This is a genomic window from Nonomuraea sp. NPDC050556, assembly GCF_044457355.1.
Taxonomy (GTDB): domain Bacteria; phylum Actinomycetota; class Actinomycetes; order Streptosporangiales; family Streptosporangiaceae; genus Nonomuraea.
Genome location: NZ_JBITGU010000004.1, coordinates 681,980 through 738,511 on the forward strand (window position 1 = coordinate 681,980; position 56,532 = coordinate 738,511).

The 56,532-nt window shown below is 69.6% G+C and carries 51 protein-coding genes (2 of these 51 only partly in view); 18 read left to right on the forward strand and 33 right to left on the reverse strand.

Annotated elements, in window-relative coordinates; genetic code table 11:
* Together ACIBG8_RS40210 and ACIBG8_RS40215 are read left to right on the forward strand one after the other, a co-directional pair.
* On the forward strand, positions 1-460 hold the final stretch of the coding sequence (locus tag ACIBG8_RS40210) for a hypothetical protein (RefSeq protein WP_397348469.1). 731 nt of this gene lie to the left of the window's left edge; 460 of the gene's 1,191 nt are visible here — the last part of the coding sequence; its start codon lies off the left edge, out of view; its stop codon occupies positions 458-460.
* Positions 461-691: 231 nt separating this feature from the next.
* Positions 692-1,657 (forward strand): DUF5937 family protein, encoded by a 966-nt coding sequence (locus tag ACIBG8_RS40215; RefSeq protein ID WP_397348470.1) that lies wholly within the window; start codon positions 692-694, stop codon positions 1,655-1,657.
* Here the strand turns inward: ACIBG8_RS40215 and ACIBG8_RS40220 are convergent.
* A complete protein-coding gene (locus ACIBG8_RS40220) occupies positions 1,609-2,151 on the reverse strand; it encodes an enoyl-CoA hydratase-related protein (protein ID WP_397348471.1) in 543 nt (180 codons plus the stop codon). The two genes, ACIBG8_RS40215 and ACIBG8_RS40220, sit on opposite strands and share 49 nt — an antisense overlap.
* Positions 2,151-3,140: a zinc-binding dehydrogenase gene (locus tag ACIBG8_RS40225; RefSeq protein ID WP_397348472.1), complete on the reverse strand. Its 990-nt coding sequence runs from the start codon at positions 3,138-3,140 to the stop codon at positions 2,151-2,153. The genes ACIBG8_RS40220 and ACIBG8_RS40225 overlap by 1 nt, the downstream gene beginning before the upstream one ends.
* A 71-nt stretch (positions 3,141-3,211) precedes the next feature.
* Between ACIBG8_RS40225 and ACIBG8_RS40230 the strand changes: the two genes are divergently transcribed.
* Complete coding sequence (locus ACIBG8_RS40230; protein WP_397348473.1) at positions 3,212-3,517, forward strand: hypothetical protein; 306 nt, start codon at positions 3,212-3,214, stop codon at positions 3,515-3,517.
* Here the strand turns inward: ACIBG8_RS40230 and ACIBG8_RS40235 are convergent.
* Entirely contained in the window at positions 3,507-4,499 is a 993-nt protein-coding gene (locus ACIBG8_RS40235; protein ID WP_397348474.1) for a LacI family DNA-binding transcriptional regulator, read from the reverse strand. The two genes, ACIBG8_RS40230 and ACIBG8_RS40235, sit on opposite strands and share 11 nt — an antisense overlap.
* Before the next feature lie 185 nt (positions 4,500-4,684).
* On the opposite strand from ACIBG8_RS40235, the gene ACIBG8_RS40240 reads away from it, so the two are divergent.
* A complete protein-coding gene (locus ACIBG8_RS40240) occupies positions 4,685-5,536 on the forward strand; it encodes an amidohydrolase family protein (protein ID WP_397348475.1) in 852 nt (283 codons plus the stop codon).
* Complete coding sequence (locus ACIBG8_RS40245) at positions 5,533-6,096, forward strand: cysteine dioxygenase (protein WP_397348476.1); 564 nt, start codon at positions 5,533-5,535, stop codon at positions 6,094-6,096. Before ACIBG8_RS40240 ends, ACIBG8_RS40245 begins: the two co-directional genes overlap by 4 nt.
* Here the strand turns inward: ACIBG8_RS40245 and ACIBG8_RS40250 are convergent.
* From ACIBG8_RS40250 to ACIBG8_RS40260, 3 genes are read right to left on the reverse strand one after another with little or no spacing between them, the layout of a single operon-like run.
* Positions 6,068-7,114, reverse strand: coding sequence for a glycerophosphodiester phosphodiesterase family protein (locus ACIBG8_RS40250; RefSeq protein ID WP_397348477.1), 1,047 nt, complete (start codon positions 7,112-7,114; stop codon positions 6,068-6,070). The genes ACIBG8_RS40245 and ACIBG8_RS40250 overlap by 29 nt on opposite strands.
* Positions 7,115-7,133: 19 nt before the next feature.
* Positions 7,134-7,739 carry a hypothetical protein gene (locus ACIBG8_RS40255; protein WP_397348478.1) on the reverse strand — a complete coding sequence of 202 codons (606 nt, stop codon included), beginning with the start codon at positions 7,737-7,739 and terminating at the stop codon, positions 7,134-7,136.
* Positions 7,739-8,899 (reverse strand): CynX/NimT family MFS transporter, encoded by a 1,161-nt coding sequence (locus tag ACIBG8_RS40260; RefSeq protein ID WP_397348479.1) that lies wholly within the window; start codon positions 8,897-8,899, stop codon positions 7,739-7,741. Before ACIBG8_RS40260 ends, ACIBG8_RS40255 begins: the two co-directional genes overlap by 1 nt.
* 69 nt (positions 8,900-8,968) lie before the next feature.
* Between ACIBG8_RS40260 and ACIBG8_RS40265 the strand changes: the two genes are divergently transcribed.
* A complete protein-coding gene (locus ACIBG8_RS40265; RefSeq protein WP_397348480.1) occupies positions 8,969-9,937 on the forward strand; it encodes a LacI family DNA-binding transcriptional regulator in 969 nt (322 codons plus the stop codon).
* On the opposite strand, the gene ACIBG8_RS40270 is transcribed toward ACIBG8_RS40265, so the two are convergent.
* Positions 9,903-11,069, reverse strand: coding sequence for an MFS transporter (locus ACIBG8_RS40270; RefSeq protein WP_397348481.1), 1,167 nt, complete (start codon positions 11,067-11,069; stop codon positions 9,903-9,905). The two genes, ACIBG8_RS40265 and ACIBG8_RS40270, sit on opposite strands and share 35 nt — an antisense overlap.
* A 58-nt stretch (positions 11,070-11,127) precedes the next feature.
* Here ACIBG8_RS40270 and ACIBG8_RS40275 point away from each other — a divergent pair, with 58 nt between their 5' ends.
* The gene (locus ACIBG8_RS40275) at positions 11,128-12,117 is read left to right on the forward strand and encodes a winged helix-turn-helix domain-containing protein (RefSeq protein WP_397348482.1); all 990 of its coding nucleotides are present in this window, start codon (positions 11,128-11,130) and stop codon (positions 12,115-12,117) included.
* On the opposite strand, the gene ACIBG8_RS40280 is transcribed toward ACIBG8_RS40275, so the two are convergent.
* The 4 genes from ACIBG8_RS40280 to ACIBG8_RS40295 form a co-directional block, all read right to left on the reverse strand.
* Positions 12,080-12,913 carry a carbohydrate ABC transporter permease gene (locus ACIBG8_RS40280; protein ID WP_397348483.1) on the reverse strand — a complete coding sequence of 278 codons (834 nt, stop codon included), beginning with the start codon at positions 12,911-12,913 and terminating at the stop codon, positions 12,080-12,082. The two genes, ACIBG8_RS40275 and ACIBG8_RS40280, sit on opposite strands and share 38 nt — an antisense overlap.
* A complete protein-coding gene (locus tag ACIBG8_RS40285; RefSeq protein WP_397348484.1) occupies positions 12,910-13,791 on the reverse strand; it encodes a carbohydrate ABC transporter permease in 882 nt (293 codons plus the stop codon). The genes ACIBG8_RS40280 and ACIBG8_RS40285 overlap by 4 nt, the downstream gene beginning before the upstream one ends.
* Before the next feature lie 243 nt (positions 13,792-14,034).
* Positions 14,035-15,333, reverse strand: coding sequence for an ABC transporter substrate-binding protein (locus tag ACIBG8_RS40290; protein ID WP_397348485.1), 1,299 nt, complete (start codon positions 15,331-15,333; stop codon positions 14,035-14,037).
* Between the two features lie 141 nt (positions 15,334-15,474).
* Complete coding sequence (locus tag ACIBG8_RS40295; protein ID WP_397348486.1) at positions 15,475-16,236, reverse strand: AMP-binding protein; 762 nt, start codon at positions 16,234-16,236, stop codon at positions 15,475-15,477.
* Positions 16,237-16,656: 420 nt separating this feature from the next.
* Between ACIBG8_RS40295 and ACIBG8_RS40300 the strand changes: the two genes are divergently transcribed.
* A complete protein-coding gene (locus ACIBG8_RS40300; RefSeq protein ID WP_397348487.1) occupies positions 16,657-18,525 on the forward strand; it encodes an ABC transporter ATP-binding protein in 1,869 nt (622 codons plus the stop codon).
* A 199-nt stretch (positions 18,526-18,724) separates the two neighbouring features.
* Here the strand turns inward: ACIBG8_RS40300 and ACIBG8_RS40305 are convergent, their stop codons facing one another.
* Both ACIBG8_RS40305 and ACIBG8_RS40310 read right to left on the reverse strand, forming a co-directional pair.
* Positions 18,725-20,113, reverse strand: a complete 1,389-nt coding sequence (locus tag ACIBG8_RS40305; RefSeq protein ID WP_397348871.1) for a peptidoglycan D,D-transpeptidase FtsI family protein — start codon at positions 20,111-20,113, stop codon at positions 18,725-18,727.
* A gap of 102 nt (positions 20,114-20,215) precedes the next feature.
* Entirely contained in the window at positions 20,216-20,587 is a 372-nt protein-coding gene (locus tag ACIBG8_RS40310) for a MerR family transcriptional regulator (protein WP_397348872.1), read from the reverse strand.
* Between the two features lie 272 nt (positions 20,588-20,859).
* On the opposite strand from ACIBG8_RS40310, the gene ACIBG8_RS40315 reads away from it, so the two are divergent.
* Positions 20,860-21,768: an SPFH domain-containing protein gene (locus ACIBG8_RS40315; protein ID WP_397348488.1), complete on the forward strand. Its 909-nt coding sequence runs from the start codon at positions 20,860-20,862 to the stop codon at positions 21,766-21,768.
* 455 nt (positions 21,769-22,223) lie between these two features.
* On the opposite strand, the gene ACIBG8_RS40320 is transcribed toward ACIBG8_RS40315, so the two are convergent.
* Together ACIBG8_RS40320 and ACIBG8_RS40325 are read right to left on the reverse strand one after the other, a co-directional pair.
* Positions 22,224-22,862 (reverse strand): TetR family transcriptional regulator, encoded by a 639-nt coding sequence (locus ACIBG8_RS40320; RefSeq protein ID WP_397348489.1) that lies wholly within the window; start codon positions 22,860-22,862, stop codon positions 22,224-22,226.
* 443 nt (positions 22,863-23,305) lie between these two features.
* Positions 23,306-24,199: a coiled-coil domain-containing protein gene (locus ACIBG8_RS40325; RefSeq protein WP_397348490.1), complete on the reverse strand. Its 894-nt coding sequence runs from the start codon at positions 24,197-24,199 to the stop codon at positions 23,306-23,308.
* A 218-nt stretch (positions 24,200-24,417) separates the two neighbouring features.
* On the opposite strand from ACIBG8_RS40325, the gene ACIBG8_RS40330 reads away from it, so the two are divergent.
* The gene (locus ACIBG8_RS40330) at positions 24,418-25,851 is read left to right on the forward strand and encodes an aldehyde dehydrogenase (protein ID WP_397348491.1); all 1,434 of its coding nucleotides are present in this window, start codon (positions 24,418-24,420) and stop codon (positions 25,849-25,851) included.
* 196 nt (positions 25,852-26,047) lie between these two features.
* Here ACIBG8_RS40330 and ACIBG8_RS40335 read toward each other — a convergent pair whose 3' ends face one another.
* The 8 genes from ACIBG8_RS40335 to ACIBG8_RS40370 all read right to left on the reverse strand — a co-directional run bounded on the left by ACIBG8_RS40335 (position 26,048) and on the right by ACIBG8_RS40370 (position 36,729).
* A complete protein-coding gene (locus tag ACIBG8_RS40335) occupies positions 26,048-26,782 on the reverse strand; it encodes an alpha/beta hydrolase (protein ID WP_397348492.1) in 735 nt (244 codons plus the stop codon).
* Between the two features lie 10 nt (positions 26,783-26,792).
* Positions 26,793-27,548, reverse strand: a complete 756-nt coding sequence (locus tag ACIBG8_RS40340; RefSeq protein WP_397348493.1) for an AMP-binding protein — start codon at positions 27,546-27,548, stop codon at positions 26,793-26,795.
* Between the two features lie 55 nt (positions 27,549-27,603).
* Entirely contained in the window at positions 27,604-30,009 is a 2,406-nt protein-coding gene (locus ACIBG8_RS40345; RefSeq protein WP_397348494.1) for an ATP-binding protein, read from the reverse strand.
* A 20-nt stretch (positions 30,010-30,029) separates the two neighbouring features.
* On the reverse strand, positions 30,030-30,395 hold the full coding sequence (locus ACIBG8_RS40350) for an AMP-binding protein (protein WP_397348495.1): 366 nt from the start codon (positions 30,393-30,395) through the stop codon (positions 30,030-30,032).
* A gap of 55 nt (positions 30,396-30,450) precedes the next feature.
* Entirely contained in the window at positions 30,451-32,838 is a 2,388-nt protein-coding gene (locus ACIBG8_RS40355; RefSeq protein WP_397348496.1) for an ATP-binding protein, read from the reverse strand.
* A 51-nt stretch (positions 32,839-32,889) separates the two neighbouring features.
* The gene (locus ACIBG8_RS40360; RefSeq protein WP_397348497.1) at positions 32,890-33,690 is read right to left on the reverse strand and encodes an AMP-binding protein; all 801 of its coding nucleotides are present in this window, start codon (positions 33,688-33,690) and stop codon (positions 32,890-32,892) included.
* Positions 33,691-33,745: 55 nt separating this feature from the next.
* Positions 33,746-36,175, reverse strand: coding sequence for a tetratricopeptide repeat protein (locus ACIBG8_RS40365; protein ID WP_397348498.1), 2,430 nt, complete (start codon positions 36,173-36,175; stop codon positions 33,746-33,748).
* 188 nt (positions 36,176-36,363) lie between these two features.
* The gene (locus tag ACIBG8_RS40370) at positions 36,364-36,729 is read right to left on the reverse strand and encodes a hypothetical protein (protein ID WP_397348499.1); all 366 of its coding nucleotides are present in this window, start codon (positions 36,727-36,729) and stop codon (positions 36,364-36,366) included.
* A 112-nt stretch (positions 36,730-36,841) separates the two neighbouring features.
* Between ACIBG8_RS40370 and typA the strand changes: the two genes are divergently transcribed.
* Positions 36,842-38,695: a translational GTPase TypA gene (typA, locus tag ACIBG8_RS40375; RefSeq protein WP_397348500.1), complete on the forward strand. Its 1,854-nt coding sequence runs from the start codon at positions 36,842-36,844 to the stop codon at positions 38,693-38,695.
* A gap of 172 nt (positions 38,696-38,867) precedes the next feature.
* Positions 38,868-41,408, forward strand: coding sequence for a hypothetical protein (locus ACIBG8_RS40380; protein ID WP_397348501.1), 2,541 nt, complete (start codon positions 38,868-38,870; stop codon positions 41,406-41,408).
* Here ACIBG8_RS40380 and ACIBG8_RS40385 read toward each other — a convergent pair.
* From ACIBG8_RS40385 to ACIBG8_RS40410, 6 genes are all read right to left on the reverse strand, one after another.
* Positions 41,392-42,792 (reverse strand): DUF2079 domain-containing protein, encoded by a 1,401-nt coding sequence (locus tag ACIBG8_RS40385; RefSeq protein WP_397348502.1) that lies wholly within the window; start codon positions 42,790-42,792, stop codon positions 41,392-41,394. The genes ACIBG8_RS40380 and ACIBG8_RS40385 overlap by 17 nt on opposite strands.
* 176 nt (positions 42,793-42,968) lie before the next feature.
* A complete protein-coding gene (locus ACIBG8_RS40390) occupies positions 42,969-43,622 on the reverse strand; it encodes a DUF2461 domain-containing protein (RefSeq protein ID WP_397348503.1) in 654 nt (217 codons plus the stop codon).
* A gap of 30 nt (positions 43,623-43,652) precedes the next feature.
* Positions 43,653-45,173 carry a helicase HerA-like domain-containing protein gene (locus tag ACIBG8_RS40395; RefSeq protein ID WP_397348504.1) on the reverse strand — a complete coding sequence of 507 codons (1,521 nt, stop codon included), beginning with the start codon at positions 45,171-45,173 and terminating at the stop codon, positions 43,653-43,655.
* The gene (locus ACIBG8_RS40400; protein ID WP_397348505.1) at positions 45,170-45,946 is read right to left on the reverse strand and encodes a polysaccharide deacetylase family protein; all 777 of its coding nucleotides are present in this window, start codon (positions 45,944-45,946) and stop codon (positions 45,170-45,172) included. Before ACIBG8_RS40400 ends, ACIBG8_RS40395 begins: the two co-directional genes overlap by 4 nt.
* Positions 45,947-45,974: 28 nt before the next feature.
* Positions 45,975-46,280 carry a hypothetical protein gene (locus ACIBG8_RS40405; protein WP_397348506.1) on the reverse strand — a complete coding sequence of 102 codons (306 nt, stop codon included), beginning with the start codon at positions 46,278-46,280 and terminating at the stop codon, positions 45,975-45,977.
* 398 nt (positions 46,281-46,678) lie between these two features.
* Positions 46,679-47,263, reverse strand: a complete 585-nt coding sequence (locus ACIBG8_RS40410; RefSeq protein ID WP_397348507.1) for a helix-turn-helix domain-containing protein — start codon at positions 47,261-47,263, stop codon at positions 46,679-46,681.
* 52 nt (positions 47,264-47,315) lie between these two features.
* Here ACIBG8_RS40410 and ACIBG8_RS40415 point away from each other — a divergent pair, with 52 nt between their 5' ends.
* Positions 47,316-48,152: an EamA family transporter gene (locus ACIBG8_RS40415; RefSeq protein WP_397348508.1), complete on the forward strand. Its 837-nt coding sequence runs from the start codon at positions 47,316-47,318 to the stop codon at positions 48,150-48,152.
* Positions 48,153-48,181: 29 nt separating this feature from the next.
* Complete coding sequence (locus ACIBG8_RS40420; RefSeq protein ID WP_397348509.1) at positions 48,182-49,111, forward strand: anti-sigma factor RsbA family regulatory protein; 930 nt, start codon at positions 48,182-48,184, stop codon at positions 49,109-49,111.
* Here ACIBG8_RS40420 and ACIBG8_RS40425 read toward each other — a convergent pair.
* Entirely contained in the window at positions 49,108-49,695 is a 588-nt protein-coding gene (locus ACIBG8_RS40425) for a sigma-70 family RNA polymerase sigma factor (RefSeq protein WP_397348510.1), read from the reverse strand. The genes ACIBG8_RS40420 and ACIBG8_RS40425 overlap by 4 nt on opposite strands.
* Positions 49,696-49,948: 253 nt before the next feature.
* Here ACIBG8_RS40425 and ACIBG8_RS40430 point away from each other — a divergent pair, with 253 nt between their 5' ends.
* Entirely contained in the window at positions 49,949-51,022 is a 1,074-nt protein-coding gene (locus tag ACIBG8_RS40430; RefSeq protein ID WP_397348511.1) for a PLP-dependent cysteine synthase family protein, read from the forward strand.
* A gap of 13 nt (positions 51,023-51,035) precedes the next feature.
* Here ACIBG8_RS40430 and ACIBG8_RS40435 read toward each other — a convergent pair whose 3' ends face one another.
* Complete coding sequence (locus ACIBG8_RS40435; RefSeq protein ID WP_397348512.1) at positions 51,036-52,001, reverse strand: ABC transporter substrate-binding protein; 966 nt, start codon at positions 51,999-52,001, stop codon at positions 51,036-51,038.
* Between the two features lie 33 nt (positions 52,002-52,034).
* Between ACIBG8_RS40435 and ACIBG8_RS40440 the strand changes: the two genes are divergently transcribed.
* The 3 genes from ACIBG8_RS40440 to ACIBG8_RS40450 all read left to right on the forward strand — a co-directional run bounded on the left by ACIBG8_RS40440 (position 52,035) and on the right by ACIBG8_RS40450 (position 54,956).
* Positions 52,035-53,075: a FecCD family ABC transporter permease gene (locus ACIBG8_RS40440; RefSeq protein ID WP_397348513.1), complete on the forward strand. Its 1,041-nt coding sequence runs from the start codon at positions 52,035-52,037 to the stop codon at positions 53,073-53,075.
* A complete protein-coding gene (locus tag ACIBG8_RS40445) occupies positions 53,072-54,097 on the forward strand; it encodes a FecCD family ABC transporter permease (RefSeq protein WP_397348514.1) in 1,026 nt (341 codons plus the stop codon). The genes ACIBG8_RS40440 and ACIBG8_RS40445 overlap by 4 nt, the downstream gene beginning before the upstream one ends.
* 76 nt (positions 54,098-54,173) lie before the next feature.
* Positions 54,174-54,956 (forward strand): ABC transporter ATP-binding protein, encoded by a 783-nt coding sequence (locus ACIBG8_RS40450; RefSeq protein ID WP_397348515.1) that lies wholly within the window; start codon positions 54,174-54,176, stop codon positions 54,954-54,956.
* On the opposite strand, the gene ACIBG8_RS40455 is transcribed toward ACIBG8_RS40450, so the two are convergent.
* Entirely contained in the window at positions 54,950-55,837 is an 888-nt protein-coding gene (locus ACIBG8_RS40455) for a glycerophosphodiester phosphodiesterase (RefSeq protein WP_397348516.1), read from the reverse strand. The genes ACIBG8_RS40450 and ACIBG8_RS40455 overlap by 7 nt on opposite strands.
* 8 nt (positions 55,838-55,845) lie before the next feature.
* On the reverse strand, positions 55,846-56,532 hold the 3' portion of the coding sequence (locus ACIBG8_RS40460) for a hypothetical protein (RefSeq protein ID WP_397348517.1). It continues 84 nt past the right edge of the window; 687 of the gene's 771 nt are visible here — the last part of the coding sequence; its start codon lies beyond the right edge, outside the window; its stop codon occupies positions 55,846-55,848.

Genomic DNA, 56,532 nt, shown 5'->3' on the forward strand with positions numbered 1-56,532 from the left:
TGATCTTTACCTGGTGGTGCTCGCGTGGGGCTTCGCCGTCTCGGTGATCTACACGGTGCAGCGCATCTACCAGCCTCGGCTGTCGGTGCTCATCGCGTCCGGGGGGTCGGGGGCTCGGGCGCTGGGGCGGCGGGTGATCGGGGTGGCCGGGTGGGTGAGCGCCGTCTGGCTGGTGGCCGGGGGTGCGGCGATCGTGCTCGGCCTGTCGGGGCTGGTCGGGCTCGGCTGCCTGCTGGCCACGCTCCTGCCGTCCATCGGGCTGGTCAGCTTCGGGGTCTTCGTGCTGGAGAACTCGGGGGAGGACGGGTTGCGCAGCAGCGTGAAGGCGGTGGTGCTGGCCCTGGTGGTGGTGACGGCGGTCGGCGCGCTGACCGTCCCGTTGTACGGCGCCGCGGGGGCGGTCTACGCGCTCGGCGCCAACCCGCTGGTGATCGCACTGGCGCTGAGGAGGGCGGGCTGACCCTGAAGAGCTCGAAGGCCCCCAGCAGGCGAAGGACCTCCAGCGAGCCAGGGACCTCAGGGGCTGAGGACCTTTCAGGCAAGAGCCGCCCTTTGGGGCTGCGGACCCGTGGGGTGAGGACCTCTGGGGTGGAAAGGGTGGGTTGACTCGTGGGGTTGGGTACGGGTCATGTCTGGGTTTTGGCGCGAATTGCGGGCGTGATGGAAAGATCCCCCGAAGTACGGTGACCCCATGATCGAGATGCACCTCCACCCCTCCGACCACGGGCTGATCAGGTTCGGCACCTCCCCCATGCAGGAGACCGCCCTCTCCCTGGGCACCCTGGGCACCCCCATGCACCGGGCCTGGGAGGAGTGGGCGCGTCCCGCCATCGAGGCGCTCGACCTCCACTGGCTCCCCCTCCTCTGCGGCACCGGCGACTGGGTGCCCGACTTCCTCACCCCCGCCCCCACCCGCCGCGACATGGACTTCCACGACGAGCTCAAAACCCTGGGCACCACCGCGCCACAAAGAGTGAGAGCGAACATCGCCGCAGCCTGGGAAGGCAAGGCTCTGCCGTACGAGATGAGACGGCTCGTCGACGATCCGGAAAGGCACCTCCCCGAGGTGGTCGCCGAGCTGGCCGCCTATCACGAGGCCGTCATCGAGCCCGTGTGGCCGCGCATCCACGGGCTCCTCGAAGCCGACCTCGACCACCGCGCACACAAGATCACCACAGGCGGCCTCGTCGCCGTCTTCGCCGACCTGCACGACCGGGTCGCCTACCGCGGCGACCGCATCGAGCTCACCATGCCCTGGAACTGCAAGCACTACCTGCACGGCATCGGCGTCCTCCTGGTCCCGTCCGCGTTCCTCTGGCCGAAGCTCGCCACCATCCCCGACCCGCCCAACCAGCCGATGATCACCTACCCGGCCCGCGGCATCGGCGACCTGTGGTCCGGTCTCACCACGAAGACCACCGAGGAGCCCGCCGCCGCCGCGCTCCTCGGCAGGAGCAGGGCGCTGATGCTCGCCCAGCTCGACCTCCCGATGACCACCACCCAGCTCGCCAGGCGGCTGGGGCTCAGCGCGGGAGCGGTCAGCGAGCACCTGGGCATCCTGCGCCGCAGCGACCTGGTCACCTCCCACAGGACCGGCCGCCAGGTCTTCTACCAGCGCACCACGCTGGCCAGCGCGCTCCTGCGGCAAGCCAGCTGAGTCGCGACCTCCAGCGCCCTGCCGTCCGCCACCACCCGCCCGACCAGCCCGATCTCCAGAGCCTCAGCCGCCCCCACGACCCGCCCGGTGAGCAGCAGGTCGAGCGCGCGGCCGTGGCCCACGAGCGCGGCGAGCCGCCGCCCGCTCTGCCCTCTTTCCATGCGCCGCTCGACGAAGGAGAACCGGGCCGAGGCGCCCGCGACACGCTCGTCGCACCACAGGGCCAGCTCGAACCCGCCGCCCAGCGCCCACCCCTCGACGGCGGCGACCGTCGGCTTGCCCGACGGCACGAACCGCCAGTCGAGGTCGGCCCCCGCGCAGAAGATCCCCCGCGCGCCGGTCAGCACCAGCGCGTCCGCACCCGGATCCGCGTCGAACTCCCTGAAGGCGACGTCCAGCTCGTCGGCCATCCTGGCGTCGACCACGTTGTGCGCCCATGGCCGGTCGATCGTGACGAAGCTCGTGTGCCCGACCCGCTTGTGCCGTACGGCCATCAGCGCACCGCCACGAGCTTGCGCCCCTGCTCGGGGATGGCGTCCGGCAGGTCGTCCCAGTCGACCGTGTCCGACCACACCTCCGACGGGACGATCCTGCGGCTCGCCACCAGCCTGGCCGCGTCCTCGACGTACGGCCTGGCCCCCAGGAGCCCGGCGTGGAAGCTGACCCCCAGCCCGTAGGCCATCCAGCCGGGCAGCGGCACGTCGTCGTAGTGCCCGATGCACACGATGACGCCGTCGGGCGCCAGCATGAACGTGCCGACGACCAGCCCAGGCCAGTCCGGATGGTCGGAAACGTCGATCACCCGGTCGAACACCCCCAGCTCGGGCCCAGGCCGCTCGGCGACCAGCGTCGCGCCGAGCCGGAGGGCCAGGTCGCGGTTGCCCTCGTCGGAGTCGACGTAGACGAGCCCGCGCAGGCCGTACGCCCTGGCGAGCTGCAGGATGTACAGCCCCTGGCCGCCCCAGCCGAGGATGAGCATGCGCCTGGCCGTCAGGTGCGGCATGAGCACCGCGACCGCGACGGCCAGCGCGTCGGCCGCCGAGACCAGCTCGGCCGGGTCCCCGGCGGGCGCGCGGACGAGTTGCGCGTCCGCGTACGGCACCCTGACCAGGTCGGCGAAGAGCCCGCCGACGTCCGCGCACACCGGGAACCCGTACGCCGCGGAGGCCGCGCAACGACCGGTGCGCCCCTCCAAGCACCGGTCGCATGCCCCGCAACTCACCTCCCATGGCACGATCACCGTGTCGCCGACCTCGACCCCCGTCACCTTCTCCCCCGCGTCGACGACGACGGCGACCGCTTCGTGACCCATCGCGTATGGTCCGGGCAGCGGAAACCTGCCCTGCACGACGAGCCTGTCGCTGTCGCAGGTGGCGGCCGCGATCGGCCGCACCAGCGCCTCGCCCGGCCCACGCAGCCTGGGCTCGGGCACCTCGCGCCACTCCAGCCGTCCTGGCTCGAGGTAGAACAGCGACTTCATCATGGGCAGATCTCACCAAGTAGGGTGATCTTCCGACAACGATTAGCTTCTGGCCGAAACCTCGGAGTCCTCCCATGAGCCAGCGGACCCTCTACGTCTGGGCGCTCATCGGGCTGGGTTCCTACGTCTTCTGCGCCGCGCTGGCCGGGTTCGTCGGGCTGTTCGTGCTGTTCGACAGCTTCGTGGGGCAGGGGCTGCGCGGCTACGGCAACTCGGTGGCCGCCGTCTGCATCTGGGCCGCCTTCCTGCTCGGCTCGCTCGGCCTCGGCATCGGCTGGATCCGCTCGAAATCACACCAGCGGCAGGGGTTCGCGCTCGGCCTGCTCGTCGGCCTCGCGATCACCGCACTGCTGCTCCTGCAGCACTTCGTCAGCTGGTGAGCGCCCGGATCGAGGTGCGCTCGCGCAGGGTCGGCTGCTGGACCACCCGGCGCCGCCTGGCTCCGCCGTCGGCGGCGGCCACCACCAGACGTACGGCGGCGCGGACGATGCCGTCGATGTCCCAGTCGACCGTGGTCAGCCCCGGGGTGAGCAGCGACGACATCGGGTGGTCGTCGTAGCCCATCACCGACACGTCGCCGGGGATCGACAGCCCGAGCTCGGACGCCGCCGCGTAGACGCCGTAGGCGATCGAGTCGGAGAAGCAGAACACCGCGCTCGGCCTGCTCTCGGAGAGCACCCGGTGGGCCACCTCGGTGGCGGCGGACAGCGCGAAGGGCGCGGTGTCGACCTCGATCTCCAGCCCCAGCCGCTCCCCCTCGGCGATCACGTGCACGTCGGCCGGGCGGTCGGGGGTGCGCTGCCCGGTGGGCGTGAGCACGGCGATGCGCCGGTGCCCGAGCGAACGCAGGTGCTCCAGCGCCAGCGTCACGCCGCGCCGGTTGTCGAAGACGACCTCGCCGGCCGTGCCCTGGATGGAGTCGCCGATCGCGACCACGGGCACCGACTCGCACAGCTCGGGCCAGAACGCGGCCGCCGGGTCGACCGGCTGCACGATCATGCCGTCGACGCGCTGGTCGCGCAGCTGCATGGCGAGCTTGCGCTCCAGCTCGGGGTCGCCGACCGAGTCGAGGATCAGCGCGTAGCGCTCCTTGGCCCGCAGGCCGCGGCCGATGCCCACGGCCAGCGACTGCTGCCACAGGTCCTCGAGCGAGCCGCAGAGCAGCCCGATGGTGCCCGTCTTGCCGCTGGCCAGGGCCCTGGCGATGGGATCCGCCTCGTAGCCGAGCTCGGCAGCGGCCGCCCTGACCCGCTCGATGGTCTCTTCTGAGACCTGCAATCCGCGCAGCGCGTAGGACACCGCGGCCGGTGACAGGCCCGTGGCCTGCGCCACCTCTCGGATCGTGGCTCGTTTGCGAGGCATCGGTCCAGCCTATTGTGTGCGGCCGACAGTCCGGTGGACCCATTGACATATGGGCTTGTGAAGCGGTTCACTGAACCGTATCACTGAAACGGTTCACAAGCCTAGGCTGAAACGCTTCACGTTCAGACTTTCGCAGGTGGCAGGTTTACCTATAAAGTGAGTAGGAAATAGAGGGAGGTGTGGCCATGACCATCGACGTGCACCAGCATCTGTGGACCCCCGGGTTCGTCGACGCGTTGCGCGCCCGCACCAGCCCGCCGTACCTGGACGGCTGGACGCTGATCCTCGACGGCGAGCCCCCCTACGAGGTGAACCCGGCCGACCACGACCCCGCCACGCGGGAGACGGGCGAGCTGGCGCTGGTGTCGCTGTCGAGCCCGCTCGGCATCGAGTTCCTGCCGCCGGAGGAGTCCTGGCCGCTCATCGACGCCTTCCACTCCAGCGACCTACCCGGAAATTTCGGGATGTGGGCGTCTACCTGCCACAGCGAGATCGACCCCGAGCGCCTCGCCAAGGATCTCGACCGGGGCATGGCCGGGCTGCAGATCCCGGCGACAGCCGTACCGGACGACCGGCTCCTCGAAGTGCTGACCGACCGGGACCTCCCGCTGTTCGTGCACCCTGGACCGGCCGCCACATCACAGGGCCCGTCCTGGTGGCCCGCCGTCGTGCCGTACGTCCAGCAGATGCACGAGTCGTGGCACTACTTCCACGCCGTGGTCAGGCCCAGGCATCCCAGGCTGCGCGTCTGCTTCGCGCTGCTCGCCGGGCTCGGCCCGCTGCACTCCGAGCGGCTCAACGCGCGCGGCGGCGGCACCCGCGGCCTGGTCGACCCCGGTTTCTTCGTCGAGACCTCCAGCTACGGCCCGCGCGCGATCGACGCGATCGTCCGCGAGCTCGGCATCGACGTCGTCGTCAACGGCTCGGACGCCCCCTACGCCACCGCGCCCGAGCTCGGCATGGGCGCAGCAGCAGAACACGCCATCCGCTTCACCAACCCCCGCCGTCTATTGGGCAGAAAGGAGTCCGGAAAGTGAATGCTCTACCCGAGCGCGCTCTCGACAGGAGGGAGCTGCGGGATCTGGTGAACGAGCTGGCGGCCAACCCGGCCGAGTGGCAGGACCAGGTGCAGTTCCCCGAAGAGGGCGGCCGCCACTACGCCTCGCTCTACCGCGACTCCTACGTGGACGTGTGGCTGCTGTGCTGGCGGCCCGAGGACGACACGGGCTGGCACGACCACGACATCTCCTCGGGCGCCGTGCACGTGGTGCAGGGCGCGCTGCTGGAGTGCAACCCGCGCATCGGCGGCGAGCACCTGGAGACCGTGGTGTCGGAGGGCCAGTCGTTCTCCTTCGGCCCCGACCACATCCACCGGCTCAACGGCGCGGTGGACCACAGCGTCTCCATCCACGCCTACTCGCCGCCGCTGTGGCGCCTCGGGCAGTACTCGATCGACGACACCGGCCTGATGCGCCGCGTCTCGGTCAGCTACGCCGACGAGCTGCGCCCTATCGACGAGGTCACGGGAGCGAGCGCAGCGAGTGACCCAGTAAGCACAGCACTTGTCGTCACGCGGCCGACGAAGGAGGTCGCGTGACGACCGCGCGTCCCATTCCCGGGTCGTCGCAGAACGCGCCGTCGATGCCGAGCTCGACGAGCCTGCCCAGCCAGCCCATCACGTCGCCGGTCGCCCGCCCGTAGACCGGGCTCGCCGGGTTGCCGCGCCGGTAGTCGAGGGGCAACTGCGCGTTCTCGTTGCGTACGGTCCACACGTGCACGTCCAGCCGCCTGCGGTGGGCGTCGGCGATCAGCGTGGTGGGCGGCAGCAGGCGCCCGTCAGGGCCGACGGGCACGACGCGGCGGGTGTCCACGCCGATGCCGTTGGCGTAGGTGGCGACCTCGCGCAGACCTTCAGGCGTCACCATCGGGTCGTAGGCGGGCGCGGTGGTCATGAGCTGGATGAGCGGCAGCCTGGTCTTCGACCTGAGCTCGCGCAGGTTGGCGGCCTCGAACGACTGGATGAACGCCTTGCGCACGTGGTAGCGCTCGAGGATCTCCAGCAGCGGCTCCTCCAGCGACAGCCCGACGGAGTCGAAGTAGGAGGGGTGCTTGGTCTCCGGGTAGACGCCGACGCCGCTCCGCTGGGCGAGCTGCACGACCTCCTCGAACGTGGGGATCTCGGCGAGCCCGTCGAAGGCGGTGTTGTCCGGCCGCAGGTCGGGGATGCGCTCCTTGGCCCGCAGCGTCTTCAGCTCGGCGAGCGTGAAGTCCTCGGTGAACCAGCCCGTCATCGGCACGCCGTCGATGGTCTTGGTGGTCCTGCGGTCGGCGAACTCGGGGTGCGCGGCCACGTCCGTGGTGCCCGAGATCTCCGGCTCGTGCCGCGCCACCAGCACGTGGTCCTTGGTCGAGACGAGGTCGGGCTCGATGTAGTCGGCGCCCAGCGCGATGGCCGCCTCGTAGGACAGCAGCGTGTGCTCGGGCCGGTGGGCGCTGGCACCGCGGTGCCCGATGACGACCGGGTCACCGCCTCTGCGGTGGTCGGCCTCGGCTGGGACTGGTTGGATCAGCACGACGGCGACGGTAACACCGGCTAACAACCTGCGCATGGTCATGCGCGCACGTTAAACCGCCTCAGTTACGCGCGAAAACACAGCAGGTGGAGCACGGTTCAACATCCGGCAGCGTGATCCACAGGCAGCACGTCCTGCGGAAGAACCCGTCCGGCGCAGGGGTGATCAGCCCGTCCAGCCCGAGCTCGCGCAGCAGCCGCATGTAGTCGCCCGGCACGATCGACGTCAGCGGGTGCGCGAACGCCTCGGCCGTCGACCCCCACAGCGTGCGCTCCCCGATCCTGAACAGCTTGGAGACGACCTCGACCAGCGGCGCCTGCTCCTCCAGCGAGACGCCGCCCCACTCGATCCGTGAAGCCCCGATCGTCACCCCGGCGGGCGACGACTTCACGTAGGTGTCGGCCAGCCGCATGACCGGGACCCTGCCGTCGATGGCCCAGCCGAGCGCCATCGGCAGCGAGTGCCAGTAGGTGTAGGTCTTCCACCACAGCGCCGCGCCGACGTGGCGCGGGGCGTTCCAGCGCGTGGCCGTCTCGTCGACCAGCTCCAGCAGTGGTCCGTACGGCTCGCGCAGCAGCTCGGTCACCGGCGTCCAGGACGCGTCCGGCTCGATGACCAGGCCGGGCGCCACGCCGGTGCCCACCCGCTCGAGCGTTCTGAACAGCACTAGCCCACCCTAACCGGGCGGCCGGCCATCCATCCGGCCACGGTCTGCACCAGGCAGCAGGCCAGCCCGGCCAGGAGCGGCACCGTCCACCCGCCGGACTCCTGGCGCAGGACACCGATGACGAGCGGTCCGACGGCGGCCAGCACGTATCCGGCCGACTGGGCGATCGCCGACAGCGCCGTCACCGACGACGGGTCGGGCGCGCGCAACGTGATGATCAGCAGCACCAGCGCGAGCGAGGCGCCCTGGCCCACGCCGAGCACGATCATCCACAACCACGGCACCGTGGTGGGCACGAGCAGCATCCCCAGGTAGCCGGCGATCGTCAGCACGGCGGCCACCACCACGTGCGGCGCCTGCGAGGCGCGCCTGCCCGCGTGGACCGGCGCGCCCAGCGTCCCCACGACCTGGGCGAGGCTGGACAGGCTCAGCAGGTATCCGGCCTGCTCGGCGGAGACGCCCGACTCCTGGAAGATCGTCGGCAGCCAGGCCAGCATGATGTAGAAGGTCAGCGACTGCAGCCCCATGAAGACCGTGATCTTCAGGGTGACCTTGCTGCGCAGCATGGCCCTGAAGGGGCGCGGGCCGTTGGCGGGCGACGGCTGGCGGCCGAACGCCTGCGGCGCCCAGAGCAGCGCGGCGAGCACGGCCGGGATGGCGAGCAGCGCCGAGACGCCGCGCCAGCCGTACCCGGTGGCGTGTTCCAGGGGGATCACCGCGGCGGACGCGGTGGCTGCGCCGATGACCAGCGCGGAGACGTACACGCCGGTATAGGCGCCGACCTTGGTCGGGAAGTGCTGCTTGACCACGCCGGGCATGGCCACGTTCATGACCGCGATCGCGGTGCCCGCGACGGCCGCGCCCGCGTAGAGGGCGACCACGCCGTCCAGGCTGCGCAGCACGATGCCGAGCGCGAGCACGAGAAGACCGGCCAGGAGGGTGCGGTCCAGCCCGACCCTGCGGGCGAGCAGCGGCGCGACCGGGCCGAAGACGCCCAGGCAGACCACCATGACCGTGGTGATCGCGCCGCCCCCGGCAGGGGTGAGGCCGACGTCCTTCATGATCTCGTCGAGCAGCGGGGAGACCCCGGCGAGGGCGGGGCGGAGGTTGAGAGCGGCCAGAACGATCCCGGCCACCAGCAAGGCAGATCTCAGCGACATAGGGGGTTAACTCTCCCACCTGCTGACAACGTTGTCTTGTTGGGAAATGATCCAGGGGTGAGACCCACGATGAAGGATGTCGCCTCTGCGGCCGGCGTGGCGCTCAAGACCGTCTCCAGGGTGGTCAACGGGGAGCCAGGCGTGCACCCGACGACGGCCGAGCGGGTACGGCAGGCCATCGAGAGCCTCGGCTACAGCCGCAACGAGAGCGCCAGGGTGCTCAGGCAGGGCAGGACCGCCACGATCGGCCTGGTCATCGAGGACGTCGCCGACCCGTTCTACTCCGGGCTGAACCGGGCGGTCGAGGACGTCGCCATCACGCACGGCTGCCTCGTGCTCAGCGGCTCGTCGGCCGAGGAGCCCGCCCGCGAGCGCGAGCTGGTGCTCACCTTCTGCTCGCGCCGGGTCGACGGGCTCATCGTGGTCCCGGCCGGCGACGACCACACCTACCTGCGCTCCGAGCTCGACGCGGGCACCCCGGCGATCTTCGTGGACCGGCCGCCAGGCCCGGGAATCGACGTGGACACCGTGCTGAGCGACAACGCGGGCGGCGCGGCGGCGGCGGTCGGCCACCTGCTCGCGCACGGGCACCGGCGCATCGCCTTCCTCGGCGACTGCCCCTCGATCTACACCGCTGCCGAGCGGCTGACCGGCTACCGCGCGGCCATGGGCGGGCTGATCGACGACCGGCTGGTCGCCATGGCTGCGCCAGAGCTGGTCAGGGTGCGCGCCGACCTCGACCGCATGCTGGCGCTGCCCGACCCGCCGACGGCTGTGTTCACCGGCAACGGCAGGCTGACCGTGACCGCGCTGCGCGCCCTCGGCGGGAGGCGGCTGGCGCTGGTCGGGTTCGACGACTTCGAGCTGGCCGACCTGCTGACCCCGGGCGTCACCGTGATCGCCCAGGACCCGATCGGGCTCGGCAGGGTGGCCACGGAGCTGCTGTTCCGCAGGATCGGCGGCGACCACGGGCCGTCGGAGCAGATCCAGCTGCCCGTGCGGCTCATCGCACGCGGCTCAGGAGAACTGCCCCCATGATCATGCCGACCGCGCCGGACACCGCGATGGCCACGTGCGGACCGGCCAGCTCGCCGAGCCCGCCGATCAGCGCGGCGCCGACCGCCTGTCCGGTCATCAGGCCGGCCGACAGCAGGCCGTACCCCTGGCCGCGCACGTCCTCCGGGATGGCCTCCAGGAAGCGCCGCTGCAGCCCAAGCCCGTAGGACAGCCCGGACGCCGCCAGCGCCGCGAGCACGGCGGCGACGCCCAGGCCCGGCATGAAGACGAAGGCCAGCCACGGCGCGCCCATGCACACCGCGATCGGCAGCGACAGCCGCTCGCGCGTCGCCGGGCTGACGAACCTGCCCACGACGAACTCGCCGATCGCCATCCCGATCGCGGCCGACGCCAGCACGAGGCCCGCCTGGCCGGTGCCGCCCAGGTAGGGGACGATCATCGCCTCGGCCCCCGCCAGGCACATCGGCGGCACCCACTGCGCCAGCAGCAGCGTGCGCACCCGGGTGTCGGTGAACAGCCGGCCGTTCACCCGGAGCGTGCTGCGGACCGCGCCGTGGCGCTTCTCACCCCGCGCCCTGCTGTACGGCAGGCCGTACCTGAGCACGAACGCGGCGACCGCGCTGAGCCCTGCCGTCACCGCCAGCGCCCCGCTGGGACCGGTCAGTGCCAGGAACGTGCCGCCCACGGCCATCGCGGCCACCTGGGAGCTGGCGGACACGACGCCCATCAGCGAGCGGGCCAGCACGAACGCGTCGCCGGGCAGCACCTCGGGCAGCATCGCCGACCGGGCAGCGCCGAAGACCGGCGCGAACAGCCCGGAGACCAGCACGAGCGCCAGCATCGCCCACACCGGCAGCCCGCCGAAGGCCAGCAGCAGGCAGACCACCACCCTGACCACCTCGCCGGTGACCATCAGCGCCCGCGACGGCAGGCGGTCGGCCAGGGACAGCAGGAACATCCCGCCGAAGATGTAGGGCAGCCAGCCGGCCATGTAGGCGGTCGCGGACAGGCCCGCCGAGCCCGTGCTGGTGTAGACGAGCACGGACAGCGCCAGCATCTTGACGCCGTCGCCGACGATCATCAGGGCGAAGCTGGCGAAGAGCACCTTGAACTCTTTTACGGCGAACACCTGGCTGAAGGTGGCGGTTTCCATGTCACTGATGCTGCTGATCGAGGGCGTTGGGGGCGATTCCTTCGGATATAACCGAAACATGTTCCGAGTCGCGGTCACCCCGCAGGACATCGTCGCGAGCAGGTTCGCGATCTCCCCGCTGATCGAGACCATGCACGCGCTCCGGACGCTGGACGGGCGGGCCGAGCCAGGCGTGCACCATCAGTGGCTGGCCAAGTGGCGCGGGCCGTTCGCGGAACTCGAGCGCCGCCACCCCGCCCTGCGCGCGATCGCCGTGATCTCCGGCAACATGGGGCCGGGCAACGTCGACTTCATCGCGCCGCCGCCGACCGGACTGAGCGTGCCGTTCGAGGTGGAGCTCGCCGCGATGCGCGCGACGCCGGTGGAGCAGGCGCACGCCGAGATCGCCAAGGTCGGGGTCAGGCCGGGCTGGATCCGCGACCTCCTGCTCGGCCCTGACGTGGTGCAGGTGCTCGCCGACGCCTTCGAGGCGCTGTGGACGGAGATCGTGTCGAAGAAGTGGCCGCGGTTCCAGGCGATCCTGGAGCGTGAGGTGATCATGCGCGCCGGGCAGCTGGCCACCTACGGCTGGGCCAGGGCGCTCGACGACATCAGCCCGCACGTGCGCTGGCGGCCCGAGGGGATCATCGAGCTCGACCTGCGCTCGCCGGACCGCGACGTCAGCCTGGACGGCAGGGGGCTGCTCTTCCTGCCGTCCGTCTTCGACTACCGGCTCGGCGCCTTCCTGTCGAAGGAGTGGCCGTACGCGCTGGTCTATCCGGCCAGGGGCGTCGCCGCTCCCGTCCCCGACTCGAATTCCGGGCTTTCGGGGCTCATCGGAAGGAGCCGGGCGCGCATCCTGACCGAGCTCGCCGTACCGGCCACGACCACCCAGCTCGCCGGGCTCCTCGGCCACAGCCTGGGTACGGCCGGCGGCCACGTGGCCGCGCTGCGCCGGGCCGGGCTCATCGCGGGCACCCGCACCGGACGCAGCGTCCTCTACGCGCGCACGCCGCTCGGCGACGCGCTGGCTAGCCCTTCAGCGCCCCTGCCATCAGGCCGCGCATGAAGAACCGGCCGAGCAGGATGTAGATCACCATCGTCGGGATCGACGACAGGATCGCCGCGGCCATCTGCTGGCTGTACGGCGTGGCCTGGGCGCCGGCGATGTTGTTCAGCATGACCGTGGTCGGCCAGCTCGTCGGCCCGGTGAGGAAGATGGCGAACAGGAAGTCGTTCCACATCGAGGTGAACTGCCAGATGATCACCACCGCGATCGCCGGGCCGGACACCGGGAGCACCACCGACCAGTAGGTGCGCAGCATGCCCGCGCCGTCCACCCGCGACGCCTCGATCAGCTCGGTCGGGATCGTCACGTAGTAGTTGCGGAAGATCAGCGTGCAGATCGGGATGCCGTAAACGACGTGCGCCAGCACCAGCCCGGGGATCTGCCCGTAGAACAGGTGGGTGCCGGTGAGGTCGTTCAGCGACGCCATGAGCTGGACCAGCGGAATCATCACGCCCTGGTAGGGGATGAACATCCCGAACAGGAACAGCGTGAACAGCAGGTCCGCGCCGGGGAAGCGCCACTTGGACAGCACGTAGCCGTTCATCGAGCCCAGCGCGCACGACAGCAACGACCCTGGTACGGCCAGCAGCACGCTGTTCCAGATGCCGGGGGCGAGCTTCTCCCACGCCACCCGCCAGGCCTCGAACGTCCAGACCCGCGGGAGGTTCCACGCCTGCGACGGGTCGGCCTCGGTGAGCGGCTTGAAGCTGGTGACCAGCAGGACGTAGATCGGGACCAGGAAGACCACCACGAGGATGATCAGCAGCCCGAACCTGACCGTTCTCGAAAGGCTCACGGCCGCCTCTCCTTGCGTACCGACCAGACCAGGTAGGGCACCACGAAGACGGCGACCGACAGCACGATGTAGGAGGCGATGGTCGCGCCCTTGGCCGGGTCGTGCGCGTCGAAGACCGCCACCCACATGAAGACCGCGGGGACGTCGGTGATGATCTGCTTGCCTGACACGGCGACGATGAGGTCGAACACCTTCAGCGAGATGTGGCCCAGGATGATCAGCGCGGACAGCGTGACCGGGCGGAGCATCGGGAGCACCACGTGCCGGTAGACGCCCCATTCCGAGGCGCCGTCGACCCTGGCCGCCTCGCGCAGCTCCTCGGGGACGCCGCGGAACCCGGCGAGGAACAGCGCCATGACATATCCCGACATCTGCCAGACGGCGGGGAGGGCCATGGCGGCCATGCCCCAGTCGGGGTCCCTGAACCACGCCCACTGCGGGAGCCCCACGGCGTCGAGCAGCCTGTTCAGACCTACGGCACGCTCGCCGGTGCCGGAGTTCATCAGCCAGCGCCAGACGATGCCGGTGGCGACGAACGAGATGGCCATGGGGAACAGGTAGACGGACCTGAACGTGCCCTCGCCCCTGATGCCCTTCTCCATGAGGAACGCCAGGAACCAGCCGAGGACCAGGGCGCCCACGACGAAGGTGACGGTGAACACGATCGCGTGGTTCACCGACAGGTGCCATCGGGGTTGGTCCCAGATGTCGACGAAGTTCTTCAGGCCGACGAACTTCCCCTCGGACACCTCGTCGTGCTTGTCGGTCATCGCCAGGCGGAAGTTCCAGCCGAGCATGCCGTACACGAACACGCCTATGGCGATGATCGACGGTGTCACCAGGAGCAGCCCGGGCAGCCAGGTCCTTGCCCGCCTCACAAGCATCCTTCCTCATCCTTCTGGGAGGACCACCCACTCACGAAAGGACCTTTCGCGAGAAGCCCCCTGTGGCGGGGCCTTTGGGGTGAGCCCCCTCCACGAGCCCTTCCTCGCACCCCCCGCGGGTCCTCCCGTCCACGCTCTCCGCGGAACGGCCCTTCAAAGGGACCTCCGCCCGGCACCTCCAGAGGTCCTTTGACGACCTCTGGAGGCCCCATCGGGGGGTGTGGGGTTTCGCGAGGGTTACTGCGCGTTGGCCTTGGCAGCCTCGGCCAGCGACTTCTGCAGCCCCGCCACGTCCTTGCTGCCGATGAACAACCCGACAGCCTCCGTGATCGCCGCCAGCCACGGCTGGTTCACCGAGACCCCGTGCTGGATGGACCCGGCCAGCTTGTTGCTGCCCCAGTCCTTCAACGAGTCAGCCAGATAGTCCGTGTAGAGCGACGCGTCAGCGTCCTTACGAGCCGGAATCGACCCCTTCTTGGGGTTGAAAGCGTCCTGCCCCTCCTTGGAGGCGGCCACCTTCAGCCAGGCCAGCGCCCCGTCCCGGTTCTTCGCGCCCTTCGGCAACGTGAAGCTGTCCGACAGCCACATGAACGTGCCCTCGGTCCCAGGCGCGGGCGCCCAGTCGAAGTCCGTCTTGGAGACCTTCCCCAGCCCACCCTCTGGCGGGTTGTGGAAGTAGCCGTAGGCCCAGTCGCCCATGATGTTGAACGCCGCCTGCCCGTCGGCCACCTGCTTCGCGGCAGGCTGCCAGTCGTCCTGCGGATCCCCGGCGTACGACAGGATCGTCTTGAAGTTCTCCAGCGCCTTGGTGACCGCCGGCCCGCTCCAGTCCGCTCCAGGCTTGAACAGAGCGTTGTACGCATCAGTGCCCAGCGACCCGAGCAGCACGTTCTCCATCAGGTGCGTCACGGTCCACTCGGAGCCGATCGACAGCGGGATCTTGCCCTTGGCCTTGACCTTCTCCAGCGCGGCGATGAACTCCTCGATCGTCTTCGGCGCACCGGCGACGCCGGCGTCCTTCAGGACGGCCGGGTTGAACCACAGCACGTTGGACCGGTGGATGTTGACGGGGACGGAGTAGATCTGGCCCTGGTAGCTGATCTGCTCGACGAGCTGCTGCGGGAAGACGTCCTTGAGCTTGAGCTCGTCGTAGAGGGTGTTCAGCGGTTCGAGCTGCCCCGCCTTGATGTAGCCCTGCAGCTCGGCGCCCGCGTGCCCCTGGAAGGTGTCCGGCGGCTCGCCGCCCTGCAGCTTCGACTGGAGCAGCGCCTTGGCCTTGTCGCCCGATCCGCCGGCGACCGCCGCGTCGAAGAACGTGAGGTTCGGGTTCTGCTGCTCGAAGATCCCACGCATGGCCTTCAGACCGTCGGCCTCACCGGGACCCGTCCACCAGGAGAAGACCTCGACCTGCTTTTTCGCCTCGCCGCCACCGGTGGCAGAGCCCGTCGGTGCGGCTGTGCCGCCGCCACCGCAGGCGGTGAGCCCGAGCAGGCTCGCCATGGTGATCGCGACGGCTCCTAACCACCGTCGTCGCATCGCACACCGTCCCTTCAGTTACCTGTTCGACCCCGAGAATTCGTGCTGACAACGTTGTCAGCCATCAACCCACTTCGCCCACGGGGACGTCAAGGTATGGAGCGGTAACAGCTCGGCATACCTGGGAGAGCGCTCTCTGCGTCAGAGGCGCCTGAGCGGCTCTCCCGGCAGCGCGAGGACGGTGACCCCGAAATCGGCGACGGTCGCCGGAAGGTCCGCGCGCGCCAGACCGTGCGCGGACACCACCAGCGCCCCCTTGCTCACCGCCAGCCCGACGAGCGTCACCAGCTCAGGGTCGGGCGGACGGCAGGCCAGCACCACGTCGTCCGCGTCGAGGCCGACGGACACGTCGAGCTTGTCCATCGCCTCGACCAGCTCGGTGTGCGTGAGCGCGAGCCCTCCCCCGAGGGCGAGCGCCGCCTGCTCGCCGGGATCGAGCACGGGCAGCGCGATGGGGTCGAGCCCGAGCAGGTCGGCGAAGTCGAGGGTGTCCATCGCCTCGCCGAAGGCGATCACCTGGCGCACCCGCGACCGCTCTGCCGCCGACACTGCGGTCTCGGCGAGGTCGGGGGTGGTGATCAGCATCCTGGCGTCGCACTCCGTCAGGATCGCTGCCAGCTCGTCGGCGGGCAGCGCGGGGTCGAGCGGCGCGGCCACGCCGCCCGCCGCGACGACGGTGTGTACGGCGAGCGTCAGCGCCCAGGTGGCGCTCACGTGGACCCCGACGACCTGGTCGCGCCTGGCCCCCCGGCGTACCAGGCCGGAGGCGGCTCTGGTCACCTCGTTGGCGAGTTTGCGGTAGCCGTACACATGCCCGCCGCACAGGTCGATGAGCGCGGGCCGCGACGCCCGCTCGTAGGCGCGGCCGAACACGTGGCTGGTCACGGTGGCAGTCGGCTCCATGACCGTGACCGTACGGCGCGCGTGGGCTCCGCAGCATCCGCCGATGTATGTATAGCGGTGTGTATTCAAGCGAGGGCTCCTACACATAAGCGCTTTGTGCGGGCCCGAGCCCTGCGCGGCTCGAGCCCGCTGTCGCACGTTCCAGGCCACGACCCCCACCCCTCCGAGGAGGCCAGGCCCTCGGGAACGTACGACGTCCCCGATGGACCGGCAGGTCGCGCCCACCTCGTGCGTGGGCTCCCCGGGGCACCGGGGTTGAGGTGAGCACGACCGTCGATCACACCCAGAACGCTAGGCCTGCACCCTCTACGCCACATGCGCAGAGATGGCCATTCGACGGTGTATCCCGGAGGCAAGGAAGATGTGTAGAGAGGTGCGTAGGCCACCGGAACTGTCGGTGCAGCCGACCACACTGGGTGCATGGCGGACCCGGAGGAACCCCTGGAGCTCGGCGAGATCTCCTTCACCGACTGGAACGCGCACACCGACAAGATGGCGGAGGTCGCGTTCCTGACCGTGGCGCGGCGGCTGCCGGCGCTGGTGGTGCAGGCGCTGCGCATGGCGTGGGCGGCCAGCCCGCGCGACGCCGTCGCCGCGGTGGGCTTCAACCTGGCCGGTGGCGCCTTCACCGCGTTCGGCCTGCTGGCCACCACCGGCGTGCTCGCCGCCCTGTTCAGCGGCGGCCCCACGCCCGAGCGGGTCCAGGCGGCGCTGCCCAGCCTGATCCTCGTGGCGGCGGCCGCAGGTCTGCGCACGGCCACCCAGGCCGGCGCGGGCTGGGCCCAGTCGCGACTCGACCCGCAGGTCGCCAGAGTCGCGGAGGAGCGGCTGTACGGCCTGACCAGCCGCGTCGGGCTGATCGCCTACGACGACCCCGACTTCCACGACGCCTTACAGCGGGCCAGGTCGCGCGGGGTGGCGCGGGCCGGTTCCGTGGTGAGCTCGGCGATCAACGCGCTGACCGCGCTGATCGGCATCATCGCGGTCGCCGGGGTGCTCGGCGTGCTGCATCCCGTGCTGCTGCCGCTGCTGGTGCTGGCCGTGCTCCCCGACGCGTGGGCGGCCGTGCGTTCGGCGCGGATGCGCTACACGACGATGTACGCGCTGATCCCGGCCAACCGGCGCAAGTGGATCATCGGGGAGCTGCTGGCCAACCGCACCTCGGCGGCCGAGGTGCGGTCCTTCACCATGCGCGGCTTCCTGCTGCGCATGTACGACGCGGTCGCGATGGCCGAGCAGCGGGTCATGCTGGGGCTGGCCCGCCGCCAGACCGTCGCGCGCCTGGTCGGCGAGACGCTGGGCGGGGTCGGGACCGGGCTGGTCTACCTCGCGCTCGGCATCCTGCTGGCCGTGGGCGCGGTGCCGCTGGCCGTCGCGGGCACCGCCGTGCTCGCGATCAGGTCGGGGCAGACGTCCCTGTCCAACCTCATGTTCGCCACCAACCGCCTCTACGAGGAGGGGCTCTACTACACCGACTTCCTCGACTTCTGCAGCGACGCCGAGTCGCGCCTGCCCAGCGAGCGGCCCACGCCCGCGCCGACCGGCTTCTCCCGCATCTCGGCGCGGGAGGTGACCTTCACCTACCCGGGCAGCGAGCAGCCCGCGCTGCGCGAGGTGTCCGTCGAGATCAACAGGGGCGAGGTCATCGCCTTCGTGGGCGAGAACGGCTCGGGCAAGACGACCCTGGCCAAGATCCTCTCCGGCCTCTACGAGCCGCAGGGCGGGCGCGTCACCTGGGACGACCTCGACGTGCGCGACGTCGACCCTGAGGCGTTACGCCTGAGCACGGCCGTGATCGCCCAGGACCACACCCGGTGGCCGCTCACCGCCCGCTACAACATCACGATGGGCACCGACAAGGGCGAGGAGATGCTGGCGTCCGCTGCGCGGGTGGCCGGGGCGGACGAGGTGATCGCCGAGCTGCCGAACGGCTACCGCACGCTGCTCGACCGGCGGTTCAAGGACGGGGCTGAGCTGTCGGGCGGCCAGTGGCAGCGCATCGCGGTGGCACGCGGCTTCCACCGCGACGCGCCGTTGCTCATCTGCGACGAACCGACAGCAGCCCTCGACGCCCGCGCGGAACACGCCCTCTTCGAACGCATCAGGGAGCACTCCGGGGGGCGGACGGTCTTGCTGATCACCCACCGATTGGCGAGCGTCCGCTATGCGGACCGCATCTACGTCCTGGACCATGGAAAGGTGACCGAAGAAGGCACCCACGACGAGCTCATGACCGTGAACGGCCTCTACGCCGACCTGTACACCCTGCAGGCAACCGCCTACCGCTGACCAGAAGCCCTCTCGGCTGAGCGCCGCGCACCTTGCGCCGGACACCGCCGCACACCACCTCGCCGCACCGGCGCTGGAGAGGCCCCGCCATCCCGCACACGCCTGCCACCCCTCCCCGAGGTCTCCCCCGCGGCACCTCCCCCTCTTCTCCCAGCGAGCCCGTGGGTGTCTTGTGGCTTGCCGTACATCCGTAGGGTTGTCAATCCAGGACGGAGAGCATCACCTTGCGTGCGATGGGTGCGGCGACGTCGCCGCCGAAGCCCGCGTGTTCCACCAGCACCCCCACCGCGATCTCCGGGGCCTCGGCCGGTGCGAAGGCCGTGAAGACCGCGTGGTCCTGCGCGTCGGCCACGTTCTCCGCCGTGCCCGTCTTCGCCGCCACCGCCACCCCCGGGATCGCCGCCGCCGTCCCCGTCCCGCCCGGCTGCGTCACCGCGACCATCATCGCCGTCAGCTGGTCGGCCGTCTCCGCGCTCATCGTCCCCCGGTACTCCGACGGCTGCGCCCTGCTCACCGACGTGCCGTCCGGCAGCCGCACCTCCTCCACCAGGTACGGCCGCATCAGGCTGCCGTCATTGGCGACAGCCGCCGACAACATCGCCACCATCAGCGGCGTGGCCCGGTCGTCGAACTGCCCGATGGCCGACATCGCCGTCTGCGCCCTGTCCATGTCCGAGGGATAGACGCTCTTGGCCACCGGCATCGGCACCGTCAGGTCGTCCGCGTCGAAGCCGAACGCCTCCGCCTGCTTGCGCAACGCCTCCTGCCCCAGGTCCAGCCCGATATTGGCGAAGGTGGTGTTGCACGACATCTGGAAGGCGAACGCCAGAGGCGGCCGCCCGTTGCCGCACGACTCGCCCCCGGCGTTCCGCAGGTAGGTCGTGGTGCCGGGCAGCAGCAGCCGCGTCGGCGACTCCACCTGCGTGGACGGCGTGTACTCGCCGGACTCCAGCGCCGCCGCGCTCGTCACCACCTTGAACGTGGAGCCAGGCGGGTAGTTCTGGTTCAACGCCCGGTTGAGCAGCGGCTGCGCCGGATCCTCGCGCAACCTCTCGTCGGCCTTGACCAGCTTCGCCCCGTCGAACGTGGTGTAGACGTTCGGATCGAAGGACGGGAACGAGACCAGGGCCAGGATCGCGCCGGTCACCGGGTTGATCGCGACCACCGCCCCCTTGCGCCCCGTGGCCCGCAGCGCCTCGTACGCGGCGCGCTGGGCGCGGTCGTCGATCGTCAGGCGGATGTCCGCGCCCTGGACCGAGCCGTCCTTGACCATCGAACGCACCCTGACCTTGGGGTCGTTCCCCGACAGCTCGGCGTCCTGCGCCTGCTCGATGCCCGTGGTGGTGTAGAGCGAGACATAACCGGTCACTGCTGCGTACAGCTCGGGATCGGGATAGACCCGGCGGTACTCGTACAGCCCGTCGACCTTCTCGCTCTTCGCGATCACCTTGCCACCGGCGAGCAGGATGTCGCCGCGCGGGTGGTCGAACCTGGCGATCAGCGTGCGCTGGTTGCGCGGGTCCGCGTTGAGCTCTCCGGCCTTGAACGCCTGGATGTAGGTGATGTTTCCCAGCAGCGCGAACAACATCACCGCACACATCATCGCTACGCGACGAAGGGGGATATTGATCCGTTTCGCCCTGGGACCGGCCATGATCCCCGGTCTAACAGCCGGAACTCAAAGGTACGGCTAGCAGACGCTTCTGTAGTAGGAAATCTTGTTGTGGATGTAGCGCTGGCGCTCCGTGAGATTGGCGATCTGCCCCTGGACGCGGCGGTCGTGGTCTTCCAGCAGCCTGATGCGGTCGGGGATGGTGTGCTCACCGGCGCGGACGAGCTCGGCGAACCGCAACATCTGCGCGATCGGCATGCCGGTGTCGCGCAGGCACCTGATCATCCCCAGCCAGCCTACGTCGCCCTCGGTGAACCGCCGCTGACCGGCGGAGTTGCGCCCGACGGGCTCCAGGAGGCCGATCTTCTCGTAGTAGCGCAGCGTGTCCAGGCTGAAACCGGTCTCCTCGACGACCTCTGACGGTGTGTAGACGCTCACGCCCTCCAGCATCCCACCTGGAGTGGGCTCCAGGTCAACCACGCCCTCCCCTCAGCCGCCACGTCATGCCCTCTCCCACCCCTCCCGCACCCCGACCCGCGCCTGCCGATCTTCACCCGCCACCCCCGCCCCACCATCGGCTATGTCCTGGCGGAGAGCAGGTCAGCGACGCCGGAAGGAGACGTCTCTCGGGCTGGTGCCGTCGCTGCCGCACAAGCGGAAGCCCTTGTGGCGCCCGGGTCGCAGGGCGTTGAGTTAGCCTCGAAGGCGGAAGGGATACCGCCATGGTCACCGGTATCGTGCTCGGGCTCATCGCGTTCGTCGTCCTCTGGGTCGTGCTCAGCGGGGTCCGGGTCGTCAATCAGGTCGAGCGAGGCGTGGTCTTCCGCTTCGGGCGGGCGCAGCAGAAGATACGCGCACCAGGACTCACCCTGCTCATCCCCGGCGTCGACCGCATGAAGAAGGTCAACGTCCAGCTCGTCACCATGCCCATCCCCCCGCAGGAGGGCATCACCCGCGACAACGTCTCCGTCCGCGTCGACGCCGTCGTCTACTTCCGCGTCGTCGACCCGCTCAGGGCGGCGATCGACGTGCAGAACTACCTGTTCGCCGTCGAGCAGGTGGCGCAGACCTCGCTCCGTTCGATCATCGGCAAGAGCGAGCTCGACGACCTGCTGTCCAACCGTGAACGGTTGCACGAGGGCCTCGCCATCATGATCGACAGCCCGGCGGTCGGCTGGGGCATCCACATCGACCGCGTCGAGATCAAGGACGTGCAGCTCCCCGAGTCGATGAAGCGCTCGATGTCCCGCCAGGCGGAGGCCGAGCGTGAACGGCGAGCCCGCGTGATCACGGCCGACGGAGAGTACCAGGCGTCACAGAAGCTCGCTGACGCGGCGACGGTGATGGCGCACACGCCTGGGGCGTTGCAGCTGCGGATGCTGCAGACGGTGGTGGAGGTGGCGGCGGAGAAGAACTCGACGCTGGTCATGCCGTTTCCGGTGGAGATGCTCCGCTTCTTCGACCGCGCGGCGAAGAAGCTCGAGGCGGAGACACCCGAGGGGGAGCAACGCAAGGGCGAGGCGACGGCGGCCGACCCCGAGCTGGAGCCGCACCCGGCACCGGCTCTCGAGACCGACGAGCTGCCGTCTTTGGAGCAGCTCACCCAGACGGTCAAACCCCAGGAACGCTGACCTTCCCCCGATCCCTTGGGCCCGGAGCAGCACAGCTCTGGGGCCTTCAACGGCACAGCTCGCCGACCTGTGGGACCACCTCTCAGGGCGAGGGCTACCAGGGGTGTCCAGCGCGGCGGATGGTGCCGGGCAGCCCGTGTCGTTGAGGGCCGGGTCTCGCGGGAGCGGAACCACCCCCACGGCCGGGGTCTTCCGAGAGCGGGCCATCCCCCAGGGCGGGCCATTGGAGGGTCTTCCGGGGCGCGTCTTCCGGGAGCGACCGTCCTCAAGGGGCGGGTCGTCGGGGGGTCTTCCGGGAGCGGGCCGCTCTCAGGGGCGAGCCATCCGGGTGCGGGCCGCTCTGAGGGATGAGCCATCCGAGGGCGATTCGGCGGAGGCGAGGCCGTCGGGGTGGAGTGTGCTGTCGGGGGGTGTGGGGCTGGCCTGGGGCCGATTTGCGGCTTGGTGGTATGGGGTTACGGGAGGTGGTCGGCGAGGTAGCGGCGGACGAGGAGTTTGCATTCGGCGATCAGGTCGGGGTCGCCGTCGGGGTGCATGCGGAACGCCAGCTTGAGCACCGCGTCCGTGGCCTCCACCGCCACGAGCAGCGCCCTGTCCAGCCCCGACCCCGCAGGGGCGTCCAGCAGGTCGCGGGACAGCGCGCGCAGCCGGTCGGCCACTATCACGTTGTTCTCCATCGCCGCGTCCAGCATGTGGTTCGTACCCTCAAGAGCGGGGCCCCCTGGTGCGGCCAGCACCTCGCCGAAGTCCACCACGGCGAACCCGGGCGTCGTCCGCTTCATCGCCACGAACTCGTCGATGGCCAGGTCCACGAGGTCGGTCCAGTGGTCGAGTACGGCGGTCGCGATCCGCTCTCCCACCCGGGCCAGGAAGGCTTCCAGGTTGCGCAGTGCCAGGGCGCGGACCAGGCCCTGCTTGTCGGGGAAGAACTGGTAGAACGTCCCGATCGGCACCTCGGCTCGGCGGGCGACCTCCTTGGTGGTCAACGCGTCGTAACCGACCTCGTCCAGCAGCAGGGCGCATTCGTCGAGCATCCGCTCGACCCGTTCCACACTGCGGCGCTGGGCCGGACGTCGGCGCAAGGTACTCGTCATCCTCCCATCCTGGCGTATTACCAGCTGGTACGGATGACATGAGGCCAACTCATATCGACCCCTCCCAGGACCTTGGGGCTCTGGCCTTGAGCGGCTCAAGGTCTTTGGGGCTCAAGGTCTTTGGGGCTCAAGGCTTTTCAGGCTCGGGGCTTTTGGGGCTCAGGACCTTTGGGGGCTCAGGGCCACGGATGGGCCGGAACCCCTTAGGGGCCGGGCCACTTGACAGCTCGGGCACGCAAGGACGCCTGAGGGGTTGAGGTCCTTCAGGGGTTGAGGTCCTTCAGAGGCGGGGTTTGGGGCGAAGGCGGGGGTTTTGGGGCGGAGGCGCGCCTTGGGGGTGGAAGCGCACCTTGAGGGTGGAGGCGCGCCTTGAGGGCGGAGCGGGGTTGGGGTTGGGGTTTTGGGGTGGGTGGCGGCGCCAGGGTCGTCAGCGTACGGCTGGGCTAGAAGACCGAGACGTGGACGTGGTCGTAATGGTTGGCCGTCACGCCGCCCCGGTCCGACATCGGGTCCCACCCGCTCCCCGACCGGATGTCGTAATACCGCTGCTTCCAGATGATGTACATCACCCCGAGCCGAGCCCCGTTGGTGATCAACCACTGCGCCAGCGCGTCCCCACGCTCCTCGTCCACCCCGGACGCCGGCCGCCCCCCGGAGCTCATCATGAAGTCGCAAGCACGCCCCTTGCCGTGCTCCCCGGGATCCCCTGCCCGAAGGCACCCCACCCCGTAAGGCATGGGAAAGTTCTGCATGATCTCGTCCCGCACCGCGATCATGCGCGACGTCAGCCCGCCACTGTTCGTAGGCGTCTGGAACCCGTACTTGGCCAGCAGCCGCTCGATCTCGCGCCGCTTGCCCTTCATCTTCTCGATTTCCTTCTTGAGCTTGAGGATCTGCGCGTCCGCGTCCTCCTTGGCCTTGCGCGCGTCGGCGATCAGCGTCTTGACGCTGCCCAGCCGCGCCGTACGCAACTCGGCCAGATAGCTCATGCTCGCCGCCTGCCCCAGCGACGCGTAGGGGTCACTCCCCCCGCTGAACAGCCGCGTCGCGTCGAGCGGCCCCGACATGTAGGCGAGCTGCGCCCATTCACTGACGTCCTGCGCGGCGTCCGCCTGGGCCTTCTTGGCCTTGTCCGCCAGGTCGGCCGCCTTCTTGGCGCGGACCCGCGTCTCCTCAAGGCTCTGGATCTGCCCGCGATAGAGCTTGTTGAGCTTGGCGGCCTGTTTGGTCAGCTTGCGTAGTTCCGCCTGCGTCGCGGGGTCGGCCGCAGCAGGAAGGGGTACGGCGAGCAGGCAGGACAGAACGACGGCGAGCACGGCAGCACGGCCGGATCTCACGCGCGTCCTCCCTCCTGTGACGGGCGAAACTATAGAAGATGATCTTGGTCGCTGCCACCGGAACGGTGGAAGTCATGCACCATTGGCGAAGTATCTACCATTTTGCGGGGATCTAGCCAAACCCAGCAGAACATGGTTCGGTGGGACCTCTTGCTTCACCTCCCAATCCAAAAGAAACTTGGCCAAGCAAGCATTCGGTCAAGCAGGAGGCTCACGACATGCGCCAGCACGACACGCTGTTCATCGGGGGCGAATGGGTGGCCCCAGCAGGCACTGGCACGATCGAGGTCATCTCCCCTCACACCGAGGAAGTAGTGGGCCGCGTGCCCGACGGTACTCCCGCTGACGTGGATCGCGCCGTAGCCGCCGCCAGAGAGGCGTTCGACAACGGCCCGTGGCCCCGGCTGACCTTCGCCGAGCGCGCAGAGGTCATCGGCAGGCTGGCGGAGATCTACGCGGCCAGGCAGGCCGAGATGGCCGAGCTCATCACCGAGGAGATGGGCTCCCCGATCACCTTCTCCAACCTGGCCCAGGCCCCCCAGCCGCTCGGCATGCTGCAGTTCTACGCGGAGCTGGGCAGGACCTTCCAGCAGGAGGAGCAGCGCCCCGGCCTGTTCGGCCCCACCACCGTGCGGCGCGAGCCGGTGGGCGTGGTCGCGGCGATCGTCCCGTGGAACGTCCCGCAGTTCGTCACCATGACCAAGGTCGCCCCCGCCCTGCTCGCCGGGTGCACGATCGTGCTCAAGCCCGCCCCGGAGACCCCGCTCGACGCCTACCTGCTGGCCGAGATGTTCCAGGAGGCGGGCATCCCGCCGGGCGTGCTCAACATCGTCCCCGCCGGCCGCGAGACGGGCGAGTACCTCGTCAGGCACGACGGCATCGACAAGATCGCCTTCACCGGCTCGACGGCGGCCGGGCGGAGGATCGCGGCCATCGCCGGCGAGCAGCTCAAGCGGGTCAGCCTCGAACTCGGCGGCAAGTCGGCCGCGATCTTCCTCGACGACGCCGACCTGCCGAGCAGCATGGGCATGCTGGCCATCGCGTCCCTGATGAACAACGGCCAGGCCTGCGTCGCGCAGACCCGCATCCTGGCCTCGCGCAACCGCTACGACGAGGTCGTCGAGGCCGTGGCCGGCATGGTCGCCGCCCAGCCCGTCGGCGACCCAGCCGACCCGGCCACCGGCATCGGCCCGCTGGTCGCCCAGCGCCAGCAGACCCGCGTCGAGGACTACATCAAGATCGGCATGGAGGAGGGCGCGAAGGTCGTCGTCGGCGGCCTGACCAGGCCGTACGACCGGGGCTGGTACGTCGCGCCGACCGTCTTCGCCGGGGCGACCAACGACATGCGGATCTCCCGCGAGGAGATCTTCGGCCCGGTGCTCGCGATCATCCCCTACGAGGACGAGGCGGACGCGATCCGCATCGCCAACGACAGCGACTACGGCCTGTGCGGCACGGTCTGGACGGCGGACGCCGACCACGGCATGGACATCGCCCGCCAGGTGCGCACCGGCACCTACGGGGTGAACTGCCTGATGCTGGAGGCCAACACCCCGTTCGGCGGCTACAAGGCCAGCGGGCTCGGCCGCGAGCTCGGCCCCGAGGGCCTCAACGGCTACCTGGAGTACAAGACCATCGCCAGGCTGGGTTAGAAGAAGGCGAAAGGCTCCGGTACGGCGCGCCGTACCGGAGCCAAGCAGATGGACGCAACCCAGCGCGCCCCCGCAACGCTGGGCAACCGCCCGACTACCTGAAGTATGTCCTATGCCCGGTCGCTAGACCGGGTTTATCCCCAGAGGACTTCTCCCAGGGGGTTTCATCCATCCGCCTTAGGTAGACGCCTTTTACTCAGGAAAGGTTCGAAACGTTCTCGACCCACTTTCCGATGCGCCGTATCAGCTCGGGTCGGGCGGCCGATTCGGCGTGGCCGTACCCCTGCTCGATCCACAGCTCCTTCGGCTCCCGCGCCCCCTCGAACAGCTGGTGCGCGTGGTCGAGCGGGAAGAAGTGGTCGGCGTCGCCGTGCACGACCAGCAACGGGGTCGGCGCGATGAGCGCTGCGGCCTGGTAGGGCGGCATCGGCACCGGGTCCCACTGGCCGCGCTGGATGCGCGTGCGCTTGGCGACCCGCGCGGCCCAGCGCCCGACGGGCTGCTCGATGGCCCAGTGCACCTGGCGCATGGGCTTGGTGCCGCGGTAGTACCAGCGGGCCGGGCTGCTGACCGAAACCACGGCGTCCACCCCGCTGTACAGGCCCGCGTGCCGTACGACGACTGAAGCCCCCATGGAGAAGCCCACGGTGACCACCGTCGAGTAGCCGGTCGCGCGCAGGTGGCTGACGGCGGCGTCGACGTCCAGCACCTCCAGGTCGCCGACCGTGGTGAGCCCGCCGGAGCGGCCGTGCCCGCGGAAGTCGAAGGCGAGCACCCCGCCGAACCCGCTGAGCACGTGCGCGATGCGCCGCGTGTCCTTGCAGCGCCAGGAGCCCGTGAACCCGTGCGCCAGGACGATGCCCAGGTCGGAGCGGCCCCGCGAGCCGGTGAGAGCCGCGTCGAGCCGCACGCCGTCCTTGGTTCTGAGCATGACGGAATGGTTAGGCGCAAGAGGCATGCCTCGAGCTTAGGACCGCCTCTTCGAGGATCCGGCGGCCGGGGTGCAGCCCCATCCGCCTGGCCAGGTCCCGGTTCGCCACCACGACGGTGGCCCGGTGCTCCTCGGCAAGCACCCGGCAGCCGATGAGCGTCGGATCGTGCGCGATGATCACCTTGGCGCCCACCATGAGCGAGAGGTCGATGAGCCGGACGAGCCGCGGCCGGTCGGTGATCGCGGCCAGGACGACGTCGCCCTCGCGCACCACCTCGCGCGCCGCCATGTCACGCAGCGCGCTGGCCAGCTCGTTGTCGCTCAGCACCCGGCCGCCGCAGTCGACAGCCGGCCCGGAGATCGGGCCGAACTCCCACGGCTGCCCGCGCAGCAGGTCGCTGAAGGGGCTCGCGCCCTCGGTCGGCTCCATGGTGAAGACCTGCCTGATCTCGCCGCCCTCGACGTGCGACCACTTGCCCTGAGTGATCATCATCCGGGCGGTGGCGTCGCCCTCGGAGTTGGGGCAGACGACCACCCCGCCCGCCCAGGCGACGGAGTGTACGGCGAGCGGCAGGGCCGCCCCCGGCGGCAGGTCCACGACCACCCGGTCACCGCTACGCAGCCCGCGGCGGCGCAGGCCGGCCGCGGCGTGGGTGACCCGGCGCTCGAACGCGGCGAACGTCAGAACCTCGCCGGTCCTGACGTCGGTCACGGCAGGACGGTCGCCCTGCTCGGGAACCGATCTCAGTACCAGTTCTGTCCACATGCCGCCAGCGTAAGGATGTTGGGGCCGGGTCACATGTGCAGGAATATGCAACCGGCTATGTATGTCGAGCCATCACCCAGGCGGCCACCTGCGTACGTGAGGTGAAGCCGAGCTTGGTCAGGATGTTGGCCACGTGCCTGGCCGCGGTCGCCGGACTGATCACCAGTTCCTCGGCGATCCCCCTGTTGGACAGCCCCCTGGCGATCAGCTGGACGATCTCCCGCTCCCTGGCCGTCAGCACCGAGGCGTCCTCGGGCTCCTTGTACGGCACGGCCGACCGCTTCGGCGCCGGCGCCCCCTCGGTCAGCGCGATCGCCCCGGCCGTGCTGAGCGTCCGCCCCCGCATCCACAACCCCGCCACGGCCGTCTTGCCCAGACTCTCCTGCGCGGCCCCCAGGAGCCTCTCCACGCGGGCGCGCGGCAGGGGCCGCCCGATGGACTCGCGCAGCGCCGTCGACGCCCCGGTGAGCAGCACCGCCCGCTCCAGGTCCCCCTCAGCCTGCGCCAGCCCCGCCCAGGCGGCCAGCCCTCTGGCCACGGCCAGTTGCTGCCCGGTCTCCTTGCTGAGCCGCAGGCTCTCGGCCAGGCTCGACCTGGCCGTCTCGAAGTCGTGCTGCCTGGCCGCTATCGCGCCGAGCCCGGCCAGCCCGCGCGCGAGAGTCGGCTTGGCCTCGATCTCGCGCAGCCTGACCAGCGAGGCCCGGTAGTGGTCGGCCGCCGCGTCCAGGTCGCCGCGCGCCTCGGCCAGCCTGGCCAGGTTGCTCGCCGCCCCCGCGATGCCCCACGCGTGGTCGTGCTCGCCGAAGGCGGCCAGTGCCTCCTCGGCGCAACGCTGCGCCTCCTTGAGCTGCCCGCGCAGCGCGGCGGCCGTGGACAGCGCGGTCATGGCCATGCCGACGTTCCACGGGTCGCCGACCCGCCTGCCGACCGCCAGGGCCTCCTCCGCGTACGGCAGGGCCCGCTCGTGCTCGCCGAGCAGCAGGCACGGGATCGCCACCTGGTTGTAGGCCATGCCCACGTGCCAGTCCTGCGGCTCCTCCCGCTGCAGCTCCAGCCCGCGCAGCGCCGAGGCGAGCATCTCCCCCGGCAGGTCCTGGCCGTAGCAGACGCAGGCGTGCGAGGTCCAGGTGCGGCCCACCACGCCGGACGGCACGCCGGTGAGGTCGAGCGCCAGGACCCTGTCGTACCAGCCCCTGCCCTCCTGCCACATGCCCTTGGCCACCCAGTAGGGCATCAGCGCGGTGGCGACGCGCATGCCCTGCTCGGTGGCGCCGCACTCGACCGCCCAGCTCAGGGCGTCGCGCAGGGAGTCGTAGTGGTGCTCGGCCTCCAGGATCACCTCGCGCCTGCGCTGCCAGGGCACGCGCGGCGCGCCCATGGCCTCCCAGTGCCAGGCGGTGGCGATCTCGGTCATCACGTCGAGGTGGCGGTGCCTGACCTGCGCGCGCTCGCCCGCGTCGGCCAGCCGGTCGTCGGCGTACGACCTGATCGTCTCCAGCAGCCGGTATCTGGCCTCGCCCGCGCGCACGACCAGCGACTTGTCGATGAGGCTCGTCATCAGGTCGAGGATCTCGCCCTTGCGCAGCCGCGCGTCGGGGCAGATCGCCTCGACCTGGTCGAGGTCGAAGGAGCCCGAGAAGACCGACAACCGGCGCAGCAGCACCCGCTCGCGCTCCTCCAGCAGGTCGTGGCTCCACTGGACGGTGGCCAGCAGCGTGCGGTGCCTGGCGGGAGCCGTACGGTCATTGCTGGTGAGCAGGACGAACCGGTCACTGATCCGTGCCGCGATCTGGCCGGGCGACAACACGCTCGTGCGCGCTGCCGCCAGCTCCAGCGCCAGCGGGATGCCGTCGAGCGCGCGGCACAGCTCGGCCACCGTGGCCGCGTTCTCCGCGGTCAGCCACAGCCGGGACCCGGCCGCCTGCGCGCGCTCCATGAACAGCCGCACGGACTCGCTGGCCGCCACGTCGCGGCTGCCCCGCGGCGGGAGCTGCAGCGCGGGCACCCGCCAGACCAGCTCGCCGGGGATCTTCAGCGGCTCCCTGCTCGTGGCCAGGATGCGCAGGTCGGGACAGGTCGACAGGAGCTGGTCGACGAGCGTGGCGACGGTGTCGACGAGGTGCTCGCAGTTGTCGAGCACCACCAGCATGCGGCTGTCGCGCAGCATGTCGCGGATCATGTCGGTCAGCGGCCGTCCCTCGTCCTGCAGGCCGAGGGCGGCGGCGAACTCGTGGACGACCAGCTCGGGGCGGCTGATCTTGGCGAGGGCGACCATTCTGACGCCGTCGGGATATCGGGGGACCAGTCTGGTGGCCACCCGCAGGGCGAAGCGCGACTTGCCGATGCCACCCGAGCCGCACATGGTCAGCAGGCGCGTCTCGGCGAACAGCCCGCAGACCTCGTCCAGGTCCCGCTCGCGGCCGACGAACGTGTTGGTCTCCGCAGGAAGGTTGTGCACCATCACGTTGAGTTTCGCTTCGGTTACTCCACAGCGCAACCGGTACGGCGGAGTTCGGCCGGATGCAGGACCTGCCGGATATGGGAGCGCTCCGCCACCTCGACCGCCTCGGGCACGTCGGTGATCATCATCCTGGCCGTGCTGTCACAGACGTGTACGGCCAGCTTCTCGCCAGGAGGGAGCAGCACGACGACGCCGCCCGCCGCGATGACGCCCTCGGCCACGACGACGAGTTCGAGATGCGACTCCAGGCACACCACGACCTCGTCGAGCGGGCGCAGTCCGCGCCTGCGCAGCCGGATGGCTGTCTCGGCGATCCTGGCGTCCATGCGGTCCACGGTCAGCGTGTCGCCGGTGCCCGGATCGATCACCACGATGCGGTCTTCCATACGGCCACCGTAGAGACGTCCCGACCGGCGGACATGGGGCGGAATATGCAGAAGATTATGCAGATCCCAAACCGTGGTCGGAGGCCCACACCGCGATCTGCGCCCGCGAGGTGTGGCCGAGCTTGTCCATGATGTTGGCGATGTGCCGCGCGACCGTCGCCGGGCTGATCACCAGCTCGTCGGCGATGGCCCGGTTGGACAGGCCCTTGGTGAGCAGACCGGCGATCTCCTGCTCCCGCGCGGTCAGCAGCGACCCCGACGTGCCCTGGACGGCGGGCCCCCGCTCCTCGCGCTCCTCCTGGAGGACGTTCCTGGACACCTCCTCAGGGCTCATCCGCCCGCCGCGCGCCCAGAGCGACCCCGTGCGCCCCTCGCCGAGCGTGACCCTGGCCCTGGCGAGCAGCTCGTCGATCTTGACAGCGGTGAAGTGCTGCCCGATCGACTCGCGGATCGCGGTCGCCGCAGCCGCGGCCAGCACCGCGCCCTCAAGGTTGCCCTCGGCCTCGGCCAGCACCGCCATGCCGCCCAGCGCCCTGGCGATGCCGCTGAGCTGGCCGTTGCGCCTGCTGAGCTCCAGGCTCTCGGCCAGCCTGGTCCTGGCGACGCCGAACTCGCGCTGCGCCGCCGCCGCCTTGCCGATCCTGTCGAGGCACCTGGCCAGGTCCATCCGGTTGTCGATCTCCTGCAGCACCGGGATGGCCGCCTCGTAGTGCTCGCGCGCGGCCGCCAGGTCGCCGCGCTTGGCCGCCACCTCGCCGAGCTGCACCAGCGCCCGCGCCACGCCCCACTGGTGCCCGCTGGCCTCGGTCACCTCCAGCGCCTGCTCGGCGTGGCGCTGCGCCTCGCGCAGCCGTCCGGTCATCATCGCCAGGGCGGACAGGCCGAACAGCGCCAGCGCCTCGTTCAGCGGGTCGTCGTTCTCCTTGGACATCGCGAGCTGCTGGGTGAGATGCGGGCTCACCTCGTCGAACCGGCCCGTCCTGAACAGCGCGAGCACCAGCGCCGAGTGCGCGATGCCGCCCGCGAAGTTGTACGGCATGGCGCCCAGCCCCTCGACCACGCCGGGAAGGATCTCCAGCGCGTCGTTCACCTGGTCGCCCTCGGCCAGCACCTGGCCGTAGTAACCCCGCGCCAGCAGCAGGTCGAGCGGGTCGATGCCGGTGGGGTCGAGCGCGAGCAGGCTCTCCATCGGCCTCTTGGCCTCGCCCACCGTGCCGTTCACCACCCAGAACGCCCCCGCGTGGCAGCACAGCCGCATGCCTGACTCCGCCTGGCCGGACTCGATCGCCCAGTCGAGCGCCGCGCGGTGGTCGTCGAGCAGCCCGAGCGAGCGGTGCAGAGCCGCGCGGCGCTGCTGCCACGTCGCCTTGGGCGCGGCCATGCCCGCCTCGAAGTCGCTCACCGCGCGCTCCGTCAGCACCAGCAGGTGGCGGTCGCGCAGCCGCCTGTCCTCCGCCTCCGAGCGGAGGCGCTCCGCCGCGTACTCCTTGATGGTCTCCAGCAGCCGGTAGCGCGACGGGTTGCCCTCCGACAGCACCAGAGACTTGTCGACCAGGCCGCCGAGCAGGTCGAGGACCTCGTACTCGGGCAGGAACCTGTCCGCGCACACCTCCTCCGCCAGCGCCAGGTCGAACGGCCCGGCGAACACCGACAGCCGCCGCAGCAGCACCCGCTCGCGCTCGGAGAGCATCGAGTGGCTCCACTCCACGGTCGCCAGCAGCGTGCGCTGGCGGTCGGGGGCGTCCCTGTCGCCGGTGGTGAGCAGCCTGAACCGGTCGCCGAGGCGGTCGATGATCTGGCGCGGGCTCAGCACGGTGGTGCGCGCGGCGGCCAGCTCGATGGCGAGCGGCAGGCCGTCGAGCGCCCGGCACAGCTCGGCCACGTCGGCCATCGTCTCACCCACCGGGTCGAGCCTGGAACCGGCCGCCTGCGCCCGGTCCACGAACAGCTGCACCGCCTCCGTCGCCGCGCCCAGCGGCGGGACCCGCCACAGCAGCTCGCCCCTGATGTGCAGGGGCTCCCTGCTGGTGACCAGGAACCTGAGCTCGGGGCACGAGGCGGCGAGGCTGCCCACGACGTCGGCGCACGCCTCGATCAGGTGCTCGCAGTTGTCGATGACGAGGAGCGTCCTGGCGCCGCGCAGCCGTACGACCACGCTGTCCATGAGCGGGCGGCCGCCGTCCTCGCGCACGCCCAGCGTGGCGGCGATCTCCTGCGCGATCAGGTCGGGGCGGTTGATCCTGGCCAGCTCGACCAGCCAGACGCCGCCGGCGAAGTCGGGCACGGACTCGGCGGCCACCCGCGTGGCCAGGCGGGTCTTGCCTATGCCGCCGACGCCGGCCAGGGTGACGATCCTGTCCTCGTCGAACAGGCCGCGCAGCTCGTCGATGTCGCGGGCGCGGCCGATGAAGCGATTGGGTTCTGCGGGAAGGTTGTGCGGCATCCGTTCACCCTGAGTCGCGAGAGGACTACTCTTTGGCTTCTTTTTACATATTCATATACCTGTTCGGAGGACGAGATCCAGGGTCCTGCCATACATGGTCGGTCTGACGTGCTCGCCGCCCAGGACCGGCGCCAGGCGCGTCGGCGCGGCCACGATGGTGACGCGATGCTCGCGGATGAGCTCGCGGCACTCGCCCAGAGTCGCCCCCGGGGCTGCGATCACATGAGCTCCCGCCATCAGCGCCAGGTCGAACATCCCCGCCTGCTCGCGCGCCTCCGTCGCCGCCACGAGCACGATGTCCCGCTCTCTCACTCTGATCTCCGCCGCCATCCTGCGCAACTCCCGCACGACCTCGTCATGATCGAGCACGTTGAACCCGTCGAAGGTCACCGCGGGCCCGCCGGGGGTCTCGCGCGGCGGCCCGTCCAGGTCGGCGAACGGCGTGGCGCCCGGCACCTCGCCGAACGTGAAGATCTGCCTGATCCTGGAGTCACCCACGGCCGAGGTCGACCAGCGGGCGAGGTCGTCGTTGGTGATCAGCATGCGCGCCCTGCTGTGCGACAGCCGCTCGTAGAACAACTCGAGGTCCATGTCGGCCTCGATCGGCACCACCAGCCCACCGGCGGCCGCTGCCGCGTGCACGGCCAGCGGGTAGTGCTGGCCGGGCGGAAGGTGGACAAGGACGGGATCGCCTGGGGTGAGCCCCCGATCCCGCAGCCCGGCAGCGGCACGGCCGAGCTTCTTCATCAACATGTCATAGGCGAGGACCTCGCCTGTCCTTACGTCGGTCACAGCTGGACGGCCGCCGCGGCGCCCGGCGTCCCCCAGCACCACATCGGTCCAGGTAGCCATGGTTCCAACCTAGGAACAGGGCCACATACACACATGCACACGAATGTGCAGGCGCCTAGCCATTCACGATGCGGTGCTCCAAAGCCCAGGCAGCGACCTGCGTGCGGGAGGAGAAACCGAGTTTCAGCAGGATGTTGGCGACGTGCCTGGCGACCGTCGCCGGGCTGATCACCAGCTCGTCCGCGATGCGCCTGTTGGACATCCCCTTCACCAGCAGCCCGACCACCTCGCGCTCCCGGTCGGTGAGCACGGAGGCGGCCTGGATGGCCACCGGGTCGGTCGGCGAGCTCACCGGCGACTCGATCGCCGCGCCCGTCTTGGCCAGGTCGAGCGCCTGGTCGGCGGACATCGCGCGGCCGTGCGCGTAGAGCAGGCCGGTCCTGGCGTCGCCGAGCGCGGCGCGCGCCTTGCTGAGGATCTCCTCCGCCTTGGCCACCGACGACTTCTGCCCGATCGCCTCGCGCAGCGCGGCCACCGCCCCGCACAGCAGGACAGCCCCGTCCAGGTCGCCGCGCGCCTCGGCCAGCGAGGCCAGGGCGGCGAGGCCGCGGGTCATGCCGCGGCGCTGGCCGATCTTCCTGCTCAGCTCGGCGCTCTGCACCAGGCGTTCCCTGGCTCGTTCCAGGTCACCCTGCTGGGTGGCGACCCGGCCGAGCTCGGACAGGGCGCGGGCGATCTCGGGCTTGGCGTCCAGGGACTCGAGGTACGGCAGGCTGGCCTCCAGGTGCGTCCTGGCGGTGTCGAGGTCGCCGCGGATCCTGCACAGCACGCCCAGGCTGGTCAGCGCCCTGCCGATGCCCCAGGTCTGGTCGGCCTCGCGGAACGCGGTCAGCGCCTCCTCCGCGTGCCGCTGCGCCTCGCGCAACCTGCCCATCAGGCCGGTGATGAGGGTCAGGCCGTTGTGCGCCATGCCGATGTTCCACAGGTCGCCCGCCTTGGTGGCGCCGTCGAGCGCCTCCTGCGCGTGGAGCTGTGCGGGTTCCGGGCGGCCGGTGCGCAGATAGATCATGGCGACGTTGTTGAGCGTCAGGCCCAGCGAGAAGCGGTAGCCGGGCTTGGTGCGCATCATCTCCAGGCCGCGCAACGCGGACTCCTCGGCGATGGCCAGGTCGTCCTGGCCGAAGGCCATGTCGGCCTGGCGCGACCACGCCTCGCCGACCAGCTCCTGTGGCACGCCGGTCAGGTCGAGGGCGAGCATGCGCTCGTACCAGCTCCTGTTCTCCAGCCACGTGCCGCGCACCGCCCAGATGGGGTACAGGAAGCAGGCCGTCTCCAGGCCCAGCTCCGCCTGGCCCGTCTCGACCGCCCAGGACAGCGCGGCGCGGTGGTCGGCGTTGCGGTCGGCCACCTTCCTGAACGCGGTCAGCCTGGCCGCTTCCGGGAGGGCCTTCAGCATGTCGACCCAGAAGTCGTCGCGCGCCCTGTCGCGGGTCACCCGCAGGTGGCGGTCGCGGAACTCGCGCTCCTCGCCCGCGTGGCGCAGCCGTTCGAGCGCGAAGTGACCGATGGTCTCCAGCAGCCGGTAGCGGGCCTCGCCGTGCTGGTCGCACTGCACCAGCGACTTGTCGACCAGCCCGGCCAGCAGGTCGAGGGTCTCGTACGCCGGGAGCGCGGCGTCGGCGCAGACGCGCTCGACGTACTCCAGGTCGAACTCGCCGGCGAACACGGCCAGGCGGCGCAGCAGTACCCGTTCCTTCTCCAGGAGCAGCGAGTGGCTCCACTCGACCGTGGCCAGCAGCGTGCGGTGCCTGGCGGGAGCCGTACGCTCGCCGCCGGTCAGGAGCTTGAACCGGTCGCTGATGCGTTCGGCGATCTGCTCGGGCGACAGCACGCTCGTGCGGGCGGCGGCGAGCTCCAGGGCCAGGGGCATGCCGTCGAGGGCGCGGCACAGGTCGCCGATGGCGCGGGTGTTGTCGTCGGTGAGCTCGAAGCGGGAGCCGACGGCGTAGGCGCGGTCGAGGAAGAGCTGGACGGCCTCGCTGCTGCGTTCCGTTGAGCCCGGCTCAGGCAGGTCGAGCGGCGGGACCCGCCAGACCAGCTCGCCCGCGATGCGCAGCGGTTCGCGGCTGGTGGCCAGGACCCGCAGCTGGGGGCAGCCGGCGACGAGGGCGTCGATGAGCTCGGCGCAGGCCTCGATGACGTGCTCGCAGTTGTCGAGCAGGAGCAGGATGCGCTGGGAGCCGATGCGGCCGATGATCGTGTCGAGGACGGGCCTGTTGCCCTCCTCCAGCGCCTGGATCACGCCGGCGACCTCGTGGACGACGAGATCGCCCCTGGTGATGCGGGCCAGCTCGACCACCCAGACGCCGTCGGGGAAGTTCTCGATCACGTGGCCGGCGACGCGGAGGCCGAACCGCGTCTTGCCGATGCCGCCCACCCCGCAGAGGCTCACGACGCGGTGGCGCGCGAGCAGACCGCTGATCTCGGCCAGGTCCCGTTCCCTGCCGATGAAGCGGTTGGGCTCAATAGGGAGGTTGTGGGCCATCCTCTTCCCGAGGCTCGAAGCTCGATCACCCGGAGTCTCGTCCCCCACGAAGATCCCCGCAAGGCCCTTTGAAGTCTTGCTAAAACCCAACAACCTTTGGCCGTACGGCTACCGCCAGCGGACAGCCACCAGCCGCCGTGCGTGACCGTCCTTCTCCCATTGGAACGCGGCCGTCCCACGTCCCGCCGTTACATCGTCTGCGAGCGCCGTCTCTTCCTGATCAGGGACCAGAGGAGGCAGACCGCCGCGAGCGCACCGACGCCGACTTGGACCGAGGGGAAAGAGGGCCTGCCGAACAGCGCCCAGTCCGCCAGGCGTACTGTTGCCAGGGCTATCAGCGCGACACCGACGTTCGTCAGGGCGCCGAACGGCCACGATCGCGAACGCGGAGCTCGGGTGCCCTGCTCGGCCTGGGCTGCCTGGATCTCCGCCTTGAGTGCGGCGGGCTCCGGGTCGTCCGGCCGGTCGGCGATCAGGCGGTCGACGTAGGAATGGGCCCAGGAAAAATGGCCCTTCTCGCATAAATCATGAACGTATTCGGCGTGCTGGGTCACTCCAGAGAGTCTTCCATGGAGGACCCCGTCGGAGCGATTGGCGTTATCAACTAAAATGGAGGTGCCGCAGGTTCCGCGGTCCGCCCCCACGATCACAGAGCGAGACTCCATCATGCCTTTGAACAGCCGCGACGACCTGCGGAACATCGCGATCATCGCGCACGTCGACCACGGCAAGACCACGCTGGTTGACGCCATGCTCTGGCAGTCCGGGGCGTTCCGCGCCAACCAGGACGTCGACGATCGCGTCATGGACTCCAACGACCTCGAGCGCGAGAAGGGCATCACCATTCTCGCCAAGAACACCGCGGTCAAACACGGGGACATGACCCTGAACATCATTGACACGCCCGGCCACGCCGACTTCGGCGGCGAGGTGGAGCGCGGTCTGTCGATGGTCGACGGCGTTGTGCTGCTGGTCGACGCGTCGGAGGGCCCGCTGCCGCAGACCCGGTTCGTGCTGCGCAAGGCGTTCGCCGCCAAGATGCCGGTCATCCTGTGCATCAACAAGGTCGACCGCCCCGACGCGCGCATCAAGGAGGTCGTGGACGAAGTTTACGAACTGTTCATGGACCTCGACGCGACCGAGGAGCAGATCGACTTCCCGATCGTCTACGCCAGCGCCAAGGCCGGCCGGGCGTCGCTGAACCGTCCCGAGGACGGCGGCATGCCCGACTCCGAGGACCTCGAGCCGCTGTTCGACATCATCAAGTCGACCATCCCTGCCCCGACCTACGACCCGTCGGCCCCGTTCCAGGCGCACGTCACCAACCTGGACGCGTCGAGCTACCTGGGCAGGATCGCGCTTTGCCGCATCCACCAGGGCACGATCAAGAAGGGCCAGCAGGTCGCCTGGTGCCGCACCGACGGCACGATCCAGCGCGTCAAGATCACCGAGCTGCTCATGACGGACGCCCTCGAGCGCAAGCCCGCCGAGGAGGCCGGTCCCGGCGACATCATCGCGATCGCGGGCATCCCCGAGATCATGATCGGCGAGACGCTGGCCGACCCCGAGGACCCGCGCCCGCTGCCGCTGATCACGGTCGACGAGCCCGCGATCTCCATGACGATCGGCACCAACACCTCGCCGCTCGTGGGCAAGGTCAAGGGTTCCAAGGTCACCGCCCGCATGGTCAAGGACCGCCTGGAGAAGGAGCTGGTCGGCAACGTCTCGCTCCGCATCCTGCCGACCGAGCGTCCCGACGCGTGGGAGGTGCAGGGCCGTGGCGAGCTGGCGCTGGCCATCCTGGTCGAGCAGATGCGCCGCGAGGGCTACGAGCTGACCGTCGGCAAGCCGCAGGTCGTCACCAAGGAGATCGACGGCAAGCTGCACGAGCCGGTCGAGCGCCTGACGGTCGACTGCCCCGAGGAATACCTCGGCGCGGTCACGCAGCTGCTGGCCGTACGCAAGGGGCGTATGGAGCACATGACCAACCACGGCACCGGCTGGATCCGCATGGAGTTCGTGGTCCCGGCCCGTGGCCTGATCGGTTTCCGTACGGAGTTCCTGACCGAGACGCGCGGCACCGGCCTGGTGCACCACGTGTTCGAGGCGTACGAGCCGTGGTTCGGCGAGCTGCGCACCCGCAACAACGGCTCGCTGGTCGCCGACCGCTCGGGCCCCGTCACCGCGTTCGCGATGACGAACCTGCAGGAGCGCGGCACGCTGTTCGTCTCGCCGACCACCGAGGTCTACGAGGGCATGATCGTCGGTGAGAACTCCAGGTCGGACGACATGGACGTCAACATCACCAAGGAGAAGAAGCTCACCAACATGCGCTCCTCCACGGCCGATGTGACCGAGACGCTGATCCCGCCGCGCCAGCTCTCGCTGGAGCAGGCGCTGGAGTTCATCCGCGAGGACGAGTGCGTGGAGATCACGCCGGAGACGGTGCGCATCCGCAAGGTCGTGCTCGACGGCGCCACCCGCGCCCGCACCACAGCGCGGGCCAAGCGCACCAACTAGCGAACCGATCGAAGGCCTGTCCACGACGCTCTCCCGTCGCGGGCAGGCCTTCGTGCTTCATGGACGCCCTGCGTAATCCGGGAATCGGCGCGCCGATTTCCTTGATGTAACCACACCGTTACCGCATGCGGTGGAACGTTTCTCCCGCTGAGCGGATCATGCACGTGTGGGGATGTTCCGGTTGGTCATCGCGTATCTGCTGGCCGCCGTCTCGGCAGGGTCGATCGTCTGGTGCACCCTGTCGACCCGCCCGGTGAGCTCGGCCCCCGCCGTCTCCCCTGCCGTCGAGATGGACATCTCCGACCTCCTCAAGGCGCTACAGGCGGGCTCGGAGGTTCCCGAGCAGCGTACGGTGACCACCAGCATCACGTTCGACCAGGCCTCGGCGGCCGAGCTGCGCAGGATCCCCCAGGGCAGGATCGACGAACGGCAGAAGCAGCCGAAGATCACCGTCACGCACAAGGTGAGGATGTCGTCCGACGACCCCATCGCACAGCTGATCCGCAACGGCTTCGCCCCACGCAAGTACAGCGACGGCCTGCGGGCGTTCATCGACTCCGAGTTCGGCGCGATCAAGATCAACGGCGTCGTGCTCGCGCCCACCACCCGCTTCACGCCGCAGCTCATCACGACGGGTGACTGGACGACGGCCACGTTCACCGTCGTGTTGCTGCGCCAGTTCCCCGTCGAGGCGCAGCCAGAGATCATCTTCGAGGCGCCGACCGGCGAGATCCTGGCCGACCAGCGCACGATCACCCTGACGCCGGGCGAGTGGCGGATCACCGCGACGGAGAGCCTTCAGGCGGACGTGGAAAATGCCAAGGAACTGACCTTCGACGTGGGCACCTACCGTGTGAAGGCCACGCTCGCGTACGGCGCCTACGGCATCCCCGACCGGGAGGAAACGGTCCGCTTTCTCTGGGAGCCCGCGCTCGGCCTGCTCACCGGTGTCGTCCTGGTGATCTACCTGGCCCGTGCGCTCGGCGCAGCGTGGTGGCGTCGCCAGCCCAACCGCGACCTCGCCCTCGGCGTGGCCCTCTCCCTGGCGGCCGTGCTCGTGGCCCGGTTCACCGGGAGCTGGGAGCACGTCGGCTTCGTGATCATCTTCGGCGCGTTGCCCGCGCTGGCCGTACGGCATGCGGGAAAGGTCGTGTCCGCGCGCCCGCCCTGGACCACCAACGACGCGCTCGTCGTCATCGGGCTCGGCGCGCTCATCGCCTCAGGCATGCTGCTCTGGTCGCTGCGGCACGGTCAGGTCGAGCAGAACACCCTGCTCGCGTCTAGCGCGCTGGCCGCCGTCTCCGCCGCGGGCTCCGCCGTGGCGTTCAGCGCCGACCTGGGCGTCAGGATCGTGGTCGTACGGCTGGCCGCCCTGTCGGCCGGCGCGGCGATCGGCTGCCTGGCGATCGCGCTGTGGACCAGGGCGCTGATGGCCGGCGTCTACCCGCCGGACAGCGTGACGCTGGTCATGGCGCTGATCTGGGCGCTGATCCCGATCGCCGGCATCGCGGTGACGACCAGGGCGTGGTCGCGCGTCGCGATCGTCGCCGCCGTGGCGCTCGCCCTGGTGGTGCAGGGGTGGCCCACCGACTGGCTGGACGCGGGGTCGTGGAGCCTGCAGAGCGACATCGTCCCCTCCGTGCCGCTGACGATCGGCGACGTCGCGCTCGATCCGGTGGTGCGCGGCGCGCTCGGCCTGCTGCTGGTGGCCTTCATCCTGCTCGTCCTGCGGCTCAGGCGGCTCGGCTCCTCGATCACCGCGCTGACCAGCCCGGAGGTGCAGTTCACCGCGATCGCGCTGCTCATGGTCTTCTACCTCACCTCGGGCCACGAGGAGCCGCTGTTCGGGCTGCAGGTGCCGCTGCCGTCGCTGGCGGTGACCTCGGTCGTGGCGTGGGCGACGGCGCTGTGGTTACTGGCGGGACAGCATGCGGCGCACGTCGAGCCTGCCACGCCCGAGGAGCACCGCGACCTGGTCAGGAGCGCGCTGCACCGCAGGCTGCTGCGCAGCTCGGAGCAGGAGCTCTACCGCGTCAGCAGGACCAGGCTGGCCACCGGGGAGCTGAGCCTGGAGGACTTCGACCGGCAGCGTTCCGCGATCGCGCAGGACCTGGAGGCCGACGGCGCCCACCACCCGGAGACGGCGTTCGCGACGGCCGGGGCGTGTTCGCCCTGGCACAACGGCTTCCACGCGTTCGTGATCAGCCTGCTGCTGAGCCTGCCGTTCGCCTTCGTGTACGGCCTGCCCGAGGGCAAGGACCTGTTCACGGTCGTGTACAACTCCCGCTACCTGTTCACGCTGGCCGCCTACGGGTTCCTGTTCGGCTTCTACTACCCGCGCATCCGCGGCACGCAGCCGATGACCAAGGCGCTGTACCTGATGGCCGCTGTGCTGGTCACCGAGCTGTCGGCGTACGTCGCCGCGCTGGTGGACCCGGACCTCAGCGGGCTGGACAAGATGGTGGTGGTGGCGATCGTCACCGGGCAGGTGGCGCTGGTCTGCGTGGGGCTCGGCCTCTACTGGGAGTGGCGGCTCATGCACCTGGCCGGCGAGCCGTGGGGCCGGGTGCGCAACGTCCGCAGCGTGCGCAGCCTCGCCACCCCGCTGCTGGCCGTCGTCATCGCCGCGGGCACCACGGCCGCGACGTCGGCCGCCGGCAAGACCGTCGACCGGGTGCTCAAGGGCGACACCTCGGTCAGCGCGAACCGCTAGCTTTCAGGACCACGTATCCCTCGCTGGAGAACACCGTCGTGTAACCGTGGTCGAGCAGGTAGGCCACCCGTTCGCGCTGCTCGGCCAGCCCGGTGAACGGGAACGTCTCGTGCCCGACGTCGGCCACCACCCACGGCGCCCACCGCGGCGTGCGATCCCACAGCAGCACGGTGTCGCGCGAGGTCAGCGCGGGCGCCAGGTTGTTGACCGCCTCGACGGTCACCCCGTCGGGCACCAGCTCGACCGCCTCGGAGGCCGCCACCTCCCGCGCGTCCAGGTGGTACGACGTGGTGTTGTACAGCCGGGCCATGAAGAAGAACGGCACGCAACCGACCGCGACCACCAACACCCCGACCGCCCACTTACGCGCGGGAAACTTCCTCCGCCGCACCCCGTCCACCCCGGCGGCGAACAGCACGACGACGATGAAGGCGTTGTAGTGGAAGTCAGGCACCCACCAGTTGGCGAACGCACTGGCCAGCATCCGCTCCGCCAGCAACGGCACCGCCATGAGCATGAGCGGCGAGAACAACGCCGCCCCCAACGTCAACGCAAGCAGTAGCCCCAAGGTCAGCAACTTGACCGGCGGCGTGCCCAGCTGCGCGACAACCGCCAGCGGATCGGTGAGCGCCGTGTGCACAACCCCGGAAGGATTGGCCCCCAGTGCCCCGTAGGCCCAGTAGTAGTCAGCCCGCCCACCGAAGTGCGGAATGAGCACCTGCGAAGCGAACCATGTAAAGCCCAGCCCGAGGGCAACGAACCCCCCGCCCATCCACCGCCAGGACCGCTGGGTCAGCAGGAACACCCCGAACCCAGCCAGCAGCAGCCCCATGTCCTCCTTGACACACAGCAGCCCCAGGGCGGCAAGCACAACGCCCAGCCTCTTACCAGCCTGCCAACGCTCGAGCATGACGGCAGTGAGCAGAGGCACAAAGGCAGCCTCATGAAAATCAAACGCCACAGCCTCAACAACCGGCCAGGAGATCACATAGGAAAGCGCGACGAGATGCGCGACCCCAACCCCGAGCGCCCGCTTGGTGAACACCCAGAGCGGAATGGCAGCAGAGGCAAACAGCACAGCCTGAGCGAGCAGCAGCGTCTGCGGCCCGTCATAGATCCAGTACAGCGGCGCAAGGGTCGCAAGGATAGGCGACCAGTGATCCCCAAGAACGGAAAAGCCAGGCCCGAACCCGTTGTGCACCCCTTTGACGATCGCGATGGGCAGCTTGAACTCGGAGTAGGACCGCACAGCCTGATCAAAAATCACCAGATCATAAGCACTGGCCATGTAGTTGGTAAGCCGAATAAACGACAACCACGAATAGACAACCACCCCGAGCGCGACAATCCCCGCCAGCACCCGCCGTTCCCGCCGCAAACCCATCCCTTCTTTAGGCCCACGGCAGCGGCAACCACCGCCCAAGCAGCCACCCCACAACCCCAGACCCACGCCCCCTGGAGACGCCCCCGGGACCCCAAGCCCGCAAGGCAAACCATCACTCCGCCCCGAAGGGGCGACCAGTGATCGCCCCGTAGGGGCCCTGAACCGCAAGGTTCAGATTACCTGCGGTTCGGGAGTTCGCTCGCCCGCACATGGGTGCAGATCCACTCGATCAGCGGCCCGAAGTCGCGCCAGCAGTCACGCACCCTGACCAGCGCCTCAGGCGTGTGCACCCACGGCTCGGGCTCGAAGCGCCGCCCCGCGTACAGCGACTTGTGCCGCAGCAGCTCGATACGCGGATGATCCTCCTGGAACCCGCGCGGCTTCGTCTTGAGCTTCTCCCCCTGGACCGCATAGCCGGCGGCGGCGAGCCCGTCCACCAGCTTCTCCAGCGGCTTGCCCGACAGGTCCTCGTCCACCGCAGCGCGGTAACGCGCCACCTGGTCGGTCGCCTGCGTGTAGAAGCCGCCCGCCGCGTAGAGCCCCTCGGCGCTGAGCTCCACATACAGCCCGATGCCCGGCATCAGGTCGACGAAGGCGCCCTGGTGGTTCTTGTACGGCGACTTGTCCTTGGCGAAGCGCACGTCCCGGTAGGGACGGAAGAGCTGGGCGGCCCCGAACTCCCCCGCGAGCTCCTCGGTCAGCGCCTGCATGGGCGCTTTGACCGCGTCGTCGTAGAGGTGCTTGTGGCGCGTCCAGTAAGTCTTCGAGTTGTCAGCCTCGAGACCCTCGTAGAAGACGAAGGCCTCGTCGGGGAAGCCGGTGAATCCCATGGCAGCTAGGGTGCCACGGCGCACCGACACTTAGCGACGCCGCTTGGCCGTACCGAAGATCGACCTGCTGATCTCGCGTCCGAGCGAGCTGGCCGCCGACCGGGCGAAAGACTCGAAAACCGACGAACCGAGCACCGACTCCAGCACGGAGGGGGCAGCGGGCGCGGGTGCAGGTGCAGGTGCCGGGGTGGGCGCGGGGGCCGAGGGCGCCTCGGGAGGGGGTGGGGCCAGGCGGGCGGTGAGCATCTCGTAGGCGGACTGCCTGTCTATGGCCTGGCCGTACTTCGGAGCCAGGGGGGAGGCGGCGATGATGCCGTCCACCACGGCCTGCGGGGACGGACCCATGTTCGACTGCGGGGCGCGCATGCGGGTCCACGCCACCGGGGTCGGCACGCCCTTGTCGGACAGGACGGTCACCATCGCCTCGCCGATGCCGAGCTGGGTCAGGGCCTCCTCCAGGTCGTAGGAGGAGTTCGGGAACGTCGAGACGGTCGCCTTCAGGGCCTTGGCGTCCTGCGGGGTGAAGGCGCGCAACGCGTGCTGCACCCGCGCCCCGAGCTGTGCCAGCACGTCGGCCGGCACGTCCTTGGGGGTCTGGGTGACGAAGAAGACGCCGATCCCCTTCGACCTGATGAGCCGCACCGTCTGCGTGATCGACCGCAGGAACGCCTTGGACGCGTCGGTGAACAGCAGGTGCGCCTCGTCGAAGAAGAAGACGAGCTTGGGCTTGTCCGGATCGCCCACCTCGGGCATGTCGCTGAACAGGTCGGCCAGCAACCACATGAGGAACGTCGAGAACATCGCAGGACGATCCTGTACGGCGGGCAGTTCGAGGATCGACACCACCCCGCGCCCGTCAGGCGCGACGCGCATCAGGTCGCCGCTCTCGAACGACGGCTCGCCGAAGAACAGGTCGCCGCCGTCGGCCGACAGGTTCGTCAGCGCGCGCAGGATCACCCCGGCCGTCTGCTTCGACAGCCCGCCCACGCCCTTGAGCGCCGCCGGGTTGTCGATGAGGTACTGGATGACCGCGCGCAGGTCCTTCATGTCCAGCAGCGGCAGCCCCTGCTGGTCGGCGAAGTGGAAGATCAGCCCGAGCGACGACTCCTGCGTGTCGTTGAGGTCGAGCACCTTGGACAGCAGCGTCGGCCCGAAGTCGGTCATCGTGGCGCGGATCGGCACCCCGGAGCCGACCCCGCCGAGGGAGTAGAACTCCACCGGGCAGGAGGCGGGCACCCAGTTCTGGCCGATGCCGGCCGTACGGGCCAGGAGCTTGTCGTTGCCCGCGCCCGGCGAGGCCATCCCCGACAGGTCGCCCTTGATGTCGGCCAGGAACACCGGCACCCCGGCAGCGGACAGCTGCTCGGCCATGACCTGCAGCGTCACGGTCTTGCCCGTGCCGGTCGCGCCGGCGACCAGGCCGTGCCTGTTGAGCATCCGCAGCGGCAGCCGCACCTGGGCCTCGGGCCGTCCCTGACCGTCGACGACGAGCGCGCCCAGGTCGATGGTCGGGTCGGCGAACGTGTAGCCCTTGATCACATCGTCGATCATCGTTCCGAATACTTCCTGCCGGGTGCCGGCGGCTTGCCGTACAGCTCGGAGACGGTCACGAAGGTGTAGCCCTTGCCCGCGAGGCTCTTGAGCAGGCTGGGCACCGCGTCGACCGTCGTCTTGTGGATGTCGTGCATGAGCACGATGGAGCCGGGTTTGGCGTGGGAGGCGCGTTTGGAGATGATCGAGGCGACTCTGTCGCGCCAGTCGAGCGTGTCCACGTTCCAGAGGATCTGCGCGAGTCCCTCATGCTTGGTCTCGGTGGCGACCCTTCCGTCCGTCGATCCGTACGGCGGGCGCATCACCCGCATCCGGACGCCGGTGAGGTGTTCGACCAGGTCCTGCGTGTGCTCCAGCTCGTAGTGGATCCCGCCGGACGACAGCCCGGTCAGCTGCGCGTGGCTCCACGAGTGGTTGCCCAGCTCGTGGCCCTCGTCCAGGATGCGGCGCACGTTGACGCCCCTGTCGGCGGCGACCATCTGGCCGACGACGAAGAACGTCGCCTTCACCTGGTGCGCGGCCAGGATGTCGAGCAGGCGGGCGGTGTAGTCGCCCGGCCCGTCATCGAACGTCAGCGCGACGCACTTGGTGCGCTTGCAGTTGGTGTGCGGCACGCGGCGCGGCCAGTCGGGCTGGGCCGCCATGAGCCGCCTGGCCATCGCCTTCGGTGGCAGCTCGGGGGGCGTTCTGGCCACGTCGGCGTACATCGTCGGCTGGGCGTGACACCCGGCCGCCACTGACGCCAACGCCAGCAGGCACCCCCACAACCGCATGCTTCCCCCCGAAAGCGCACAGGGGGGATCACGGATATTCCTGGACCGAGCCCCCCCGAAGCTCCCTGGCCAGGTCTTCCCACCAGAGTGGGATATCCGCCTGCAGTTCCGTGTAGCGACGCGCCACTCTTATGGCACATCCAACCGGATCCGTACCCAGATGCCGACGTTTCACCGATCCTTCTTGCCATCGGTAGAAACCATCGCGGAAGCGCACGACCAAGCCGATCCAGACCGAGAGGGTGGCGTCGTCGCCCACCTCATAGGCGCTGGTGACGCCGAGGCCAAGCAGCTCCGCGCGGAGCTTCTCCGTCGCAGCACCGGCCTCACTCACCCGCCACCCCCTGTGAACGATTCGCCGCACACAGACAGGGATGTACCCACCATCGAGGGCCCCGGAGCGCGACACACCCACAAGACATGGAGTAATCATGGAACTCCATGGGGTGATCGCGCCGGAGATCGCTGTTATTGGTCTGGACTTACCAACCCGTCCCTCGAACCACCACCAACCCCACCCAAATCCTGCAGGGATGAGCAACCCACAAACGAACAAACACCCCGAATCCCCGCGACCACCCTGAGGCCTCCCAAGGAGACGGTGACGCTCCCGAAGAGCGCGAGGCCCCAAGATCCGGAAGACCTCGAAAGGAGGCCCACCCCGGGGGCGGCGTGCGCGGAAGGCTCGATGGGCCGCGCTCCCCAGCGCCCACCCCGGCGCGGAGGAGTGGGTTAGTGGTCTTGGGTGGCCAGGGGTTCTGCCACTACGAGGATGAATCGAACCTCGTCCTCCCCGTCGTTCGCATACCTGTGCACACGGTCCGCGGAAAACAGCACCGCGTCCCCCCGGCGCACAACATGGCTGCGACCGTCCACCACCAACGTGACCGTCCCCTCCAACACGGTCAGCATCTCCCGGGTCCCCGCCGTATGCGCGTCCCCATCGTGATGAGTCCCCGGCGCCAACCGCCAGTCCCACAGTTCGTGGATCATCGGCGCATCAGTCCCCACCAGGAGCGTCGCCGCACTCCCTCCCTGAGTGAACGTCACCATCTCCACCCCCTCCACCACCCGCACCACCGGCGCCTGCGACACCTCCACGATCCGCGCCACCGTCACCCCCAGCGCCGAAGAGATCCGGGTCAGCGTAGTGACGCTGGGGTTCGTCCGCCCCTGCTCCACCTGCACCAACATCCCCTTACTCACCCCCGACCGAGCAGCCAGCACATCAAGGGTCAGCCCACGCTGTGTACGCAACGCCCGCACGTTGTTCGCGATAGCCGCGGTGATCGTCTCTGGATCCTGCACGTAGTACATCGTAGTAGACCTATGGTTCAATGCATTGCACCAAACCAGAAATGGGGCAAAAGTGACTCTCGCAGTGATCCTGGCGACAGCCTGCGCGGTCGTGTACGGCACGGCCGACTTCTTCGGCGGCCTGGCCACCCGACGCTCGAAGGTGCTGTCCGTCGTGGCATTGTCGCAGGTCGCCGGCCTCGTCCTGGTCCTCGGCCTCATCCCCATCCTCCCCGGCTCCTTCGACGAGCGAGCCCTGCTGTGGGGAATGGCAGCGGGCGTCGCGGGCGCCGCCGGCCTGGTGCTCTTCTACCGAGCCCTCGCCACCGGCACCATGTCCGTCGTCGCCCCCACCACCGCCGTCACCTCGGCCGCCCTCCCCGTCCTGTTCGGCCTCCTGTCCGGCGAGCGCCCCAAGGCTCAGGCCCTCGTGGGCGTGGTGCTCGCGCTCGCCTCCGTCCTCCTGGTGAGCCGAGGCGGCCCGGCGGAGAAGAGCGGCTCGCTCGGCTCGATACTGGCCGCGCTCGCCGCAGGCGCCGGTTTCGGCGGCTTCTTCATCCTGCTCTCCCAGGCCCCCGACGGCACCGGCATGTGGCCGCTGTTCGGCGCCAGGCTCGCCTCAGTGAGCATCGTGGTCGTCCTCGCCCTGGTCACCAGGCGCACGCTGCGTCCCGGCGGCGGCGCGCTGCACATCATCGTCGCGGCCGGCGTGCTCGACATGGCGGCCAACGTGCTCTACCTGCTCGCCGTACAGGAAGGCCTGCTCAGCCTGGTCGCGGTGCTCGTCTCGCTCTACCCGGCGAGCACGCTGCTGCTGGCCAGATACGTGCTCGGGGAGCGGCTGCACGCCATCCAGGTGGCCGGGGTCGCGTGCGCGCTCGGAGCGGTGGCGCTCATAGCCGTTGCGTAGCCAGTCAAGCGCTTGTTACGTTTCGGTCCGTGCACCCGTCGCGGGCACTTTCCGAGAGCGAGCCGTTCAGGCACATGGCCGTGCCGTACGACTCCGATGAGGGCTTTCTCGGGTTGGTTCTCCCCTACCTCCACCGCGGCATCGCGGAGGGCCGCAGGGTGCTCGTGGTCTCCACCGCGCGCAACCTCGGCCTGCTGGGGCCGGACGTCGGCAGGATCGACACCAAGGTCGCGACCGAGTGGTATCTGCACCCCCACCGCACGCTGGCCGCCTACCTGGAGTACGTCCGCGGCAGGCGCACGCTGATCGTCGGCGAGCCGGTGTGGACGGGCAGGGACGAGCGCGAGATCCGCGAGTGGATCAGGTTCGAGTCGGTGGCCAACGCCGCCTTCAGCGACGACGACTGCGTCGCCCTGTGCCTCTACGACCTGCGCCACCTGCCGCCCGCCGTACTCGACCACCTGGGCATGATCCATCCCGTACGGCTGACGCCGGACGGCGAGCGGCTGAACGCCGACTACGTCGAGCCGCACGACCTGGTCCTCGCGGGCGACCTGGAGCCCCTGCCGGAGCCCGAGGGCGTGGCGGTGACCGCCGAGTTCACGGCCGCCGAACTCAGCCGGCTGCGCCGGACGGTGGCCGAGTACGCCAGGGCGGCGGGCATGGAGCGCTCGCTCATCGCCTCGCTGGTGCTGAGCATGTCGGAGATCGCCGCCAACACCGTCGAGCACGGCGCGGGGCGCGGCACGCTGACGATGTGGAGCACGGCCGGGGAGGTGATCTGCGAGGTGTGCGACCCGGGCGGCGGCGGGTGGGATGACCCGCTTCCCGGCCATATACCACCAGAGCCCGAATCCCCTCGGGGATACGGGCTCTGGATCAGTCGTCAGCTGTGTGACCTGGTGGAGATGCGCACCACGCGCGGAACGCTGCGCGTGCGCCTCCACATGCGTATTTAGGCGGCTGCCCGCTGGTCGGGGACGCGCAGCGCGCCCTCTTCCCTGGCGTACTCCTCGAGCATGCCGCGCAACTGCTTGCGTCCGCGGTGCAGCCTGGACATCACCGTGCCGATGGGCGTGCCCATGCGGTCGGCGATCTCCTTGTAGGCGAAGCCCTCGACGTCGGCGAGGTAGACCGCGAGGCGGAAGTCCTCGGGCAGGGCGCGCAGCGCGTTGATCACGTCGCTGTCCGGCAGCCGCTCGAGCGCCTCCATCTCGGCCGACTTCAACCCGGTGGAGCTGTGCGACTCTGCCGCGTGCAGCTGCCAGTCCTCGATCTCCTCGGCGGCGGAGAGCTTCGGCGAGCGCTGCTTCTTGCGGTAGTCGTTGATGAAGTTGTTGGTCAGGATGCGGTGCAGCCACGCCTTGAGGTTGGTGCCCTCGCGGAACTGGTGGTACGAGGTGTAGGCCTTGGCGACCGTCTCCTGGACGAGGTCCTCGGCGTCCGCGGTATTACGGGTGAGGCGCATCGCGGAGGCGAACAGCTGCGAGGTCACGGGCACGACGTCCCGCTCGAACCAGTCCTGACGCTGCTCTTCTGTCATAGTGATCAAAATCTTCCCCCTTGCGCTATCCCCCGTTACCCGGCCGGCGCACGAGCCAGCTGACGGCATCTCCATCTTCGCAAACCCGGTGTAAGGGGCGCGTTAGTGGTACTGCCTGGTCAGGGAGTGAACCGTCCATTTGCTCGCGGCGTGCCTGAGTACGTCCACGGCCGGACAAGTAACATCATCATAACACTCTCCCTTCTATTTGCCACCAAAAGTGGTCAGAGTCACATGGGATAGCGTAGGGATCGTGGAATACGTGGACCGGTACGACGACGGGGCCCGGCGCTGGGTGGCGGACGCCATCCGCAAGGTCGAGGCGGACACCAACCGGAGCTCTGACACTCATCTTCACGTCTTCCCGCTGCCCACACATTGGGGAGTGAACCTTTATCTGAAAGACGAGTCCGTCCACCCCACCGGTTCACTCAAACACCGGCTCGCCCGATCTCTTTTCCTGTACGGCCTGGCCAACGGCTGGATCGGCCCCACCACCACGATCGTCGAGGCGTCCAGCGGCTCGACAGCGGTGAGCGAGGCGTACTTCGCCAGGCTGGTCGGCCTGCCGTTCATCGCGGTGATGCCGGCCACCACCTCGCCGGAGAAGTGCCACCTCATCGAGTTCCACGGCGGCAAGTGCCACCTCGTCCAGGACCCGGGAACGATCTACGACGAGTCGCGCAGGCTGGCCGCCGAGACCGGCGGGCACTTCATGGACCAGTTCACCTACGCCGAGCGGGCCACGGACTGGCGCGGCAACAACAACATCGCCGAGTCGATCTACGCGCAGATGGCGCTGGAACCGTACCCCTGCCCCACCTGGATCGTGGTGGGGGCGGGCACGGGCGGCACGTCGTCCACGATCGGGCGCTACATCCGCTACCGGCGCCACGACACCCGCCTGGCCGTCGTCGACCCCGAGGGCTCGGCCTTCTACCCGTCGTGGGTGTCGGGGAACGCCGCGCAGACCGCGCACGGGTCGCGCATCGAGGGCATCGGACGGCCGCGCGTCGAGCCGTCGTTCCAGCCGGGGGTGATCGACCGCATGATCGCGGTGCCGGACGCCCGGTCGATCGCCGCGATGCGCTGGACCCGCGAGGTCACCGGGCGCGACGTGGGCGGGTCCACGGGCACGAACATCGCGGCCGCCGTCGCCCTGATCCAGGAGATGCGCTCGGCCGGGAAGCAGGGCAGCGTCGTCACGCTGATCTGCGACGGCGGCGACCGCTACCGCCACACCTACGACAACGACGAGTGGCTTGCCGCCCAGGGGCTCGACATCGGGCCACACCTGGACGACCTGCGCGCTTTCATGACCGGTTAAGAACAAGACCCTTTCAGGTGGTCTTCGCCGGGTCCACCGCGAAGAACTTCGCGAGGTCGTCCAGGATCGCGTGCGCGCCCTGGATGCCGACCGCGCTCATCCACGTGAGGTCGCTGACCTCGTGCTGCTCACCCTTGAGCTTGGCCCACAGCGGGTTGGTGACGAACTTCTGCTTCGGCGCCTCGGACGACGGGTCGGCGTAGGTCGACACGAAGATGTGGTCCGCGTCCAGGTCGGCGATCTTCTCGGCGCTGATCGGCACCATGATCGCGTCGGTCACCTTGGGCTGCGTCGCCGGGCGCGGGAAGCCGACGTCCTTGAGCACCACGCCCGAGTAGGAGGTCTCCACGTAGAGCCGCGTCGTCGGCTCCCCGGCGAAGCGCACCACGGACACGGTCGGCAGCTTGCCGTCCTTCGCCTTGATCGCCTCACCGATCTTGGCGGCCCTGCCCTCGAACTCCTTGAGCCTGGTCTCGGCGAGTTCCTCCTTGCCGAGCGCCTGGCCCATCAGCTTGAGGTTCTCCTTCCAGATCGCCCCGGTCGTCTCGCTGAACACCGTCGGCGCGATCTGCGACAACTTTTCGTACAACGCCTCGTGACGCACCTTGGCCGACACGATGAGGTCGGGCTTCAGCGCCATGATCTTCTCCAGGCTCGGCTGCTCCAGCGTGCCGACCGGGGTGGCGTCCTTGCCGTAGGTCGTGGCGACCGCGCCCAGGTAGTCGGGCAGCTTGTCGTCGATGGACCGGTAGTTCGTGTAGCCGACCACCGGCGTCTCCAGCGTGAGCACCGCGTCGACGAAGCTCTGGTCGAGGGCGACGACCCGCTTGGGCTGGGTCGGGATCTTCGTCTCGCCCATCGCGTGCTTGATCGTGCGGAACGGCTGCGCCGGGGCGGCGGCCTGCGGCTCCGCCGTACCGCACGCGGCCAGCCCCACGGCTAGGACAGCACCGACAAATACGGCACGAAACGCTCTCATCAACGACCTCTCAGACCTGGATTTAGGTTAGCCATGCCTAACCTGGCATACTTCTACGAGTTCGGGCAAATGAGGAGGAACGTGGCGCACAAGCGAGTGCTTCTTGCGCTGCTCGCCACGGTCGTGGTCGCAGTCGTGCTGAGCATCACCATCGGCGCCAAGGCCGTGTCCCTCACCGACGCGTGGCACGCGCTCACCGCGCCGACCGGCACGGAGAACGACATCGTGATCCGCTCGCTGCGCATCCCGCGAACGGCGCTCGGCGTGCTCGCCGGGCTCGCGCTCGGGGTGGCCGGAGCTCTCATGCAGGGGCACACCCGCAACCCGCTGGCCGACCCCGGCCTGCTCGGCGTCACCCAGGGCGCGGCGTTCGCGATGGTGGCCAGCATCATCCTGCTCGGCACCACCAGCCTGTTCGCCTACATCTGGTTCGGCCTGGCCGGCGCGCTGGTCGCCAGCGTCGGCGTGTTCGCGCTCGGCATGGTCGGCGGCAGGGGCGGGCCGACCCCGGTCACGCTCGCCCTGGCGGGCACCGCCGTGAGCGCCTTCCTCTACGCTCTGACCTCGGCGATCGTGCTGCTCGACGAGCAGGCCATGGACGTCTTCCGCTTCTGGCAGGCGGGCTCCATCGCCGCGCGCGGCTCGGACGTCGTCTGGCAGGTGCTGCCGTTCGTGGTGGTCGGCCTGGTCCTGGCCATGCTCAACGCCCCGGGGCTCAACGCGCTCTCGCTCGGCGAGGACGTCGCGCGCGGCCTCGGCCAGAACGTCTCCCGGACCCGCGCGGTCGGCATCGCGGCAGTGACCCTGCTGACCGGGGCCTCGGTCGCCGCGTGCGGGTCGCTCGCCTTCATCGGCCTGGTCGTCCCCCACCTCGCCCGCCCACTTTCCGGTACGGACCACCGCTGGCTGCTGCCCTTCTCCGGGCTCATCGGCGCGTCCCTGCTGCTGCTCGCCGACGTGATCGGCCGCGTGGTCGCCCCGCCGGGCGAGCTGGAGGTCGGCGTGGTGCTCGCCCTGATCGGAGCGCCGTTCTTCATCGCGCTGGTCAGGCGCAGGAAGCCGGTGCGGCTGTGAGAGTGGCCGGTCTCTCCTGGCGGGTGCGCCCGCGCGGCGTCGCGCTGGTCGTGCTCGGGCTGTGCGCCGTGGTGCTGCTGATGGCGCTGAACATGCGCATCGGCGACATCCCGCTCAGCCTGTCCGAGGTCTTCCATCCCACCGGCGGCGCCTACTTCGTCGTCATGGAGCTGCGCCTGCCCAGGGCGCTCACCGGCGCGCTGGTCGGCGCCGCGCTCGCGCTGGCGGGCGCGATCACCCAGTCGATCGCGCGCAACCCGCTGGCCAGCCCCGAGATCCTGGGCGTGACCACCGGCGCGTCCGTGACCGTGGTGGCCGGGCTGGTGCTCAGCGGCAGCGTGTACGGCGGAGCCTCCGGCCTGCTGTCCTCGCTCGGCATCCCGTTCCTCGCCATGGCCGGCGGGCTGCTCGGCGCGCTGCTCGTCTACTCCCTGGCCTGGCGGCGCGGGCTGGACGGCTACCGCCTCGTCCTCGTCGGCATCGGCGTCGCGGCGATCTTCACGAACGTGAAGTACTGGCTGATGACCATGGGCGACGTCAACGACACCACCAGGGCCATGGTCTGGATCAGCGGCTCGCTGAACGGGCGCGGGTGGGAGCACGTCGTGCCCGTGGGGCTGGCGCTGGCGGTCCTGGTGCCGTTCGCGCTGCTCGGCACCCGTTCGCTCAACGCGTTGCGGTTCAGCGACGACACCGTGATCGCGCTCGGCGTCAGGATGAACCTGGCGCGCGGGCTGATGCTCCTGGCCGCGGTGCTCCTGGCCGCCGTCGCCACCGCCTCGGCGGGTCCGATCGCCTTCGTCGCGCTGGCCGCGCCGCAGATCGCCCTGCGCCTGGTCCGGTCGGCGCAGCCGCCGCTGTTGTCGTCGGCGGTCGTGGGCGCCGTGCTGGTCGTCGCAGCCGACCTGATCGCCCGCACGGCGTTCTCGCCCTTCGAGCTGCCCGTCGGCGTCGTCACCGCCGTCCTCGGCGCGCCGTACCTGATCTACCTGCTCATCCGCCTGCGAAAGGGCCGCTCATGAGAGAGCGAAGCGAGCTCATCAATAAACACAGCAACTTTGTGTCATGCGACGACGAGCCGCTAGGCGAGGAGTAAGCATGAGACTTGAAGCACGCGGCGTCAGGCTGGGGTATGGCGAGCGGGTCATCGTCGATGGGCTCGACCTGGGCATCGAGGCGGGTACGGTCACCACGATCATCGGCCCCAACGGCTGCGGCAAGTCCACGCTGCTGCGCGCGCTGGGCAGGCTGCTCAAGCCGTCCGGCGGCGAGGTGCTGCTCGACGGCAGGAACATCGCCTCGATCCCCACCCGTGAGGTCGCCAAGACCCTCGGCGTACTCCCCCAGGCCCCCTCGGCCCCCGAGGGCCTCACCGTCGCCGACCTGGTCGCCAGGGGCAGGCACCCGCACCAGACCTGGTACCGCCAGTGGTCCTCAGACGACGAGTCGGCCGTGGGAAGCGCCCTGGCCATGACCGGCCTGTCAGACCTGGCCGACCGCCCGCTGGACGAGCTGTCCGGCGGACAGCGGCAGCGCGCCTGGATCTCCATGGCCCTGGCCCAGGGCACCGACCTGCTGCTCCTGGACGAGCCGACGACCTTCCTCGACCTGGCGCACCAGGTGGAGGTGCTGGAGCTGGTCAGGCACCTGCACGAGGAGGCGGGACGTACCGTCGTCATGGTGCTGCACGACCTGAACCTGGCCGCCCGCTACACCGACCGCCTGGTCGCGATGCGCGAGGGTCGGGTGATCGCCGCAGGGACCCCGCACGAGGTCCTGACCGAGGACCTCCTGCGCGAGGTGTTCGACCTGGACGCCAAGATCATCGCCGACCCGGTCGCGGGGACCCCCTTGGTGGTGCCCATCGGCACCCGTCACTGAAGCACCTTCTTCAGCAGGTCGGGGCGGTCGGTCATGATCCCGTCCGCGCCTAGGGCGATGAGCTCGCGCATGGTCGCCTCGTCGTTGACCGTCCAGTAGTGCACCTGCATCCCCAGCCGATGCGCCCCCTCGATCAGCCGTTCGTCGGCGAGATCGAACCCGTTGCTCTCGGTCGGCAGTTGCAGCACGCTGGCCCGCGGCCGATAGAACCCCGGCACCCGGAACTTGTGCGTGAGCGCGAACAGGGTGGCCTCACTCTTCCCGGCCCCCAACGCCACCCGCCCCCCGCTGACCTCCCGAAACCGATCGACGATCCCCTGATCGAACGACACCACGACAACCTTGTCCTCAAGGCGATACCGCCGGATCAACCCCCAAAGCTTCTCCTCGATCCCCGGGTAAGCAGCCTTGATCTCCACGTTGAACAACTTGTCCGGAAATTTCACGAACAGCTCCTCAAGCCGCGGGACCTTCGCCCCCTTCCCCCGAAAACTCAACCGCCCCTGCAGATCCCTGAACGAGTACCCGGCATCCAGCCTGGCAAGATCCGCATAGGCGAAGGAATCCACCCGCCCCTTGCCATCGGTGGTCCGATCCACGGTGTCATCGTGAATGGCGACCAGCTCGCCGTCCCTGGTCTGATGTATGTCGGTTTCCAGCACATCAGCCCCCAGAGCGACCGCGTTCTCGAAGGCGACCATCGTGTTGCTGGGCGCCAGCTCCTCCCCACCCTGATGCGCGATGAACAGCGGCGTCGCGGCCCCGGGAAACGTCGCCACCGGCCGCGCGGGCACGAAGACGTAATACATCGCCAGATTGACCAGAAAAGCAGCCAGAAGAACCGCAACCAGCCCCAGCAGCGCCCTGCGCAGGAGTTTCACGGCGCCCATTATGGGACAGAAGGCTCCAGTTCCACCCTCCGCAACGACGACCGCGCCGCCAGCCCCGCAACCACCAACCAACTGACCCCGGCGAACCCCATCAGCAGATAGGCATCCCGCACCACGGTCTCGAACACCCCGGTGACAAACGCGGCCAGCGGAATGGACGCGAACGCGATCATGCGGGCGCTCCCCAGCACCCGTCCCAGCAGCCGGTCGGGAACCAGCACCTGGCGCAGCGTCGCCGTGGCCACGATGGAGATCCCCGCACCGGCGAACTGCCCCAGCCAGGCCAGCCCGATCAGCACCGGCCCGCGCGCCGGGATCATCAGCAGCATGGACAGCCCGCCGACCACCGCACCCGCCCCCTGGAAGGCGTAGACGACGCCGATCTGGCCGGGCGTGAAGCAATGGTAGGAGGTGAGGTAGTACACCACGTTCGCCAGCAGCAGCCAGACCCCGAAGTTGCAGGCGAACGAGATCAGCGCCGCCGACAGCACGAAGGTGCCCGCGTCTGCGAAGACGGCCACCCGGTAGCCGAACGTGACGATCAACCAGGCACCCGCGATCGGCCCGAACAGGTTGACCGCGTGCTCCCCGATGTGGATGCGCGCGTTGGCGGGCGGCAGCCGTTCCACCGGCACCAGGGACGGCAGGATGGCGCGGAAGGCGGGCTGGTAGAGCGGATCGACGCA

Excerpts from the sequence above, each read along its gene's own strand:
- ACIBG8_RS40380 (WP_397348501.1), top strand. The coding sequence starts at position 38,868 with ATGTTCCGGTTGGTCATCGCGTATCTGCTGGCCGCCGTCTCGGCAGGG.
- ACIBG8_RS40355 (WP_397348496.1), bottom strand. The coding sequence starts at position 32,838 with ATGCCGCACAACCTTCCCGCAGAACCCAATCGCTTCATCGGCCGCGCC.
- ACIBG8_RS40340 (WP_397348493.1), bottom strand. The coding sequence starts at position 27,548 with ATGTGGACAGAACTGGTACTGAGATCGGTTCCCGAGCAGGGCGACCGT.
- ACIBG8_RS40335 (WP_397348492.1), bottom strand. The coding sequence starts at position 26,782 with ATGCTCAGAACCAAGGACGGCGTGCGGCTCGACGCGGCTCTCACCGGC.
- ACIBG8_RS40395 (WP_397348504.1), bottom strand. The coding sequence starts at position 45,173 with ATGATCGACGATGTGATCAAGGGCTACACGTTCGCCGACCCGACCATC.
- ACIBG8_RS40450 (WP_397348515.1), top strand. The coding sequence starts at position 54,174 with ATGAGACTTGAAGCACGCGGCGTCAGGCTGGGGTATGGCGAGCGGGTC.
- ACIBG8_RS40320 (WP_397348489.1), bottom strand. The coding sequence starts at position 22,862 with ATGACGAGTACCTTGCGCCGACGTCCGGCCCAGCGCCGCAGTGTGGAA.
- ACIBG8_RS40315 (WP_397348488.1), top strand. The coding sequence starts at position 20,860 with ATGGTCACCGGTATCGTGCTCGGGCTCATCGCGTTCGTCGTCCTCTGG.
- ACIBG8_RS40330 (WP_397348491.1), top strand. The coding sequence starts at position 24,418 with ATGCGCCAGCACGACACGCTGTTCATCGGGGGCGAATGGGTGGCCCCA.
- ACIBG8_RS40410 (WP_397348507.1), bottom strand. The coding sequence starts at position 47,263 with ATGTACTACGTGCAGGATCCAGAGACGATCACCGCGGCTATCGCGAAC.
- ACIBG8_RS40295 (WP_397348486.1), bottom strand. The coding sequence starts at position 16,236 with ATGGAGCCGACTGCCACCGTGACCAGCCACGTGTTCGGCCGCGCCTAC.
- ACIBG8_RS40265 (WP_397348480.1), top strand. The coding sequence starts at position 8,969 with ATGAAGGATGTCGCCTCTGCGGCCGGCGTGGCGCTCAAGACCGTCTCC.
- typA (WP_397348500.1), top strand. The coding sequence starts at position 36,842 with ATGCCTTTGAACAGCCGCGACGACCTGCGGAACATCGCGATCATCGCG.
- ACIBG8_RS40425 (WP_397348510.1), bottom strand. The coding sequence starts at position 49,695 with ATGACAGAAGAGCAGCGTCAGGACTGGTTCGAGCGGGACGTCGTGCCC.
- ACIBG8_RS40400 (WP_397348505.1), bottom strand. The coding sequence starts at position 45,946 with ATGCGGTTGTGGGGGTGCCTGCTGGCGTTGGCGTCAGTGGCGGCCGGG.
- ACIBG8_RS40250 (WP_397348477.1), bottom strand. The coding sequence starts at position 7,114 with ATGACCATGCGCAGGTTGTTAGCCGGTGTTACCGTCGCCGTCGTGCTG.
- ACIBG8_RS40290 (WP_397348485.1), bottom strand. The coding sequence starts at position 15,333 with ATGCGACGACGGTGGTTAGGAGCCGTCGCGATCACCATGGCGAGCCTG.
- ACIBG8_RS40240 (WP_397348475.1), top strand. The coding sequence starts at position 4,685 with ATGACCATCGACGTGCACCAGCATCTGTGGACCCCCGGGTTCGTCGAC.
- ACIBG8_RS40365 (WP_397348498.1), bottom strand. The coding sequence starts at position 36,175 with ATGGCCCACAACCTCCCTATTGAGCCCAACCGCTTCATCGGCAGGGAA.
- ACIBG8_RS40435 (WP_397348512.1), bottom strand. The coding sequence starts at position 52,001 with ATGAGAGCGTTTCGTGCCGTATTTGTCGGTGCTGTCCTAGCCGTGGGG.
- ACIBG8_RS40235 (WP_397348474.1), bottom strand. The coding sequence starts at position 4,499 with ATGCCTCGCAAACGAGCCACGATCCGAGAGGTGGCGCAGGCCACGGGC.
- ACIBG8_RS40215 (WP_397348470.1), top strand. The coding sequence starts at position 692 with ATGATCGAGATGCACCTCCACCCCTCCGACCACGGGCTGATCAGGTTC.
- ACIBG8_RS40305 (WP_397348871.1), bottom strand. The coding sequence starts at position 20,113 with ATGTTGTTCGCGCTGCTGGGAAACATCACCTACATCCAGGCGTTCAAG.
- ACIBG8_RS40275 (WP_397348482.1), top strand. The coding sequence starts at position 11,128 with ATGTTCCGAGTCGCGGTCACCCCGCAGGACATCGTCGCGAGCAGGTTC.
- ACIBG8_RS40390 (WP_397348503.1), bottom strand. The coding sequence starts at position 43,622 with ATGGGATTCACCGGCTTCCCCGACGAGGCCTTCGTCTTCTACGAGGGT.
- ACIBG8_RS40310 (WP_397348872.1), bottom strand. The coding sequence starts at position 20,587 with ATGCTGGAGGGCGTGAGCGTCTACACACCGTCAGAGGTCGTCGAGGAG.
- ACIBG8_RS40270 (WP_397348481.1), bottom strand. The coding sequence starts at position 11,069 with ATGGAAACCGCCACCTTCAGCCAGGTGTTCGCCGTAAAAGAGTTCAAG.
- ACIBG8_RS40225 (WP_397348472.1), bottom strand. The coding sequence starts at position 3,140 with ATGATGAAGTCGCTGTTCTACCTCGAGCCAGGACGGCTGGAGTGGCGC.
- ACIBG8_RS40440 (WP_397348513.1), top strand. The coding sequence starts at position 52,035 with ATGCCTAACCTGGCATACTTCTACGAGTTCGGGCAAATGAGGAGGAAC.
- ACIBG8_RS40220 (WP_397348471.1), bottom strand. The coding sequence starts at position 2,151 with ATGGCCGTACGGCACAAGCGGGTCGGGCACACGAGCTTCGTCACGATC.
- ACIBG8_RS40350 (WP_397348495.1), bottom strand. The coding sequence starts at position 30,395 with ATGGAAGACCGCATCGTGGTGATCGATCCGGGCACCGGCGACACGCTG.
- ACIBG8_RS40260 (WP_397348479.1), bottom strand. The coding sequence starts at position 8,899 with ATGTCGCTGAGATCTGCCTTGCTGGTGGCCGGGATCGTTCTGGCCGCT.
- ACIBG8_RS40300 (WP_397348487.1), top strand. The coding sequence starts at position 16,657 with ATGGCGGACCCGGAGGAACCCCTGGAGCTCGGCGAGATCTCCTTCACC.
- ACIBG8_RS40345 (WP_397348494.1), bottom strand. The coding sequence starts at position 30,009 with ATGGTGCACAACCTTCCTGCGGAGACCAACACGTTCGTCGGCCGCGAG.
- ACIBG8_RS40360 (WP_397348497.1), bottom strand. The coding sequence starts at position 33,690 with ATGGCTACCTGGACCGATGTGGTGCTGGGGGACGCCGGGCGCCGCGGC.
- ACIBG8_RS40230 (WP_397348473.1), top strand. The coding sequence starts at position 3,212 with ATGAGCCAGCGGACCCTCTACGTCTGGGCGCTCATCGGGCTGGGTTCC.
- ACIBG8_RS40385 (WP_397348502.1), bottom strand. The coding sequence starts at position 42,792 with ATGGGTTTGCGGCGGGAACGGCGGGTGCTGGCGGGGATTGTCGCGCTC.